Source organism: Rhodovulum strictum (genome assembly GCF_009649175.1).
In the GTDB taxonomy this organism is placed as follows: Bacteria; Pseudomonadota; Alphaproteobacteria; order Rhodobacterales; family Rhodobacteraceae; genus Rhodovulum; species Rhodovulum strictum.
On sequence record NZ_WJPO01000007.1, the window covers coordinates 1 to 55,518 of the forward strand.

At 69.1% G+C, this 55,518-nt stretch carries 54 protein-coding genes (1 of these 54 only partly in view); 5 read left to right on the forward strand and 49 right to left on the reverse strand.

Annotation, left to right across the window (positions count from 1 at the left end):
- The 11 genes from GH815_RS06330 to GH815_RS06380 all read right to left on the reverse strand — a co-directional run.
- Positions 1 to 1,793, reverse strand: a 1,793-nt coding sequence (locus GH815_RS06330; RefSeq protein ID WP_170290303.1) for a methyl-accepting chemotaxis protein, incomplete at its 3' end; no start/stop codon positions are given.
- Positions 1,794 to 1,884: 91 nt separating this feature from the next.
- The gene (locus tag GH815_RS06335; RefSeq protein WP_153747918.1) at positions 1,885 to 2,781 is read right to left on the reverse strand and encodes a lysophospholipid acyltransferase family protein; all 897 of its coding nucleotides are present in this window, start codon (positions 2,779 to 2,781) and stop codon (positions 1,885 to 1,887) included.
- Positions 2,782 to 3,152: 371 nt separating this feature from the next.
- Positions 3,153 to 3,905 carry a glycosyltransferase family 25 protein gene (locus tag GH815_RS06340; RefSeq protein ID WP_153747919.1) on the reverse strand — a complete coding sequence of 251 codons (753 nt, stop codon included), beginning with the start codon at positions 3,903 to 3,905 and terminating at the stop codon, positions 3,153 to 3,155.
- A gap of 4 nt (positions 3,906 to 3,909) precedes the next feature.
- Complete coding sequence (locus GH815_RS06345) at positions 3,910 to 4,947, reverse strand: glycosyltransferase (RefSeq protein ID WP_153747920.1); 1,038 nt, start codon at positions 4,945 to 4,947, stop codon at positions 3,910 to 3,912.
- On the reverse strand, positions 4,944 to 5,699 hold the full coding sequence (locus tag GH815_RS06350) for a glycosyltransferase family 25 protein (RefSeq protein WP_153747921.1): 756 nt from the start codon (positions 5,697 to 5,699) through the stop codon (positions 4,944 to 4,946). Before GH815_RS06350 ends, GH815_RS06345 begins: the two co-directional genes overlap by 4 nt.
- 3 nt (positions 5,700 to 5,702) lie before the next feature.
- Positions 5,703 to 6,431, reverse strand: a complete 729-nt coding sequence (locus GH815_RS06355) for an FkbM family methyltransferase (RefSeq protein WP_153747922.1) — start codon at positions 6,429 to 6,431, stop codon at positions 5,703 to 5,705.
- The gene (locus GH815_RS06360; protein WP_153747923.1) at positions 6,431 to 7,132 is read right to left on the reverse strand and encodes a class I SAM-dependent methyltransferase; all 702 of its coding nucleotides are present in this window, start codon (positions 7,130 to 7,132) and stop codon (positions 6,431 to 6,433) included. The genes GH815_RS06355 and GH815_RS06360 overlap by 1 nt, the downstream gene beginning before the upstream one ends.
- Positions 7,133 to 7,231: 99 nt before the next feature.
- A complete protein-coding gene (locus tag GH815_RS06365; RefSeq protein WP_153747924.1) occupies positions 7,232 to 8,293 on the reverse strand; it encodes a glycosyltransferase family 4 protein in 1,062 nt (353 codons plus the stop codon).
- Positions 8,290 to 9,651: a 3-deoxy-D-manno-octulosonic acid transferase gene (locus GH815_RS06370; RefSeq protein ID WP_170290304.1), complete on the reverse strand. Its 1,362-nt coding sequence runs from the start codon at positions 9,649 to 9,651 to the stop codon at positions 8,290 to 8,292. Before GH815_RS06370 ends, GH815_RS06365 begins: the two co-directional genes overlap by 4 nt.
- A 43-nt stretch (positions 9,652 to 9,694) precedes the next feature.
- On the reverse strand, positions 9,695 to 10,294 hold the full coding sequence (locus tag GH815_RS06375) for a hypothetical protein (RefSeq protein ID WP_153747926.1): 600 nt from the start codon (positions 10,292 to 10,294) through the stop codon (positions 9,695 to 9,697).
- Positions 10,295 to 10,955: 661 nt separating this feature from the next.
- Positions 10,956 to 11,420 (reverse strand): MarR family winged helix-turn-helix transcriptional regulator, encoded by a 465-nt coding sequence (locus GH815_RS06380; protein WP_153747927.1) that lies wholly within the window; start codon positions 11,418 to 11,420, stop codon positions 10,956 to 10,958.
- A gap of 100 nt (positions 11,421 to 11,520) precedes the next feature.
- Between GH815_RS06380 and GH815_RS06385 the strand changes: the two genes are divergently transcribed.
- The gene (locus GH815_RS06385; RefSeq protein ID WP_153747928.1) at positions 11,521 to 12,234 is read left to right on the forward strand and encodes a DUF1428 domain-containing protein; all 714 of its coding nucleotides are present in this window, start codon (positions 11,521 to 11,523) and stop codon (positions 12,232 to 12,234) included.
- A 67-nt stretch (positions 12,235 to 12,301) separates the two neighbouring features.
- On the opposite strand, the gene GH815_RS06390 is transcribed toward GH815_RS06385, so the two are convergent.
- From GH815_RS06390 to GH815_RS06420, 7 genes are all read right to left on the reverse strand, one after another.
- A complete protein-coding gene (locus GH815_RS06390) occupies positions 12,302 to 12,802 on the reverse strand; it encodes a GNAT family N-acetyltransferase (protein ID WP_153747929.1) in 501 nt (166 codons plus the stop codon).
- A gap of 1 nt (position 12,803) precedes the next feature.
- On the reverse strand, positions 12,804 to 13,067 hold the full coding sequence (locus tag GH815_RS06395; RefSeq protein WP_153747930.1) for a YjhX family toxin: 264 nt from the start codon (positions 13,065 to 13,067) through the stop codon (positions 12,804 to 12,806).
- 231 nt (positions 13,068 to 13,298) lie between these two features.
- Positions 13,299 to 14,006 (reverse strand): class I SAM-dependent methyltransferase, encoded by a 708-nt coding sequence (locus GH815_RS06400; RefSeq protein ID WP_153747931.1) that lies wholly within the window; start codon positions 14,004 to 14,006, stop codon positions 13,299 to 13,301.
- Positions 14,007 to 14,036: 30 nt separating this feature from the next.
- Positions 14,037 to 15,017, reverse strand: a complete 981-nt coding sequence (locus GH815_RS06405; protein ID WP_153747932.1) for a quinone oxidoreductase family protein — start codon at positions 15,015 to 15,017, stop codon at positions 14,037 to 14,039.
- Positions 15,014 to 16,528, reverse strand: coding sequence for a malonate--CoA ligase (locus tag GH815_RS06410; protein ID WP_153747933.1), 1,515 nt, complete (start codon positions 16,526 to 16,528; stop codon positions 15,014 to 15,016). Before GH815_RS06410 ends, GH815_RS06405 begins: the two co-directional genes overlap by 4 nt.
- Before the next feature lie 444 nt (positions 16,529 to 16,972).
- A complete protein-coding gene (locus tag GH815_RS06415; RefSeq protein ID WP_153747934.1) occupies positions 16,973 to 18,094 on the reverse strand; it encodes a ParB/RepB/Spo0J family partition protein in 1,122 nt (373 codons plus the stop codon).
- Between the two features lie 10 nt (positions 18,095 to 18,104).
- Positions 18,105 to 19,397, reverse strand: a complete 1,293-nt coding sequence (locus tag GH815_RS06420) for an AAA family ATPase (RefSeq protein WP_153747935.1) — start codon at positions 19,395 to 19,397, stop codon at positions 18,105 to 18,107.
- 485 nt (positions 19,398 to 19,882) lie between these two features.
- On the opposite strand from GH815_RS06420, the gene GH815_RS06425 reads away from it, so the two are divergent.
- Complete coding sequence (locus GH815_RS06425; protein WP_153747936.1) at positions 19,883 to 20,563, forward strand: hypothetical protein; 681 nt, start codon at positions 19,883 to 19,885, stop codon at positions 20,561 to 20,563.
- A gap of 15 nt (positions 20,564 to 20,578) precedes the next feature.
- On the opposite strand, the gene GH815_RS06430 is transcribed toward GH815_RS06425, so the two are convergent.
- The 4 genes from GH815_RS06430 to GH815_RS06445 are packed head-to-tail and all read right to left on the reverse strand — an operon-like array spanning position 20,579 to position 24,369.
- Positions 20,579 to 22,201, reverse strand: coding sequence for a hypothetical protein (locus GH815_RS06430; RefSeq protein WP_153747937.1), 1,623 nt, complete (start codon positions 22,199 to 22,201; stop codon positions 20,579 to 20,581).
- The gene (locus GH815_RS06435) at positions 22,182 to 23,198 is read right to left on the reverse strand and encodes a glycosyltransferase family 2 protein (protein WP_211365048.1); all 1,017 of its coding nucleotides are present in this window, start codon (positions 23,196 to 23,198) and stop codon (positions 22,182 to 22,184) included. Before GH815_RS06435 ends, GH815_RS06430 begins: the two co-directional genes overlap by 20 nt.
- On the reverse strand, positions 23,195 to 23,560 hold the full coding sequence (locus tag GH815_RS06440; protein WP_170290305.1) for a GtrA family protein: 366 nt from the start codon (positions 23,558 to 23,560) through the stop codon (positions 23,195 to 23,197). The genes GH815_RS06435 and GH815_RS06440 overlap by 4 nt, the downstream gene beginning before the upstream one ends.
- Before the next feature lie 29 nt (positions 23,561 to 23,589).
- A complete protein-coding gene (locus tag GH815_RS06445) occupies positions 23,590 to 24,369 on the reverse strand; it encodes a class I SAM-dependent methyltransferase (protein ID WP_153747939.1) in 780 nt (259 codons plus the stop codon).
- 104 nt (positions 24,370 to 24,473) lie between these two features.
- Between GH815_RS06445 and arsB the strand changes: the two genes are divergently transcribed.
- Both arsB and GH815_RS06455 read left to right on the forward strand, forming a co-directional pair.
- On the forward strand, positions 24,474 to 25,550 hold the full coding sequence (arsB, locus tag GH815_RS06450; protein WP_153747940.1) for an ACR3 family arsenite efflux transporter: 1,077 nt from the start codon (positions 24,474 to 24,476) through the stop codon (positions 25,548 to 25,550).
- Complete coding sequence (locus GH815_RS06455) at positions 25,550 to 26,398, forward strand: universal stress protein (RefSeq protein ID WP_153747941.1); 849 nt, start codon at positions 25,550 to 25,552, stop codon at positions 26,396 to 26,398. The genes arsB and GH815_RS06455 overlap by 1 nt, the downstream gene beginning before the upstream one ends.
- 13 nt (positions 26,399 to 26,411) lie before the next feature.
- On the opposite strand, the gene GH815_RS06460 is transcribed toward GH815_RS06455, so the two are convergent.
- Genes GH815_RS06460 through GH815_RS06475 form a run of 4 tightly spaced genes read right to left on the reverse strand, consistent with a single transcriptional unit; the run spans position 26,412 to position 31,048 of the window.
- The gene (locus tag GH815_RS06460) at positions 26,412 to 28,247 is read right to left on the reverse strand and encodes a hypothetical protein (protein ID WP_153747942.1); all 1,836 of its coding nucleotides are present in this window, start codon (positions 28,245 to 28,247) and stop codon (positions 26,412 to 26,414) included.
- The gene (locus tag GH815_RS06465; protein ID WP_153747943.1) at positions 28,241 to 29,086 is read right to left on the reverse strand and encodes a hypothetical protein; all 846 of its coding nucleotides are present in this window, start codon (positions 29,084 to 29,086) and stop codon (positions 28,241 to 28,243) included. The genes GH815_RS06460 and GH815_RS06465 overlap by 7 nt, the downstream gene beginning before the upstream one ends.
- Positions 29,083 to 30,021: a phosphoadenosine phosphosulfate reductase gene (locus tag GH815_RS06470; RefSeq protein WP_153747944.1), complete on the reverse strand. Its 939-nt coding sequence runs from the start codon at positions 30,019 to 30,021 to the stop codon at positions 29,083 to 29,085. Before GH815_RS06470 ends, GH815_RS06465 begins: the two co-directional genes overlap by 4 nt.
- Positions 30,014 to 31,048, reverse strand: coding sequence for a glycosyltransferase family 2 protein (locus GH815_RS06475; protein WP_170290306.1), 1,035 nt, complete (start codon positions 31,046 to 31,048; stop codon positions 30,014 to 30,016). The genes GH815_RS06470 and GH815_RS06475 overlap by 8 nt, the downstream gene beginning before the upstream one ends.
- 250 nt (positions 31,049 to 31,298) lie before the next feature.
- Here GH815_RS06475 and GH815_RS06480 point away from each other — a divergent pair, with 250 nt between their 5' ends.
- Entirely contained in the window at positions 31,299 to 33,266 is a 1,968-nt protein-coding gene (locus GH815_RS06480) for a putative bifunctional diguanylate cyclase/phosphodiesterase (protein ID WP_343030694.1), read from the forward strand.
- Positions 33,267 to 33,278: 12 nt separating this feature from the next.
- On the opposite strand, the gene hypE is transcribed toward GH815_RS06480, so the two are convergent.
- From hypE to GH815_RS06590, 23 genes are all read right to left on the reverse strand, one after another.
- On the reverse strand, positions 33,279 to 34,313 hold the full coding sequence (gene hypE, locus GH815_RS06485; RefSeq protein ID WP_153747946.1) for a hydrogenase expression/formation protein HypE: 1,035 nt from the start codon (positions 34,311 to 34,313) through the stop codon (positions 33,279 to 33,281).
- Entirely contained in the window at positions 34,310 to 35,452 is a 1,143-nt protein-coding gene (hypD, locus tag GH815_RS06490; protein WP_153747947.1) for a hydrogenase formation protein HypD, read from the reverse strand. The genes hypE and hypD overlap by 4 nt, the downstream gene beginning before the upstream one ends.
- Positions 35,449 to 35,739 carry a HypC/HybG/HupF family hydrogenase formation chaperone gene (locus GH815_RS06495; protein WP_153747948.1) on the reverse strand — a complete coding sequence of 97 codons (291 nt, stop codon included), beginning with the start codon at positions 35,737 to 35,739 and terminating at the stop codon, positions 35,449 to 35,451. The genes hypD and GH815_RS06495 overlap by 4 nt, the downstream gene beginning before the upstream one ends.
- A 1-nt stretch (position 35,740) precedes the next feature.
- Positions 35,741 to 37,228, reverse strand: coding sequence for a sigma-54-dependent transcriptional regulator (locus tag GH815_RS06500; protein WP_153747949.1), 1,488 nt, complete (start codon positions 37,226 to 37,228; stop codon positions 35,741 to 35,743).
- On the reverse strand, positions 37,228 to 38,100 hold the full coding sequence (gene hypB, locus GH815_RS06505) for a hydrogenase nickel incorporation protein HypB (protein ID WP_153747950.1): 873 nt from the start codon (positions 38,098 to 38,100) through the stop codon (positions 37,228 to 37,230). Before hypB ends, GH815_RS06500 begins: the two co-directional genes overlap by 1 nt.
- Complete coding sequence (gene hypA, locus GH815_RS06510; protein WP_153747951.1) at positions 38,100 to 38,441, reverse strand: hydrogenase maturation nickel metallochaperone HypA; 342 nt, start codon at positions 38,439 to 38,441, stop codon at positions 38,100 to 38,102. Before hypA ends, hypB begins: the two co-directional genes overlap by 1 nt.
- Positions 38,434 to 39,324 (reverse strand): HupK protein, encoded by an 891-nt coding sequence (locus GH815_RS06515; protein ID WP_153747952.1) that lies wholly within the window; start codon positions 39,322 to 39,324, stop codon positions 38,434 to 38,436. Before GH815_RS06515 ends, hypA begins: the two co-directional genes overlap by 8 nt.
- Positions 39,321 to 40,076: a [NiFe]-hydrogenase assembly chaperone HybE gene (locus tag GH815_RS06520; protein WP_153747953.1), complete on the reverse strand. Its 756-nt coding sequence runs from the start codon at positions 40,074 to 40,076 to the stop codon at positions 39,321 to 39,323. The genes GH815_RS06515 and GH815_RS06520 overlap by 4 nt, the downstream gene beginning before the upstream one ends.
- Complete coding sequence (locus tag GH815_RS06525) at positions 40,073 to 40,906, reverse strand: hydrogenase expression/formation protein (protein ID WP_153747954.1); 834 nt, start codon at positions 40,904 to 40,906, stop codon at positions 40,073 to 40,075. Before GH815_RS06525 ends, GH815_RS06520 begins: the two co-directional genes overlap by 4 nt.
- Positions 40,907 to 40,917: 11 nt before the next feature.
- Positions 40,918 to 41,295: a thioredoxin domain-containing protein gene (locus GH815_RS06530; protein WP_153747955.1), complete on the reverse strand. Its 378-nt coding sequence runs from the start codon at positions 41,293 to 41,295 to the stop codon at positions 40,918 to 40,920.
- 4 nt (positions 41,296 to 41,299) lie between these two features.
- Positions 41,300 to 41,620: a HypC/HybG/HupF family hydrogenase formation chaperone gene (locus tag GH815_RS06535; protein ID WP_153747956.1), complete on the reverse strand. Its 321-nt coding sequence runs from the start codon at positions 41,618 to 41,620 to the stop codon at positions 41,300 to 41,302.
- Entirely contained in the window at positions 41,620 to 42,240 is a 621-nt protein-coding gene (locus tag GH815_RS06540; RefSeq protein WP_153747957.1) for a HyaD/HybD family hydrogenase maturation endopeptidase, read from the reverse strand. Before GH815_RS06540 ends, GH815_RS06535 begins: the two co-directional genes overlap by 1 nt.
- Before the next feature lie 290 nt (positions 42,241 to 42,530).
- Entirely contained in the window at positions 42,531 to 43,322 is a 792-nt protein-coding gene (gene cybH / locus GH815_RS06545) for a Ni/Fe-hydrogenase, b-type cytochrome subunit (protein ID WP_153747958.1), read from the reverse strand.
- A 10-nt stretch (positions 43,323 to 43,332) separates the two neighbouring features.
- Entirely contained in the window at positions 43,333 to 43,914 is a 582-nt protein-coding gene (locus GH815_RS06550; RefSeq protein ID WP_153747959.1) for a HupE/UreJ family protein, read from the reverse strand.
- Between the two features lie 14 nt (positions 43,915 to 43,928).
- Positions 43,929 to 45,719 carry a nickel-dependent hydrogenase large subunit gene (locus tag GH815_RS06555; protein WP_153747960.1) on the reverse strand — a complete coding sequence of 597 codons (1,791 nt, stop codon included), beginning with the start codon at positions 45,717 to 45,719 and terminating at the stop codon, positions 43,929 to 43,931.
- Between the two features lie 3 nt (positions 45,720 to 45,722).
- A complete protein-coding gene (locus GH815_RS06560) occupies positions 45,723 to 46,817 on the reverse strand; it encodes a hydrogenase small subunit (protein ID WP_153747961.1) in 1,095 nt (364 codons plus the stop codon).
- Between the two features lie 211 nt (positions 46,818 to 47,028).
- Positions 47,029 to 49,254, reverse strand: a complete 2,226-nt coding sequence (gene hypF, locus GH815_RS06565) for a carbamoyltransferase HypF (RefSeq protein WP_153747962.1) — start codon at positions 49,252 to 49,254, stop codon at positions 47,029 to 47,031.
- Positions 49,254 to 50,681, reverse strand: a complete 1,428-nt coding sequence (locus tag GH815_RS06570) for a nickel-dependent hydrogenase large subunit (protein WP_153747963.1) — start codon at positions 50,679 to 50,681, stop codon at positions 49,254 to 49,256. Before GH815_RS06570 ends, hypF begins: the two co-directional genes overlap by 1 nt.
- Complete coding sequence (locus tag GH815_RS06575) at positions 50,678 to 51,670, reverse strand: NADH-quinone oxidoreductase subunit B family protein (protein WP_153747964.1); 993 nt, start codon at positions 51,668 to 51,670, stop codon at positions 50,678 to 50,680. Before GH815_RS06575 ends, GH815_RS06570 begins: the two co-directional genes overlap by 4 nt.
- Complete coding sequence (locus GH815_RS06580) at positions 51,667 to 52,983, reverse strand: sensor histidine kinase (RefSeq protein ID WP_153747965.1); 1,317 nt, start codon at positions 52,981 to 52,983, stop codon at positions 51,667 to 51,669. Before GH815_RS06580 ends, GH815_RS06575 begins: the two co-directional genes overlap by 4 nt.
- Before the next feature lie 59 nt (positions 52,984 to 53,042).
- Positions 53,043 to 53,207, reverse strand: a complete 165-nt coding sequence (locus tag GH815_RS18830; RefSeq protein WP_170290307.1) for a hypothetical protein — start codon at positions 53,205 to 53,207, stop codon at positions 53,043 to 53,045.
- A gap of 22 nt (positions 53,208 to 53,229) precedes the next feature.
- Positions 53,230 to 54,585, reverse strand: coding sequence for an amidase (locus GH815_RS06585; RefSeq protein WP_153747966.1), 1,356 nt, complete (start codon positions 54,583 to 54,585; stop codon positions 53,230 to 53,232).
- Positions 54,578 to 55,518: the 3' portion of a TRAP transporter large permease gene (locus GH815_RS06590; protein WP_153747967.1), read on the reverse strand. Its footprint extends 475 nt past the window's final position; 941 of the gene's 1,416 nt are visible here — the last part of the coding sequence; its start codon lies off the right edge, out of view — the gene reads right to left on this strand; the stop codon is at positions 54,578 to 54,580. The genes GH815_RS06585 and GH815_RS06590 overlap by 8 nt, the downstream gene beginning before the upstream one ends.

The window sequence follows — 55,518 nt, forward strand, 5'->3', positions numbered from 1 at the left end:
GCCTCGACGCCCGCGTTCAAGGCCAGCAGGTTGGTCTGGAACGCGATGTCGTCGATCACGCCGATGATCTGGCCGATCTCGTCCGAGGACCGCTTGATTTCTGACATCGCACCAATGGCATCGCTCACCACCCGGCCCGAGACCTCGGCATCGCCGCGCGCGGCTGACACGACCCGCTCGACCTCGGCCGCACCGTCGGCCGCCGCCCGCACGCTCGCGGTCAGTTCGTCCAGCGCGGCGGCGGTTTCCTCCAGCGTCGCGGCCTGGTTCTCGGTGCGCTGCGACAGATCGTCCGAGGCGGTGCCGATTTCCTCGGCGCGGGCGTGGATATGGTCGGCACTTTCGACCACCGCCATCAGCATCTCGCGCAGCGTCGTCAGGGTCTTGTTGTAATTGGCGCGAATCGGCTCGAACCCGTAGGGGAAGCGTTCCTCCAGCGTGCAGGTCAGATCCCCCTCGGCCAGCCCCTTCATGGCTTCGTCCAGCTTGCGGGTGACGATCTCCTGCGCCGCCCGGTCCCGCTCGCGCCGGGTTTCGGCCTCTTCGGCGGCGGCCAGCTTGTCGCGGTATTCGACCAGCGTGCGGCCAAGCGTTCCGATCTCGTCGCGGCGGCCGGCCACGGCAACGGCGGTGCTGTAATCGCCACCGGCCACGCGCTTCATCGACTCGACGAAACTTGCCAGCGGCCTTGTGATGGTGCGCGCCCCGGCCAGGCTTACCGCGGTTGCCAGCACCACCGCGATGGCCGCGATCAGGATCATCCTGTCGCGAAACCGCGCCAGACCGGCCATGTACTCGGCCTTGTCCAGTTCCGCCACAAGGGTCCAGTCCGCCCAGTCCAGCGCCAGCGGCAGGCTGAGCACCAGACTTTCGGCCCCGGACACACCCGCGACACCGTGGAAATAGCCCGTCGAGCCAGAGCGAAGCGCCCGGATATGCGGCACGTCCGGCAGCGCGTCGAACACCTGGAAACGGCCCGCAAAGCGCGAATTCGTGCGCGCCCGCCCGTCCGATCCGACGATGAACATGTCCCCCAGCGTGCCGATCCCGGCCGCGGCCGTGGCAAGCGCGGACAGCCGGTCCAGCGGCAGCTGGATCGCCAGCACCCCGACCCGGTCATCGCCATTGGCAAAGACCGGCGCGGCCATGAACGCCGCCGGGGCGCCCGCGCTTGGCGCATAGGGTTCGAAATCAGAGGCGATCACGCTGCGCGGCGGGGCCTTGAGCGCGGCGGCAAAGACCCTGCCCAGCCCGGTTTCCGCATTCGGGCCGGTTGCGAAATTCTCGCCGAAATCGGACTCCTTGACGACGGTATAGACCAGGTTCCCGGCCGGATCGAACAGGAAGATGTCATAATAGCCAAAGGTTTGCAGCGTCTCGCGCATCACCGGATGGATGCGCCTGTGCGCCGCGCTGTAACTGGTGCCGTCCCGCGCATCGTCCAGATCCTGCGCGGACGGGTTCGGGTTTTCGGTGACATAGGCCGCCCGGGCACGCGCCATCGCGTCCGGCGGCCCCGCCAGCGCCTGGCGGAAGTCCAGGATCGATTCGCTGCTGAACGGGTTCGCCGCGTCGGCGATCAGCTGGGCGCGGATCTGCTCGATCCAGGCTTCGATGCGCGCCGCCTGATCGCGCGCGACGAACTCGATCCGTTGCTCGGCATCGTGTTTCTGCTCATGCGCCGCCTGCTGATAGGCGACCAGACCCATCAGCCCCGTCACCAGAAGGATGACAAGCGCGTTCGAGAACGGCAGACGATAGCGGATCGGGAATTCCAGCAGAGCCTTGAACATCGTTACCTGCACCGGATGCAATCGGGTTGGACAATTGCGCAGGTCGTAGCGCGCCTTGCCTTTACAGGCGGTTAAGGCGCGTCCGGGCGGCTCAGGCCCGTGTGCGGGGTTCCTTCCAGCGGCGATGGGTCCACAGCCACTGGCCCATATGCGCACGCACCCGGGCCTCCAGGCTGTCATTCAGCGCCTGGGTCATCGTCACATCATCCGAATGCGGCACCGGCTCTTCGACCACCACGCGAAAGGACAGCCCGTCAGGCTGGCGGATCGCATAGATCGGCACCAGCAGCGCATCGTATTTCAGCGCCATCTGCGCCGCCGACAGCGCGGTGAACGCCGGGCGGCCGAAAAAGCGCAGCCGCGCGCCATGGCCCATATGCTGGTCGATCAGCAGCGCCAGCAGCCCGCCCTGTTTCAGATGCCGCACCATCGCGGCGAACCCCTGCCGCCCGCGCGGGAAAAGCGGCTCTCCGGTGGCGCGGATCGCGGCCTCGTAGCGGGCGTTGAACAGCCGGTTGTTCATCGGCCGGAACAGCGCCCCCACATCGAAACCGCGCAGGATCAGCCCCGCGCGGAACACGTCGTAATTGCCGAAATGGCCCGACACGGCGACCACCGCCCGGCCCTTGGCCCGCGCCGCCTCCAGCGCGGCCAGCCCAGGCCCCTCGAACGGCGTCTGCCCGGCCAGTTGCAGCAGATCGGCGGGCGAGAACAGCTCGATCAAGGACCGGCCCATATTGTCGGGCACCTCGATTTCCAGCCGCGCGCGCGTGGCGGCGTCCAGCCCGGGACAGACCAGATCCAGATTGTCCCTGATCCGTCGGCGCATCCCCAGGACCGGCGCCGCCACCCGCGCGGTCAGCCAGCCCGCGACCGGCACGCGCCAGCGGAACGGCAAGCGCCGCAACCCCGCCAGCCCCAGCGCGACGGCGGCATCCTCCAGCCTTTCCCGCAGCGAAAAGGGCGCGTCCTGCGCCGCCTTGGCCATGCTGTGCGCTCCTGTCCTGTCGCGGCCGCGCCGTGTCCACCTGCCGGAATGGATCACGACGCTCCGGGGTCTGCCATGGCCCGGCCAGCGCCGCAAGGGTCCGCCCCCCTATCCCCGCCCCTGCTGCCCAAGCTGCCCCCGGATCGCGGCCAGCACCGCCTCGGCCGCGGGCGATCAACGCCTCCGGTTCGCTGTCGACCCCGGTTTCCCTCGCGACCTTGCCGCCTTCGTCGAGAACCAGGCCGCAGCGGCACGATCCCGTCGACACGCAATGCGCACCAAGGGCAGAGACACCCCTCTCCAGCCTCTACGACAGGCCATGACCGTGCCGATCCGCGACGCGCCCGATTACGGCATCTCTAAAGGCGGGCCTAACCCGCGATGGCAGGGTACAGCTCGATCCGCTCGGTGCCGGGACGTGACATCGCGAGTCCCATTCGCACCTGCCAGGCCAACCGGCGCATCCGGTGATAAATGGTGCCGCGACTGGGGCGCGCCACCGACGAAATCGCGCTGGCGACGTCGATAGGCGGCGCCAGCCCGTAGCGCGCAGCCATGTCGATCTGGATCGCCTGCGCGGGTGCCGCCTGCCATCGCCGCAGGCCGGGTGTTTCGACCAGGACAGCATCGGCAAGCGCCGGAACCGCCTGAGACCGCGTGATCAGCTTACACGCGCCTTCGGGCCGCAGCAGATAGGCCGCCGCACCCGTTCGGTCCAACCAAAGGCGCCGAATCCCAGCGAGTTTCGGATGTGGCGCGCCGATGAGCTTCTTGCGGCCACGGGTCTCCAGGCTCAGATGCTCGACCCCGGTCAACCCGGCAGCTTGCGCGGCAAGTCGGGCGGCCCCGGGCATCAGCCAGGCATCGTCTTCCAGAATCAGGACGGGAACCCCAAGGGCGATCACCCGCCGCCATGCCGCACGGTGGGAGAGAAGGGTTGCCTTCTCGACATCGCGCAGGGGGCGCTGCCAACGCTCCCATGACAGATCCTCACTCCGCGCAGAGAGGTCGGCGACCGTCACGGCGGGCACCACTTCCAGGTCCAGCCCCAGCCGCGCGGCTTGCTCGCGTTGAAACGCAAGCCGCCCGGTCTCGCAGGCAAGGTTGATGACGAGCGCCCGCATTCACCTAGCCGCCAAAGTTGCCGGAGAAGACGCGCAGATAGGCGTCGACCACCGCGTCCTTGCTGAAGTACTCGTCCAGCCGGGCACGGGAATTCGAGACGAAGGATGCAGCCAGGGCCTTGTCGTCCCGAATGCGCGCCAGGCCCGCGCTGATCGCGACATCGTCGTCAATCGCGGCAAGGATGCCGTCGATGCCGTCGCGCATGTACCAATCCGGGCCCTCGGATCGGGTCGAGACCGAGGGGACGCCCGCAGCCCAGGCCTCAAGGAGCGTGTTGCCCAGCGGTTCGTGGCGTGAGGGCATGACGAAGGCATCCGCCGCCGCGATGAAGTGGATCGGCTCGGCCACCCAGCCGGTGAAGCGCACTCGGTCGGCCAGCCCGAGTTTCCGGGCCAGGTCCTCAAGGGCTTGGCGCTGTTCGCCTTCTCCGAGAAGCCACAGCCAGGCGCCGGGCAACCGGGCAATTGCGCGGATCAGCACGTCGAAGCCCTTGTGTGGCACGAAACGGCCGCTGGCGGCGACCAGAAAGGCATCTGCGGGTGTGTCCAGGCTCTCACGGGAAACCGGCTGCGGTACAACTTCGCGCGCGAAGTTGGAAATCGTCAGCACCGGCCGCTCCCAGCCAAGGTCCAGACAGCGGCGGGCAATGCCAGGAACGTTGCCAACAAGCACGTCGCAGTGGCCGAAGTGCTTCAGGTTCTTCGGAAAGTCACCCATCCGGGCCAGCTTGACCACGCCAGGCCAGGAATGCATCAGGCGTCCGGCCCGCGGCATCCATGCCATGACGGCATCTGGTTGCCAGCGCCGCACCAGCCATTCCACCTGGGCATGGGCTACCAGCGACATGGGCGAAACGCGGCTGAAATTGTTGCGGATCACTGGCCCCAGTTCAGCTATCTCAGCCTCCCAGGTCCGGTTAGGTCGCATGACGAAGCGCTGTTCCAGGCCGCGTGCAGCCAGTGCCTGGGCGAGATTGACAAAGAACCGCTCGGCTCCTCCCTCCTTGCCGAAATGGAAGTGCAGCACGCGCCGGGCGGTCATGTGTGCCACCCCTCGCGGGCGCGGTGTCGGGCCAGTGCCCGGCGGTAACGCAGGTTGTAACCCAGCCTGTGCAGCAGCTGTCCCAGCCCTTTGCGCCGGCCCTCTCGGCGGGCGCGGCCGACGGTGCCGGTGATGGCTTGCTGGTCGCCCAGAACGACCGGAGGCGGCAGAACCAGGGCGACACGCAAGCCCGTCTCCCAGACGAATTTCTGGTCTTCGTCCACAGGGCGGAAGAACGGCAGCGCTCGCGCCGCCAAACCGGCTGCTGCGGCCTTTGTCAGGCCATAACCGATCAGGCAGGTCGGCACCCGGTACGGAATGCCGATGCGGAACCCATGCACCAGCTCACGCCCCCCGCCCAGCGAAACGGTCGGGTCGAGCGTGAAGAGCTTGACCATGTCCCAGTCACCCACCTCATCCACGGACAGCGCCTCCATCACCCGCGCAAGGTCGGGCGTGGCGTCGAAGTCATCCTCGAAGACGAAGCCCCCCGGTGCGGGCCCCTCGGCGATGCACCGCCAGGCGTTGATGTGCGAAAGGTAGCAACCGATCTCGGCGGGAACAAGCGGCTGGCGCCCGTCGCGTGCGTTTCGTCGGGCGTCGTAGACCCCGGCGATTTCATCGGGGGACAGCTTCCAGCCGTTCACCGCCTCGATCCGCTGGAACGCCACCCCCTGCGTCCCGAACACCCGGCTGACAGCGGCTAGCCGGGCGGTGTTTTCGGCCAGGTTGATGACGTGGACGGGCCACATGGACTAGCTTACCCTGCTGAAGCGAATGTTCTTCTGTATGCGTCCGACAACCGCGAATCCCCGAGCGCAGACGTCGTCGATCATCGCCTGCGTCGGCGCATCACCCACAATGTGGGGGTGCAATTCCACAATCACCTCGCGCAGACCGGACAGGTCAGCAGCGCGCAACAGGTCTATCTCGGCGCCCTCGACGTCCATCACCAGGACAGTGGCACCTTCGTCCATCAGCACGCGGTTGATAGGGTCGCTTGGGACAGTCACCTGCTGAGCCTGGAGCCCGCGGTCGTAGACCGAGGACGACACCACGTTCTCGTTTCGGAAAAACGTGATCGGCGCGCCGTCTACTGTCACAGCACGTAGCCGAAGTCGCGGGGTGATGTTGTTCAGCGCAAAATTCTCGACGATCACCGGTTCCAGAGCAGCATTGGCCTCGAAAGAGGTTACGTTGCCAACCCCAGCCAGCCGGTTGCAAAGCAGGCTCACGACCCCCACGCCGGCGCCGATCTCGACCACCTTGTCGCCCCGCCGCAGCGCAGCGCGCACCAGGCAGCGTTCGGGCGCTTCGTAGCTCCCTTTGATGATGGCGGTGGCGACCGAGCGGTGCACCCTGGCCGGATCACAAACAAGCCTCAGGCCGTCAAGAGTGGTGGTCTTGCGCCCGGTGATGCGGTGCCAGGCAAGGCGCAGACTGCGGAATGGCGACTTCGGAGCATTTGGCGCGGGCGCAGTCATTACTTGGTTCCGATCATGTACCAGCCCGGAGAGGTTCCGCAGATGCTTTCGCCGCGGCGCCCCGAGATGGTGGTGCCGCGCAACAGCAGCTTGGCTGTGAGAACGTCCAGAAGCATGGCGAGGTGCATCCGAAACCGCGGAGATGGCCCGTACAGACCCGGAACCACAGCTGCGGTGGAGCGCCTGCCCCAGACAAGAGGCGAAAGCAGCAGCGCCGAGAACCCGGTGCGTCCAAAGCTTTCCCGCCACCAGTTGGGTGTCGCGCGGAAATAGTCGTCCGGGTGGCCGTGGATACGGAACATGAAGGGCACGATCACATGCACCTCGCCGCCCGGCCGGACGACGCGGTGCAGTTCCTTCAGGACGGCCATGGCGTCGTAGATGTGTTCCAGCGTGTTGAAACAGATCGCGGCGTCGAAGCTGTCGTCGGCCAGCGGCAGCGGCTGACCCGGCTGCACCAGATGGGTGGGTTCAATCCTGGGGTCGATGTTTACGGACTCCAGATTGACCCCTTCAGGCAGCAGCGGCAGGTAGTCGGCGTTCCTGCCACCGCCCATGTCCAGAACCCGGCCCGACAATCTCACCGATGCGAGCCGTTCGTATTCGAGCATCCGAAGCAGAGATTGTCCCGGATGCGCCCAGGTCAGCTTGCGCCAGCGCTCCAGCGTGGGCACGGGAGGCGGGACATAGGTGTAGTCCATGGCGGGCGGCCTTCTGCCTGACGAACCTCTTGCCGTTTGTACCTATTAGCGGCCAGTTCGTGCCCCGCCAAGGGCCAACCGAGACCTTGCCCGAGTCTCTCACGCATCTTCCTCGGCCAACAACCGCTGATAGATCGCAACCAGCGCCCCGGCTTCGGTATGGATGTCGAACTGGCGTTCGACATGGGTCCGCGCGGCGGCGCGGAAGCGGTCCAGCCGGGCCGGGTCGGCCAGCAGTTCCGCCGCGGCCCGTTCCAGCCGCTCTGCCGAACCGGCATCGACCACAAAGCCCGTCTCGCCCTCGGCCACCAGTTCGCGAAAGGCACCGACATCGGCCGCGACCACCGGCACGCCGCAGGCCATCGCCTCCAGCGGCGTCAGGCCGAAACCCTCCCATCGTTGCGGCGCGACATAGACATCCAGCGCGCGGTACCAGTCGGGCATCTCCCAGACCGGCACCTCGTCGCGGAACAGGATGCGGTGCTCCATCCCGGCCGCGCGGACTCGCTGGCGCAGGTCGTCCAGGAACGCGGCGTCCTTGGGCTGCGCCCGGCCCATCACCACGGCGCGCAGGTCCGGAAACGCCGCGCACAGCCGCAGCGCGGCCTCGACGAAAAGATCGGTACCCTTCTGCGCCCGGATGCGCCCGTAGCAGCCGATCAGCAGGCCATCGGGCGCAAGGCCCAGCCGCGCGCGCACGGCGCCCCGGTCGGCCGCGGGCGAAAAGGTCGTGTTGTCGATGCCGTGACGGATCACCCGCGCCGGCCGTTCCAGATAGGCCGCCGTCTTTTCCGAGGTGGCAATGACCACATCCATCCGCCGGATAAGCCAGCGCGTCAGGCCGGTATGGTGGCGCTGCGACGCCGAGGTAAAGACCAGCCGCAGCCGCTTGCCCAGCAGATGGCGCAGGGCAAGGCCGCCGATCATCTCGACATTGCGCCGGGCGTGCCAGACCCGCCAGCCCGACGGCCCGCGGCGTGACATCAGCGGCAGCGACCACAGCGGCACCTGCGGGATGTCGGGCGGCATCGACGGGGCCGCCACCGCAAGCGGGATCATCCGCGCCTGAAGCGGCGCCAGCCGGACGACCGTCGCCGTCACCCCCGACAGCCGACGCTTGAAATTCGGCACGATCACGTCGATCACGTTCACCGAAATCATCTGCGGCTCCCTTCGGTTTGCGGCGCTGCCGGGTTGGCCTGTGCAACCGTCCTGTCGCCCCGGCCGTCGCGCGGCGCAAGCCCAAGCTGCCCCCGGATCGCGGCCAGCACCGCTTCGGCGGCGGGCGGGCGGGCGTCGAGGACGCGGCGCGCGGCGGCGGTGATCCGGGCCCGCGCCTGCGCGTCCCCCAGTTCCACAAGCCGCGCGGCGATCTCGTCCGCGGTCGCGGCGGCGATTGCGCCACCGGCCTCGGCCAGCCGGGCATGGATGCCGGGAAAGTTGAACACATGCGGGCCATGCAGCACCGCGCAATCCAGGTTGATCGGCTCATAGGGGTTGTGCCCGCCCACCGGCACCAGCGACCCGCCGACAAAGGCGACCGGGCAAAGCCGGTACCACAGGCCCATCTCGCCCATGCTGTCGGCAACATAGATCTCGGTGCCCGCCCCCGGCAGCGCCCCGGCCGAGCGCAGCGCCACCGCCCATCCCCGCGCGGCCAGCCCCTCGGCAATCGCCGGGCCGCGCTCGGGATGGCGCGGGGCGACGATCAGCAGCGCCCGCCCGGCGCCGCGGCCAAAGGCGCGCTCATGCGCCTCGGCCAGGATGTCCTCCTCGCCCGCATGGGTCGAGGCGGCCAGCCAGCACGCCCGCCCCCCCAGCGCCGCCCGCATCGTCGACAGCGCGTCGGGGTCCGCCGCCAGCGGCGGCAGGCTTTCCTTGATCGAGCCCGTCACCGCCAGCCGCCCGGCCGGAACGCCGATCGCGCGCATGACGCTGGCGGTTGCGTCCTCCTGCACCAGGATGGCGCGGAACGGCGACAGCAGCGCCCGCGCCGTGCGCGGCCAGCGCCGCCAGCGCGCCGCCGTCCGGTCCGACACCCGCGCATTGACAAGCAGCATCGGAATGGCGCGGCGGTCGGTCTCGGCCAGAAGCCGCGGCCAAAGCTCGCTTTCGACCCAGACCGCCAGATCGGGGCGCCAGTGATCCAGAAAGCGCCGCACCGCCGCCCGCGTGTCGAAGGGCGAGAACTGGTGAACCGCGCGCTCGGGCAGCAGATCGGCCAGCATCCGCGCCGAGCTGACCGTGGTCGAGGTAATCAGCACCGTCAGCGCCCGGTCCTCCTCCAGCAGCCGCCGGACAAGATCCATCAGCGACAGCGTTTCGCCCACGCTGGCGGCATGAAACCACACCACCCGCCCCGGCGGCCGCGGCAGCGTCGCACGACCCTGCCGCTCGCCCACCCGGTCGGGCAGTTCCTTGCCGCTGGCCAGCCGGCGGTTGCGCAGCCACAGATAGACCGGATCGGCAATCGCGCTGGCCGCCAGATATGCCCGCAAGACCGCTGTGCTGGTCCTCATGCCCGGTCCGTTCCCCGTCCTGTGCCGCGACGCGGCCTGCCGCCTAGCTGCGCCACGCGGAATAGAGCGCAAGGAACAGCGCAAGGGCAAACACCGCCTCGGCGCCCTCCTCCAGCAGATGCAGGCCATAACGCCAGTCGGCCCCGGCCAGCCCCGCCTTCAGGACCGCCTCGGTTCCAAGTGCGACGACCACCGCGCCGGAGGCCAGCGCAAGGAACCCGGCCCAGCGGCGCCCGTCGCGCAACCCGTTCCACAGGCACGGCACCCCCCAGCGCAGCGCCGCGAAAAGCGACCACAGCGCGACCGCGCCATAGATCGCGCCCACAAATGCGGCAAGGGACAGCCCCTGGTCGCGATAGAAGCTTTCCGTCAGCACCCGTTCGTCGAAGATCCACAGATCGCCCGGAAATTCCCGCGCGCCAAGCTGGAAGAACGAGAAGGGCAGGTACAGATAGCGCAGCCATTGCCCCGGCGGGATCAACAGCGGCGACGCCGCGGCGGCGATGAACAGCACGCTGCACGACCATACCTCGATCGGGCCCTCTTCCTCGGTCAGCGAGGCGGGCATCCCCACCGCCAGCCAGTACACCATCATTCCCGCCAGAAACGCGAGCAGGAAACCCGTGACCTGCGAAACCGTCATGCGCCGTCTTCCGAACCGACCATTCCATTCCCGGCGACCCACAACCGCCCGGATGCCCTGCCTGCCAGGGCAATCCGTCGTCATCCCATTCTGCGGCGCGGTGGTCAAGCCATCTGCGCCGCCGACAGCGCTTCCCCAAGGCCATGGCGGAGGAGCGTCAGGCGCGGCTGGCTGCTTCGGTGCGCAACCGCAGCCCGATATGCAAACGCATCACCGCCCGCAGGCGGCAGCGCTGGCGGCCTGAGGGGCGCGTTTCCCGCAGGATGCACAATGCACTGCGCAGCGCGTCCCTTGCGCCCTGCATAGCGTCCCGCGCGTTCTGCTGCGCGCTACCTGCATCGCGTCCCGCGTCCTTTGCGCCGCGTCCCGCGCGCAACGCTCAACGCCTTCTGCGCCGTGCCTTCTGCATTGCAACCCAGCGACCAGCCCCAATCCCATGCCTCAACGAAATGACTCCAAGCCCCTGATCCGCCTCCGCCGAGGCTGGGAGGCGGGGGGCTTGGAGGAAGTTGGCAAGAAATAGGAACGTATACTTCACATGCACCGCCATCGCAAACTGACCGGCGACGAACGCCGCCAGATCGTCGAGGCCGCCCGCGCGGGCTTCAGCGAACGCACCGCTCGGCGGATCAAGGGCGAGAGCGTCACCGCGCAGGCGCCGCTAGGCGGGCATGGCCGCGACCCTGGCCAGCCCCGCGCGCAGCATGGCGGGCAGATCGGGCGGCAGCGCGGCGTCAAGCTCGGCATGGGCCTGCCGCCAGGCCTCGGCGGCCTCCCGCATCAGCGCGACCCCTTCGGGCGTGATGCGCAACCGGCGCGACCGGCGATCCCCGGGGTCGGGCTCGACCGTCAACAGCCCCCGGCGGGCAAGCGGCTTGACCGCGGCCGTCAGCGTGGACGGGTCCATGCCCAGAAAGGGCGCCAGCCGTCCCATCGGCGGCGGGTCGGGCTGGTTCAGCGCCACCATCAGCGAGAACTGGCCATTGGTCAGGCCATAGGGCCTGAGCACCGTATCGAACCGCCGCGCCAGCCTGCGCGCCGCCCGCTGCACCGCCAGGCACAGACAGGTGTCGCGGATATGCAGGACGGTGTCGCGGGGCAGCAGGTCGGGGGTTGTTCCGGGCATGGAATTTTGATATCAAAGTTCCATGGCCTCCGCAACCCCGCCAGACCGATCCTCGCCTTCCCGACAGCGCCGACTGCACAGGATGAAAGGGAGACGCCCCATGACCTGCATCACCAGCTTCATCGCCGCCGTTCCGACCGCCAATCGCGACGCCTTCATCCGCCACGCCGCACTGGCGGCAGAGGCGTTCCACGATCACGGGCTGGCCTCGGCCCTCGAAGGATGGGGCGAGGACATGCAGGCGGGCGATGGCCCGTCCTTCCACGGATCGGTCCTGGCCACGGCCGATGAAACCGTGGTCTTCTCCTTCTATCGCTGGCCCGACACGGCGACACAGGACGCGGCGATGCGAACCGCCATGGCGGATCCCCGGATCGACCCGGCAACGAACCCGATGCCCTTCGACGGCAAGCGGGTGATCTGGGGGCATTTCGAACCCGTGCTGGAACTGGGCGCGCCGCAGCCGGGCGGGTTCTTCGACGGCTTCGTGATCCCGGTGCCCAGAACCGCCAGGGCCGAGTTCGAAGCCTTCGGCCGGTTCTGCGACCCGATCTTCATGGAACATGGCGCCGTCTGGATCGCCGAATGCTGGGAAACCCATGTGCCCGACGGCAAGCTGACCGACTTTCGCCGCGCCGTCGCGGCACGGCCCGACGAGGCCATCGTGTTTTCCTGGGTGCAATGGCCCGACCGCGCCGCGCGCGATGCGGGCAATGCCCGCATCTACGCCGATCCCCGCTTCGACGCCCGGACCTGCCCCTTCGACATGACGCGCATGATCGTTGGCGGGTTCGTTCCCGTGGTCCAGACCTGAGCGGGCCCCGCCGCGCCGCCGACCGTCCCATCCCGGCCGTCCCGCAGCGGGCGGGGCCGCCCCCCTTTCACCCCGTCTGGCTCAGGCCAAAGGCCGGGTGGTGGATCAGCTCGCCGCAGGGCGTGCTGGCGTCGAAGGGCAGTGCCTGAACCACCTCCGGCGGGCAGCCGGCGACGCCCAGACCGGCGAAGCACCGGAAACCGAAGCGGCCGTAATAGCCCGGATCGCCCACCAGCGCCGCGCCGCGGCAATTCAGCCGCAACCGCGCAAGCGCCTCGGCCATCAGCGCCGAGCCGATCCCCTGCCCGTGCCGCGACGGCCGCACGACCAGCGGCCCGATCAGCCCCCAGCCCTCCTGCGCCCCGATCCGCGCCATCGAGGCCGCCAGATAGCCGAGGATCTCGCCCCGCTCCTCGGCCACCAGCGACAGCACAAGGGCGCGCTCGGCCCGCAACGCCTCGACGATGCGCGCCTCGGTTCCGGTGGCCTCTGCCAGCAGCCCCAGCGCCTCGGTGACAAGCGCGCCGATTGCCGGGATGTCGCCTTCGGTTTCGTTTCGGATCAGCATGTTACATCCCCTGATTGTCAAGTTGCGCGCGCACCGACAGGCGGCCGCGTTTCGAGATGCGATAAGGGCTGCCCGAGCGGGATTCGATCAGCCGTTTCCGCCGCAGCCGGTTGAAAAGGACCAGGTCGAACCCGGCAAGGATCATCCCCTCGCGGGTCACGCAGGTCACGGCGATCACCCTGGGGCCACCGTCGCGTTCGTGCAGGATGCGCCCACCAAGGGCCAGAACGTGCAGCGCACGTTGTTCGGGTCGTGAGATATTCATGGAAGTCTCGTGTGGCAAACGGAATTACCCGGGCGCACAGGCACCCGGCCGGTTCACTTCACAGGGCTCTCCGCGGATCGGAGAGCCTTGTCACACAAGCTCTGACATCCAGTCTCCATCAAACGGGCAACGACCAGCGCCGTCACCCGCCGCAATCGCTAGCAAACCCGCCCCCGGCGAACAACCCCGCGGCGCCGAAACGCCGCCACCTGTGTGCCGGACGACACGCCCTCAGCGCGCCCGGGCCGTGAACACGTCGCGCCCGGCCTGCGTCTCGACCGAAACGGCCTCGAACCCCGCTTCATCCAGGGCGGCACACCACAGCGCGCGGGGAAACAGGCCGAACCGGGCATGGTCATGCGCAACCAGCACCCGCCCGTCCGCCGCGCGCAGAAGATAGACGATATCCGTCTCGCACGAGGCACCGTCCGACCCCATGCGCACCCATTCCATGTAACGCATCCCCCGGCCCCCGGCATCGCTTCCGCCCTGGCTGGTCTGCGGCGCGAAACATTCGATTGTCGCATCCGGGCAGAACACCCCGACACCCCCCGGCACAAGATGCGCGCGCGCCGTGGCCAGCGCGGCCTTCAGATCGTCCAGCCCTTCCATGTGGCTGATCGCGTCAAAGATCAGCACGGCATCGAACCGCTCGTCCAGCCGCAGGCTGCGCATGTCGCCCGGCACATGGCGGCAGTCGGGGTTCAGTCGGCGGCTGAGATCCAGCATGCGCGGCGCGCAATCGACAAGCGTCATCTCGAAGCCGTGCTTCAGATGCCAGGCCAGATGACCGCCGCCCGCACCAAGTTCCAGCACCCGCAGCCGCCGCCCCGACCGGCCCGGATCAAGCAGGCGGGCAATGCCGGCCGCTTCCTCGGCATAGTCGGCGGGCGGCGACATCAGCGGCCACCAGTCGGACAATTCGTCGTAAAGCCTCATCCGCGGCCCCGCATCCTTGCCCCCGCCGCGTCAGGGCAGCAGGATCGTGCTGCCGGTCGTGGCGCGGGCTTCCATCCGGCGATGCGCCTCGGCCACGTCGGCCAGCGCGAATTCCTGCCCGATGCGGATCGCGACCTTGCCGGTCTCGACCATCCCGAACAGTTGCGCCGCCATCGCCTGACAATCCTCGTGCCGGGCGATATGGGTGAACAGCGTCGGCCGCGTCAGTTGCAGGCTGCCCTTGGCGCCCAGGATGGACAGATCGAAGGGCGGCACCTTGCCCGAGGCATTGCCGAAGCTGATCATCATGCCCACCGGCCGCAGGCAGTCGAGCGAGCGGTCAAACGTCGCCGCACCGATCGAATCCATCACCACATCGACGCCGCGCCCCTCGGTCAGGTCGCGCACGCGGGAAACGAAATCCTCGCGCTCGTAATTGATCGTCTCGGCCGCGCCATGCGCGCGCGCAAGGGCGCATTTCTCGTCCGTGCCCGCGGTGCCGATCAGCCTGATGCCCATCGCCCGCGCCCATTGGCAGGCGATCAGCCCCACGCCGCCCGCGGCCGCGTGAAACAGCACCGTATCGCCGGATTTCAGCGGCACCGTGCGGTGAAACAGGTATTGCACCGTCAGCCCCTGCAACATCATCGCCGCGGCGGTGCGAAAGTCGATGCTGTCGGGCAGGCGGCAGACCTGCGCCGCGTGCATCACCCGCACGTCGCAATAGGCGCCCGGGGGCGCGGCGGCATAGGCCACGCGGTCGCCGACGGCCAGATGGGTCACGCCCTCGCCCACCGCCTCGACCACGCCCGCGCCTTCCATGCCCGGCACCTGCGGCAGCGGCATCGGATAGACGCCAGAGCGCTGGTAGATGTCGATATAGTTCAGCCCGCAGGCATGATGGCGGATGCGCAACTCGCCCGGGCCGGGCGCGCCCACCTCGCGGGTGACAAGTTTCAGCACCTCGGGGCCGCCGGGGGTCTCAAAGATGATGGCGCGGGTCTGGGTCATCTTGCTGTCCTTCTGAACAGGTCGGCATGGGTCTTGCGCAACTCGGCCTTCTGCACCTTGCCCATGGCGTTGCGCGGCAGTTCGGGCAGGACGACATATTCCCGGGGCTGCTTGTAGCGCGCAAGCCTTTCGGACAGCGCCGCCCGGATCGCGCCCGGGTCCGGCCCCGCCCCGGCCGCGGCCAGCACGGCCACCACCGCCTCGCCCAGATCGGGATGGGGCAGGCCGATCACCGCGCTTTCCAGAACGCCCGGCATCTCGTCCAGCACCAGTTCGACCTCCTTGGGATAGACGTTGTAGCCGCCCGAGATGATCAGATCCTTGGCCCGGCCCACGATGGTCACATAGCCCTGATCGTCGATCACGCCCAGATCGCCGGTGATGAAGTAACCGTCCGGGCGGAACTCGGCCGCGGTCTTTTCGGGCATCTGCCAATAGCCCTGGAACACGTTCGGCCCGCGCACCTCGATCATGCCGGTCTCGCCCGGCGCCAGTTCCGCCCCGGTCTCCGGGTCCACGATCCGCAGATCGACATCCGGCAGCGCCAGCCCCACCGTCCCGGCCCGCCGCGCACCGTCGCAGGGGTTCGAGGTCAGCATGTTGGTTTCGGTCATCCCGTAGCGTTCCAGGATCGCATGGCCCGTGCGCTCGGCCCAGGCATGATGGGTTTCCGCCAGCAGCGGGGCCGAGCCCGACACGAACAGCCGCATATGCCCGACCGTTCCGCGCCCCAGCCGCGGATCGTCCAGCAACCGGGTGTAGAAGGTCGGAACGCCCATCATCGCCGTTGCCCGCGGCAGCAGCGCGAAAACCTGCTCGATGTCGAATTTCGGCAGAAAGATCATCTGCCCGCCCGACAGCAGCACCACGTTGCTGGCCACGAACAGCCCATGGGTGTGAAAGATCGGCAGGGCATGCAGCAGCACATCGGCTTCGGTGAACCGCCACAGGTCGACCAGCGTGCGCGCGTTCGACAACAGGTTGCGATGGCTCATCATCGCGCCCTTGGACCGCCCCGTGGTGCCCGAGGTATATAGCAGCGCCGCCAGATCCTCCGGCCCGCGCGGCTCGGGCGTCAGGCTGTCGGGCCCGGCATCCGCCAGCGCATCGAAACTGCCGCCCGGCCCCAGGCTTTCCAGCCGCAGGCCCAGCCGTTCGGCCAGCGGGGTCAGCGCCGCCACCCGGTCGGGATCGACCAGCAGCAGCCGGGCGCCGCAATCGGTGACGAAATATTCCAGCTCATCCGCCGTATAGGCCGGGTTCAGCGGCAGGAAGACCGCCCCCGTCGCCACCGCGGCCCCATAACAGGCCAGCATCTGCGGTGTCTTGGACGCCTGCACCGCGATCCGCTCGCCCGCCGCAAGGCCCATGGCCCGCAGCGCATTGCCGAACCGCGCGATCATCCGGTGAAACCCGTCCGCACTGACCGCGCTGCCATCGGGCAGGATCAGAAAGGGCCGCTCCTGCCCCGCAAGCGGGGCGAACAGCGCATCGTAAAGCGGGTTGGCCATCGGTCGGACCTCCTGTTCGGGCGGCGCAGACCTGCCGCCCCCGTCTGTTGAGCAGGATCGGCCCGCATCGGCAAGAGCACGAACAGGTTCCCCCGGATGCGCCCCTTGCCCTGTCGGCCCGGAATCGCAGGATCCGTGGGTCGCCATGGCCGCGCCCGGTATCAACGGGCCTGTGCATCAAATCCGCAGGAACTGTCCGTTTCGCGGATCACATGCGGGGGTGCCATCTGCGGCCCTTTCGGACCCCCCTTTCCCCCGTCCGAAAAGACCCTGTTCCGCCCCGAAGCGCAGGAAACCGGCCCTCCGCGCGCCCGGCAAACGCCTTGCCCGCGCAATCAAATGGTCGTTTACCGATGACACATCAAACTGAAAACGCCCCTGCCCTGCCCCGCTACCCACCGGGACAGCGCCGCAAAAACCTTCCCCGCGGGGAAGATTCCGGCCCTACCCGTCCAGTTGGTCCAGCATCTGGCGCACCGCCTGTTCCAGCCGCCGCCGGTCGATGGTGGTAAAGTCGCGGTCCAGCCGGATCTCCAGCTTGCCGACCCCGGCCACGCATTTGGCCCGCCCCTCGCGCCGGTCGAACTGAAAGCTCGCCCTGGCCTTTGCGGGTTTCTCGGGCCGGGTCGCGGGCCGGGCCGCGCCGGGCTCGTCCCAGCCCTGATCCGGCTCGGGCTCGCCCGCAAAGCGGCGCAGCACGCCCAGTTCATCCGCCAGCGAGCGGTTGTCCCAATCCCTGAGTTCGGCCCGGATCGCGCCGGACAGCCCCTCGACCTCTTCCAGCTTGCGGGCCAGCGTCAGCCCCAGCGCACGCGGGATGCCCTGCGGATAGGTCAGGTCTTCGCCAAGCGCCTCGACCACCGTCATGAAGCCGCGGATATAGCTGCGCTTCTGGTAGCCCGCCGACTTGAACAGCACCGCGACGGCCTTTTCCGGGTCGCTGACCGCGGTACCCGGATCGGCGGCATAGTCGATCGCCAGCATGGCCATCTCGGCGAACGAGATATCCTTGCGCACCAGGTTCTCGTCGACCATCTTGCGATAGAGCGCCTCCAGATCCTCGCCGGGCTGGGTGACGGCAGCCGGGATGGTGGCATAGCGGGCGGTATCCCCTGTCTCCTCCAGAAGCTCGCGATAGGCCGCAAGCCGGCGATAACCCTGGATCAGTTCGTAGCGGCCATCCTCGCGCGATTCCAGCCGGATCGGGTTCGACAGGCCCAGTTCCGCAATCGACGCCTTGAGGTCGGCAAGCTCGGCATCCGGCCCCGCCTTGCGGTCGCGCACCAGCTTGGACATCTCGACCAGCTCCAGCGGCACCAGCTCGATGACCAGCCCAAGCCGCTTCAGCCGGACATGTTCATGCGCCAGCGCGTCGTTCTCGGCGCGGATCTGCGACTCGATTTCCTGCCGCTCCAGGGTCGAGGTGACGGTCTCGGAAATGGCGGTGGCCATCGGCCCGCGCCGGGCCGGGGCATCGCCGACCTTCCCCGCGGGGAAGGTTTCGGCGCCATCGGCGATGCTGCCCTCGGGCAGGTCGATGTCGAACATGCGGCGTTTCCTGCTCATCGCGGCCCCCTCAGATCCGGTCCCAGGCAGCCAGCATGCTGCCCCTGAATTCCTCATAGGCGCGGTCGAAACTGGCCCGCGCCCGGCGCCATGTCTCGCGCGTCATCTCGCGATAGTCGATCTCGTATACCGACGAGAGAAAGCGGCCCGACTGCTCGACCGCGCGCGTCATCTCGATCGGATGCTCGGCGACATGCGGGCCAAAGACCTTGCGAAAGGCGTCGAACATCGCGCGGTGCAGGTCGTTGCCCGGCTCGTAGCGGGTCATCAGAAAGCGGATCTCGGCAAAGCTCTTGGGCAGCGAAACCTTCCCCGCGGGGAAGGTCGGACCGAAACCCGACAGATCCTCCAGCGCCTCGGCCAACTGCCCGATGAAGCTGGTGGTCGAGTCGTATTCCCAATAGCCGGGGCCCGACGGGATATAGAGCATGTCGGCGGCAAAGACCGCGTTCATCGACTGATAGCCGATGGCGGGCGGGCAGTCGAACAGCACCAAGTCGTAATCGTCGTCGCCCAGCCCGTCCAGATAGCGCGACACGGCGGCAAAGAACGACCATTCCGGGTTCAGGTGGCGATACTGCGCGCTGGCGAACTCGACAAAGGCGGCATTGGCACAGGAGGGCACGATGTCGATCGTGGACCAGGCCGTGGGCTTGATGAAGTCGCCATGCCGCAACTCGCCCAGACCCAGATCGCGGATCGAGGCCGGGATCTGGCGGCGGGGCAGGGCGGTGCCGCTGGCCGCCCCCGTGACGGCGGTGTTCATCCGGTCCGTCTCGCGGATCAGGTCGCGGGCCATGATGCCCCAGACGGTGTAATCCTCGGCCACGTCGGTCAGGCCCATGGAATGGCTCAGCGTCGCCTGCGGATCGAAATCGACCAGCAGCACCCGATAGCCATCCAGCGCCGCGGCATGGGCGAAATGCAGCGCCACCGTCGACTTGCCCGCCCCGCCCTTGAAGTTCGCGATGGCCGCCCGGAACGCCCGCTTGCCCGCCGGGCGGGGGGGCATCAGGGTCTTGCGGTTGATCTTCATCTTGCGGCGCAGCGCGTTGATCTCGTCGAGACTGAACCAGCGCTGCCGCCCGTCCGGCTCGACTTCCCCGCCGGGAAGGTCGGGCTCGGCCGCCAGCCGACCGCGGAAGGTGGACTGGTTGATGCGGAAGATCAGTTCCGCCACCTCCCAGGAGGAGAACCGGCGCAGGGTCTTCTGGTTCTCGGGGCTGAAGGTCTGCTGCCGGATCCAGCCCTGCATCTTGAGCGACTGGGCCTGCAATCGCGTCAGATCCTCATGTGTGTACATACTCGCCTCTTTGGAACGTAAATTCTTGCCTGTTTCCCAAATACGCCGAACTTGCCACGAATGCAAAACCGAAGTTATCATCGGATCAGATCTTCCCCGCGGGGAAGATCCGGCCCTGCGGCAAGGGGGATCGGCCCGAATCGCCCGGGGGGAGGGCAGGGGGGGGCGCCTCGGTCCAAGGCGGGCATATTGGGGGACAGATGGCTTGCCCCCACCGCATGTTGGGGGGACATTTCCTGCGGAATGGGGGTCACCCTATGCGACCCCCTTTACCATTGATACCCTTTTCCTCCGGAAAGGAATTGGATCGGGGAACCGCCCCCAAGCCAGTGCCCTTGACAGAATCGCAAAGGCGGACGCTAATGACCGGCATGGAGCGAAGAGCGTTGAGTATCGGCGCCGCGCCCGCCAAGAGCCGGATCACGGCCAGCAAACCCGAGGCAGGCCCCGACCGGAACGCGGACGGGGATGGATAGGAGAGAGACATGCAGCTTGCCCGGCCCGTCGGGCGCGAGGCCGCATCGCGCAAGTACGACATCCTGTCGGCCCTGATGGCGTTCGGACTGTCGCAGGACAAGCATGTGCAGCGGCAGGTGCTGCGGGTCATGGCGCTGATCACCACGCGCTACAACTGGCAGCGCGACGAGCTGACGATGGGGCAGGGAGAAATCGCGCGGCTGTGGTCGGTGGACGAGCGCACGGTAAAGCGCGAGATGGCGCGGCTGCGGGCGCGGGGCTGGCTGGTGCTGAAACGGCAGGGCGCGCGCGGGCGGGTCAGCACCTATGGGATGGACCTGAACCGCATGCTGGATGACACGCGCCCGGCCTGGCCGCTGATCGGCGAGGATTTCATGGCGCGGCTGGACCCGGCGGCCGCGGCGGGGCAGGGGGGGTCGAACGTGGTGCCGCTGCGCGCCGTGCCCGTGCCGATGGCGGATGGCTCTGTCTGGGCGGCGGCGCAGGCCTGGCTGCATGCCGAGGATCCGGCAACCTATGGCGCCTGGTTCCATGCGCTGAGCGATGCGGGGCTGGAGGCCAATGCCCTGACCCTGGCCGCGCCCACGCGGTTTCACGCAAGCTATGTCGCCACGAACCTCAAGGAAAAGCTGCTGTCGGCGCTGCGCCGGGTCGATCCCAGCGTCAGGGATGTGCGCATCGTCGGCTGACGGCCCGCGGCTGCGTCACGGTGCCGGATCGCCCGGGACAGGGCGGAGGGCCAGAAGGGTGGTTCCGGCTGCGCTGGCCAGAGGGTCAAGGCCCGGGCGGTCGGGGGCGGTTCCGCCGATCAGCAGGACATGGGTGAAATGGTCCTGCCAGCCGGGAACGAAGGCCCAGATCTCGCGCATTGGCGCGCTGAAGCGGTCGGGCGGCAGGTCGAGCAGGTGGAGCGGCACCGCAACGGGCTGGGCGGCGGACAGGGCCTGCCATTCGGGGGCAAGGGCCAGGCGATGCGAGCCGCCGACAAAGAGCGTCGGCACGAAGGCCCCGGCAAGGGGCACCAGATAGGCCGCGCTGTGGAAATGCCGCGTGGTCAGGGGGGCGCGGCTTGCGATCACGGGCAGCACCCGGGCCCCGGCGGGCAGGTTTGCCGCCACGGCGGCGATGGAGGCGATCTCGGCCGAATAGGCGCGGGCCGCGCGGTCCAGCACATGCGCGCGCAGCGCGATGACGGCGAGCAGCGCCAGCATCAGCCCGCCCGCCAGCCGGTTCGACGGTGGGCGGGCGCCAGGGATCGGGCGCAGGTCGGTGGCCGCGATCAGCAGCCCGAGCAGCAGGACGGGATAGCGCAGATGGGTGAAATGGACCCCCGACAACTGGACCGGCATCAGCAAGGTGACCAGCCCCAGCAGCAGAAGCGGCAGCCGCATCCCGGCGGCCAGCCGGATCGACAGCCCGTTGCGCCGCGCCAGCGCCCAGAGCAGGGGAAGGGCGGCCAGAAACAGCACCGCCTGCCCGGCAAGGGGGTGCAGCAACGCGCCCCCGCCCGGGGTGGAGCCGAAGGGCGACAGCAGGAGTTGCAGACGTTCGGACAGGGGGCCGAACTGCGTGGCGCTGCCGTAACCCGGCGCCGGGGCGGTGACGCCGATCAGCACATGCGCAAGGCAGATCGTGCAGATTGCCACAAGGCCGGGCCAGTCCACCGCGCGAAGATCGGGGCGCAGGCCGGGACGCCATGCGCGCCCGGCCTCGTAGCCGATGACCAGAGCCGCATAGGCGAGCAGCACCAGCACATGGCCCAGATAAAGCAGCGCCACCACCGCCAGCGTCAGGGCCAGACGCAGCGCGGGCGCGGCGCCGCGGGTGGCGATCCACAGGGCAAGGCCGAGGATGCCGAAGGGCAGGGTGACGGCGTAATTCTCGAACCCCCAGAGGATGTTGGCGTTATGGACCAGCAGTCCGGCCAGCAGCGGCCAGGCCGACCAGCGGCCATGCAGCACCCGGTGCAGCACCATGACCGCCCCCATGAAGCCGACCATCGCGAAGCCCATCGCCCAATGCGAGAAGGCGACCGCATCCGCCGCCGAGACGGGCGCGACCAGCATCCGCAGCCGCCAGGCCAGATCGACGGCGGCATTCGTGGCCGGACCGTCCAGCAGCCCGTCCCGAAGGATGAAATAGTCGGCCAGCGCCCCATCGGTCCCGGCCGCAAGATGGCGCCGGGCGATGTGGTTGGGCAGATCCTCGAAGGGCAGGAACGGGTTCAACACAAGCGGCAGCACGATCAGCGCCGCGGTCGCCAGCGTCAGCGCCGCAAGCCAGGGGACAGGGCGGAAGGCCGCGGCGTCAGGGGCCGGGCTTTGCATGGCGCTGCACCTCGTCGATCAGGAAAGGCGGGCGGCGCTTGGTTTCCATGTAGGTCCGGCCCAGATATTCGCCGAGGATCCCGATGCCCATGATCTGGATGCCGCCGATCAGGTAGATCGACACCACCAGCGAGGCCCAGCCCGACACCGTGGCCCCGGTCAGCGCCATGAAGACCGCATAGAGGATGTAGCCGAAGGCCAGCACCGAGATCACGAGCCCCAGATAGAAGATCCAGCGCAGCGGCCGCACCGAGAACGAGGTGATCCCGTCCAGCGCAAGCAGCAGCATCCGGCGCAAAGTGTAGCCGCTTTCGCCCCGGCAGCGCGGCAGGCGGGCATAGGAGACGACCGAACTGCGGAAGCCGAAGCTGCGGATCAGCCCGCGCAGGTACAGATTGGCCTCGCCATGCTGGCGCAATGCCTCGATCGACTTGCGCCCCATCAGGCGGAAATCGGCGTGGTTGTGCAGCACATCGACCCCCAGCGCCGCCAGCAGCCGGTAATAGCCCTGGGCGGTGATCCGCTTGAAGGCGGTATCGGCGCTGCGATCCTCGCGCACGCCGAACACGATCTCGTCGCCGCGCAGATGCGCCGCCAGCATCCGGGGGATCACCGCGATGTCGTCCTGAAGATCGGCATCGAGGCTGATGACCGCATCGCCCGTCGCCGCCATCAGCCCGGCCAGCAGGGCGGGCTGGTGGCCGAAATTGCGCGACAGGCGGATCGCGACCGTGTCGGGGCGGCGCGTGGCGGCATCGGCGATCAGGGCCCAGGTGGCATCGGTCGAGCCGTCATCGACAAGCACGATCTCGCAGCCGCGCAGGCCGGGGTTTTCCTGCCGCGCGGTGGCCCAGACCCGGTCCAGCGCCGCAAGCAGGGGGGCGATGTTGGCCGCCTCGTTGAAGCAGGGCACCACGAACGAGACCATGGCCGGGCGGGCCGCCGACGGGCTGACGGGCCAGACCGCGCCCAGGCGCTGTGCCGCGTTGCCGATCATCGCCGGAATACCCAATGTTGCAGGATGACCCAGTTCATCGCCGCCAGGGCCAGCGACACCGCAAGCCCGGTCGTCAGCGCATCAAGCCCGATCAGGTCGCGCAGGACGAGGACCAGAGCCGTGCTCAGCCCGAGGCCGAGCCCGTTCACGGCCAGAAAGCGCCCGGCCGTGCGGCCGAGCGCGCCGCCGGAGCGAAAGGTGAAATGCCGGTGCCCCAGGAACTGCACCACGATCGCGGCCAGATAGGCGATGGTGCTGGCCGGGGCGCTGGCCAGGCCCGCCCCCGCAAGCAGCGCGAATCCAAGCGCATAGATCGCCGCCACGACCACCCCGACCGTGCCGAAGCGCAGCAGCGTGGCCAAGACGGGCGGCAGGCTGCGGGGCCCGGCCATCATGCGGCGGCCCGCAGCCGTGCGGCAGGGGCCGGGCGGCGCGACAGGAGGCGGCGCCTGGTGCGCGCGAGCATCAGGACCGCCCCCGCCGGAAGCCGCCGGATGATGGCGCAGCGCAGCCGCCACCAGCCCGAGGCAAGATCGGCCAGCGGCGCATCCGCGGGCACGATGGCTGCCGAATACGCCGCGGGCAGGTCGGCCAGCCGGTCGGCGCGGACATAGAGGATGGCGTTGTAGCGATACCACGGTTCGATCCGGCGGTCGCGGTGCAGCGCCGGGCGCAGGCAGTCGACCGCGACATAGCCATGGCTGCGAAACAGCCCGCGCCAGTAGTCGGGCGGCCGTTCGTTGACATGATGTTCGCCGCCCTGACCGGGGATTGCCGCGGAAAAGAGGACATGATCGGCATGGCCGACCAGCGTGCGGATGAACTCGGGCCCACTTTCGGGCGGCAGGTGTTCTGCCACCTCCAGCGAGATCGCAAGGCCGAAGCGGCGATCGGCCGGCAGCGGGCGGGTCAGGTCATGCGCCCGGAAATCCGCCGGGCGGATCGACAGGCGCGTGCGGTCCACATAATCGCCGTCGATCCCGCGCAGCTCTGCCCCGGGAAAGCGGGCGGCAAAGGCCGCGGCCCAGCTGCCCGATCCGCAGCCGATATCGACCACGGATCGCGGCAGGGTCTCGATCAGAGGTGCCAGATGGTCGAGGACGATGGCGGCCGACCGGCTTGACCCCGCCTTGATTGATGCAAGGAAGCGGACATCGTATAGACCTGCCATGGCTGCCCCGGGAACATTGTTTCGCTCAGGGGCATAATCCAGCTTTATGGCAGCAGTTGGGCGCGGTTCGAAAAACGCCCGGGAACAGCAAGGGACCAGAGCGCATGCCCGTATTCGAACGATTCCTCTCCATCTGGGTCGCACTTGCGATCCTTGCCGGGCTGGGGCTGGGGCAGGTCGCGCCGGGGCTGGTGGGGGTTCTGGCCGGGCTTGAATGGGGTTCGGTCAACCTGGTCGTCGCGATCCTGATCTGGTTCATGGTCTTTCCGATGATGGTGGGCGTCGATTTCTCGTCGCTGGCGCGCATCCATGAACGGCCCAAGGGGCTGATCATCACGCTGGCGGTGAACTGGCTGATAAAGCCCTTCACCATGGCGGCGCTGGGGGTGCTGTTCTTCGAATGGGTCTTTGCCCCCTTCATCGAGCCGGGTACGGCGGGGCAGTATATCGCGGGCATGATCCTGCTGGGCGCGGCACCCTGCACGGCGATGGTGTTCGTCTGGTCGCATCTGACCCGGGGCGATCCGAATTACACGCTGGTTCAGGTCTCGCTGAACGATGTCATCATGGTGTTCGCCTTTGCGCCCATCGTCGCGCTGCTGCTGGGGGTGACCGACATTTCCGTGCCGTGGGAGGTGCTGGTGTTGTCGGTGGTGCTGTATGTGGTCATTCCGCTGGGGGCGGGTGTCCTGACCCGGCTGCGGCTGACGAGGGGTTCGGCCAGCGCCGCCGAGGGCGAGGCGCGGGTGGCGGCCTTTACCGCCCGGATCAAGCCGCTGTCGATCCTGGGGCTGCTGGCGACCGTGGTGATCCTGTTCGGCTTTCAGGGCGAGGTGATCCTGGACCGGCCGCTGGTGATCGCGATGATCGCGCTGCCGCTGCTGATCCAGTCCTACGGGATCTTTGCGCTGGCCTATTGGGCGGCGCGGGCGTGGCGGGTGCCGCACAAGGTGGCCGCGCCCTGCGCGCTGATCGGCACGTCGAATTTCTTTGAACTGGCGGTGGCGGTGGCGATCGGGCTGTTTGGCTTGAATTCGATCGCCGCCCTTGTCACCGTGGTCGGTGTGCTGGTCGAGGTGCCGGTCATGCTGTCGCTGGTGTGGTTCGCCAACCGCACCACCCACTGGTTCCCGGCCGAGGAAACCGCGCTGCGCCGCAGCCGCAGGAAGGAGCAGACCTGATGTATGCCACCGCCCTGATCGCGCTGGATTTCACGGCCGCCGAAGGGCCGCTGCCGGACTGGCTGGGCGATCTGCGCGCGATGGGGGTGCGCCGGGCGATCCTGGTGCATGTGGTGCGGCCGGGCTATGGCCAGGGCGCGGGCTACGGGCATGAGGAGGCGCTGCGCGACTGGCTGTCGCGTCGGGCCGAGGGGCTGCGCGCCGCCGGGCTGGAGGTTGCGGTGGATATCCGCACGGCGGGCGATGTCGCGGGCGATCTGGTCGCGGCGGCGGCGCAGCATGGTGCGGAACTGATCGTCATCGGCTCGCGCGGGCAGAGCCTGCTGCGCGGGCTGTTCCTGGGCTCGACCGCGCGGGCGCTCTTGCGCCAGAGCCCGCTGCCGGTGCTGCTGGAATGGCTGGAGCCGGAGGGCGAGGGCGCGCGGGGCGCGGGGCAGGGGCCGCAGCGGATCGTCCTGGGCACCGATTTCTCGTACGAATCGCAGGCGGCCGAGGCGGCTGCCGTCGCGCTGGCGGCAACGGGTGCCTCGGTCGAGGTGGTGCATGTGCAGATCCCGGACGGCCGCGCGATCTATGCCCGCTGGCCGGAAATGGCGCGGGTGGCGCTTGCCCATATTGCCGACGATATCCGCGCCGCGGGGGGCAGGGCCGCGATCCACCAGCCTGACGGCAAACCGGCCGAGGAGATCGCCCGCCTTGCCGCCGCGCAGGACAGCGACCTTATCATCGTCGGCAAGCACGGGCAGAACCGGCTGCAAAGCATGGTGATCGGATCGACCGCGGCCCATCTGTGCGAAATCGCGCGCCGCCCGGTGCTGATGGTGCCGTCGCCGCAGCGGGAGGGCTGAGGCCGTCCTTGCGTCACTGTGCGGCGCGCTGGCGGTTGCGCCGGAAGGCGGCGCGCAGGCGGGTGGCGCGGTCGGGCTGGCCGCGGGCGGTCAGATGCGCGGTCATTTCCTGACGGTAGAGATAGACCGTCCTGCGGGCGCGGATCATGGCGTGGAAGCCTGCGCGGGTCAGGCTGCCCTCGATCGCGCCGGTCATCACCGCCTTGAGACAGCCCATCCGGTTCAGCACCAGCGCGGATTTGTGGCCCAGCCCCGGCGCGCGCAGATGGGTGACGTTCGGCCCGGACAGCCGGTCGGCATGCTGGCGGTCGGCGCGGTGGAAGGGGTCGTAGACGATCCAGGCCCGGTCCGCCGCCGCGACGCTGTGCGCCGCATCGCCAAAGCCAAGCGTCCAGTCCGCCGCCCGGCCCGGGGCAAAGCGCTGCTCCCACGGGACAAGGTCGGGGGCCAGCGTGCTTTGCGGGCTGAAGGCGATCACCGTTGCCCCGGGCGCCAGAGCCGAAAAGGCCAGCGCGCCGAAACCGCCCATCGAGGCACCCGCAAAGCCCACGCGGGCGAAACCGGCCAGAAAGCCCCGGGCCGCGGCGTCGTGGAACCAGTCGATCAGCGCGGGATCGCGGAACCAGTCGGGGCGCCGGGACATCACCCCCAGATGCGACCAGCCGCGTTCGGCGGCAAGTTTCGCGGCCCAGGGCGCGCGGTCGGGGCGGGTGTCGCCGACATTGTGCAGGTTGTCGAAGCTGACCAGCAACTGGCCCGGCCCGCGATCGACGAACACCACCCCGTGATGGCCAAGCCAGTGGCAGAAGCCCTTGCGCGGCCCGGCGGGCCCGATCTCGGTCAGCCAGAGGGGCAGGGCAGGGGGCTCGGGCGGTTGCGGGGCGGCGGGGGGCGGGGTGCGCTCTGCCACGATCTGCATCGCGCGGGCCAGCGCCAGCGCGCCTGCGCGGGACCGCCGGGCGACGGCCTCGGGCGCCAGCGCCGCCCCGGCCTGCGGATCGTCGAGGTCGGACAGGTCGAACAGCGCCGCAAGGTCCGGGCGGAACCGCGCGCAGAGCGCGGCATTGTCCGCGGCGACATGGTCCATCACCGCCCGCAGCTGCGCCGGGGTGAAGGTGTCGCGCGAGACCGCCAGATCGTCGGGCGGCAAGCGGGCAATCTCGCGGATCAGTTCGCGCACATTGCCCAGCCGTTCACCGGCGATCCGGCCCAGCATCTCGGACAGTTCGACCGAAAGCGTCGGGTTGGCATCGCCGCCTGCGCGCGCAAACCCGGTCAGGTCGTCGATGCCCAGACACTCTGCCGCGAAATCGGCCACGATGTCGCCCTCGGGCAAGAGCCGCCGGTCAAAGGGCCGGAGGTGCAGCGCCGCCTCGCCCATCAGATCGGCGTAGTCCCCCAGCACCTGCGAATAGCGCAGCCGGGGCAGGAAACCGTCGAGAAAGGCCGCGCGGTCGTCCAGCGCCAGACCGTTCTTTGCGCGTTGCTTGTAGATCGCCTCGGCATAGCGATCCTGACGGCGCAGGTAGCAGATCACCCGGACGCGCCCGCGCAGCGCCGCCGCCAGATCGCGCGGCATGCGTTGCGTGACGATGCTGCGGAACAGGATTTCGCTGGACAGGACATGCAGCCGGTCGGGGGCGGCGTCGCATTCGCGCAGCACATCGGCCAGCAGCCGCGCGCCGTCCCCCTCGGCGATGGCCAGGGCAAGCGGGTTGTGGGCCAGATGCGCGCGCGCGGCCCGGACATAGTTGATGCCGCGCGCGCGCAGCGCGTCCTCGTTGTCATGCAGGAATTGCTGAAGCGCGGTCGTCCCCGTCTTGGGCGAGCCGATATGCAGGATCAGCATTTGCCCCCCAGCCTGAGCAGCTTGAACCCCAGCGCTTGGCCCCAGTGCAGATGCACGCCCACGCAGCGAAAGCCGCCCCGGTCATAGGCGCGCATCCCGGCGCGGAAGGTGTCGAACGCCGCGCGATAGCCGGGGTCGGCCGCGAAGGATTGCATCATCGGGTTGAGCAGCACGAAGACCCCGGTGGTCGCGATGCGGCACATCTCGTCCACCACGGCAAGCCAGTGGCCGGGATGGCAGTAATGCTCGATCGCCTGAAGGCAGAGGACATAATCCTGGCTGCCGCTGTCCAGCGGATAGGGCAGGTGCCCGGCATCGAACAGCGCCATCGGCAGCCCGATGCTGTCGGTGATCGGGCGATAGGGCCAGTCGGCAATCTGCCCGTCCGCCGGGATCGGGATGCCGTAATCGTCGATGCGGCGCGAAAAGCCCGGATCGTTCAGCGCGCGCAGGGCCGAACGGCCGCCATCCTCGCTGCCATTGACCATGTTGGCGAAGTCATTGCCCAGAACCGCGTGGCCGTAATGGCGCAGCACTTCCAGCATGGCGCCATGCCCGGTCGAGAGTTCGAACACGCGCCGGGGCGGCCCGCCCATCAGTTCGGGCAGGTAAAGCTGGATGCGCCGGACGGCCCGGACAAGGTTCCTGCGCCGCTGAAGGTATTTTCGTTGCGGCGGGCGGCGGTTGCCGGACCATGCCCCCTCGGCAAGGGGGTAGTCGCGCGGCATCGGCAGGTCGGGCAGGGCGAAATGGCTGCCGATATCGGCGATCCGCAGCGCCCTGACACAGGCGCGGCGCAGCGTTTCGGGGTCGTCCGTGTCGGACGCCGTCTGTCTCATGCCGCGGGTCCGGGCAGGCGGCGGCCCTCGGCCTCCAGCGTGGCGCGGGCGGCGTTCATGGCGGCGCGGAACCGCGGGCCGCGCCAGCGCGACAGGTAATGGCGGCAGAAGACATAGGTCAGCCAGGGATCGTTGCGCCGTTCCAGCAATGCCAGCATCTCCTTGTAATAGCGGGGAAGGTCCCGGCGCTTGCGCAGCAGCGCATGAAATTCGCCCGGGTCCAGGCGCCCGTCGATCGCGGCCTCGATCACGGGTTTCAGGATGCCCATCCCCTGCATGGCCGAGGCGATGCGGTGCCCCATCATCGGGCAGCGCAGCAGCGTCACGCCCGGCCGGTCGAACAGCGCCGCATGTGCCCGGTCGAGCGGCGCCATCGGATCGTAGAGCAGATGCACCCGCCCGGCCGCGCGCAGCCCATCCGGGGCAAAGCCGTAGCGGCCGCGAAAATCACGCCCCCATGCCCGGGAATAGCGGGTTTCCCAGGGCGTCGTTTCGCGGTCGAGCGTGGCCTGCGGGCTGATGGCGATCACGGTTGCGCCGGGGCAGGCGGCCGAGAAGGCGGCGGCGGCATAGCCGCCCATCGAGGCGCCGTAGAACACCACGCGCCGGAAATCGTCGAAGAACCCGTCATCGCGCAGCCGGTCGAAGAAATCCAGCACGGCCGCGTCGCGATACCATGTCCAGCCATGTGCCATGAGCCCGAGGATCGACCAGCCCTGCGCGCGCACGAAGCCGAACCCCCAGGGCAGGCGGTCGGCCGCGTGGTCCAGCACATGATCGAGATTCTCGAAGGTGACGACCAGCGTATCGCCGCCGCGCAGATGCAGCGCGCTGTGCTCGGCCCCAAGCTCGCGATAGAAGCCGCCGGCATCGCCGATGCGCATCATCTCGCGCCGCCATGCGTCGCGGTCGGGGGAGGGCGATGCCTCAGCCATCCTGCATCCCCCGGTAAAGCGCCGCGCTGTCGGGCTGCGCCAGCGCCGCGGCGATGCAGGCGCGGTGCCAGCCCACCGCCCTTGCATGCAGCGCGGCCAGCCGGGCATCGGCCATCAGCGCGGCGTGGCGGTCGCGCATCGCGGCCAGCCGCGGGGCGATGGTCAGGTCGGGCTGTTCGTTGCGGTTCATCCGCATCCAGTAGTCCAGGCTGCGCGCGATCCCGCCATGCGCGGCGCCCTTGAGCGATTTCACCAGAAAGGATTGCCGCGCGCGCACCGCGTAGTGATTGAGCTGGGCCAGCCCATAGCCCAGGCTGTCCTGCGCGCTGCGCCAGTTGCCCCGGGTCAGTTCGCGATAGCGCGCGGGCATCGGCTGGCCCGAGCCGTTCACCCAGCGCAGCCCCGTCCAGTCGCCGCCCGCGGGCGCCAGCGGCCGGTGGGTGCCCAGCCGGGCAAAGGCGGCGCTGCGCAGCAGGGTCTTGAACCCCCAGGCCTGGGCGGGGCGCGGGCAATGCAGCGGGGCCGCGCGCGTGAACCGCTCGGTCAGGAAGCCGGGGTCGTAGCGGTCGATGCCGGAATCGCCGAACAGCCGCCAGGTGATCGAAATGGCGTCGGGATGCCCGGCACCGGCGATCAGGTCATGGACCGACCCATCCCCGGCATGGATGTTGAGATATTCGTCCGCATCCAGGACCATCGCCCAGCCATGCGCGCGATAGACCGGCTCGCGCAGCGCGCGCCTATAGGCGCGGATCTGGTAGCTTGCGCGCTGGCCCGGATGGCGGGTGTTGTCGCGGTGGGTGGCGATGCCCAGTTCGGCAAGCCGGGCCACCATCGCGTCGGTGCCGTCGGAACAATCATTGGTGAAGATCAGGAAATGGTCGAAGCCGATGGACTGGTGATAGGCGATCCATTCGGGCAGGATCGCGCCTTCGTCCTTCATGCAGGTGATGGCCAGCACGCCGGGTCGCGCCGCGCCGCCGGGCGTGGCGTCGGTCGGGGGATGTGCGTGCCATGTCTCGGCCATGACGGCCCTTTCGTTGCGCCCGCGCGGGTTTGGCGGCAGAGTGCAACGCATTCTCGAAATTTTTCCTTACCGGCGGCTGCCCGGACCGGCGCAAGTTGCATGGATTACATAATCTTGCTTATCCGCCTGACCTGAGCCGACAGGTCCGAGGAATTTCCCTAAAAACGAAAGCTCTCCGTCGGGCTGTCTGGGGGCGGTGTTAACCTTTCGGTGCCACGAGAGGGGCAGGTGATACCGCAAAAGGTCTGCCGTGCGCCCTCTGGTCCGTCTCTTTCCGCCGCCGATCCGCGCGGCCCTGACCAAGCATCCCAGCCCCGAGGATGTGGCGAGTGTCGTCAATGGCACGTCTGTCGCGACCTTCGTCACCGCGCTGAATGCGGTCATCTACGCCATCAGCGCCTTTGATGGCGAGGCGATGTCCTTCCTTCTGGTCTGGCTTGGCGCCGTCCTTGCGCTGTCGCTGACGCTTGCGCGGATGTCGGCCCGGGCGGTGCGGCGGACGGTGACGCGGGTTTCGTCCCGCGCGGCGCGCAGGCTGATCGTGACCTCGGTGCTGTTTGCCCTGCCCTGGGCGGCGCTGCCGATCCATGTCGTGGGGCTGCGCGGTGCGGGCGAGCCGATGGTCGTGCTGATGATCTGCATCGGCATGCTGGCCGGCGGTGCCTTCATGCTGCACCGCACCTTTGTCGCCGCGCTGGCCTTCATGGCGCCGATCCTGGCGGCGGCCATCGTCTCGTACCATCTGGGCGGCTGGACCCATGCCTGGCCATTGACGGCCTATTCCTGCGCCTATGGCCTGTTCCTGGCCTATTTCGCCTATTCCACGGGCGAAACCGCGCGCCGGCACGATACCTCGGTCGCGGCGCTGTCGCGCGCGGTCGATGACCTGCGCAAGGCGCATGAGGACAATTACCTGCTGGCCAATATCGACGACACCACCGGCCTGCCCAACCGCAAGGCGTTCAAGGCCCTGCTGCGCGAGGCGGCCGAGCGCTACCGGCAGGAGGATGCCGGGTTCTCGGTGCTGCTGCTGGATCTGGACCGGTTCAAGAATGTCAACGACCTGTTCGGCCATGGCGTCGGCGACGAGCTTCTGGCCGAGATCGCGCGGCGGCTGCGCGACAACCTGTCGGCCCGCGATGTCGTGGCCCGGCTGGGCGGGGACGAGTTCGCGGTGATCCTGGTCGAGGTCAGCGACGAGCCGACGATCCGGGTCGTGGCCGAGCGGCTGATGCAGGCGTTGCAGCAACCGGCGCGGCTGGCGGGGCGGCAGCTGCATCCCGGCGCCTCGATCGGCGCGGTGATCTGCCCCGACGACGCGACCGATCCGGTCGAGTTGCTGCAAAAGGCCGATCTGGGGCTGAACCGCGCCAAGGAGGACGGCCGCGGCCAATGCGTCAAGTTCAATGCCCAGTTGCGCGAACGGCTGATCGCGAATGACACGATCGAGGCGGGCCTGCGCCAGGCGCTGAGGGACGAGCTGATCCATGTGCAGTACCAGCCCAAGCTGGCGCTGTCCGATGGCCGCCTGCTGGGGGCCGAGGCGCTGGTACGCTGGCGGGCGGCGGATGGGTTCATGGTGCCGCCGGACTGCTTTCTGACCATCGCCGCCGAGCGCGGGCTGTTGCCGCACCTGTCGCGCCGCATCGCCGAGGCGGTGGCGGACGATATCCTGTCCTTGCGCCGGGCCGGGTTGGATCCGGGCAAGATCGCGCTGAACATCCATCCCGACGACATCAAGTCGCCCGAACTCTTGATGGAAACCATCGAGATGTTCGAGGCGCGCGGCATCGACGGCCGCCACCTGATGCTTGAGATCACCGAAGGCTGCTTTATCGGCCGCGGCACCGACATGGTCAGCATGGTGCTCGATACGCTGGCCGAACGCGGCTATGAACTGTCGCTGGACGATTTCGGCACCGGGCATGCGTCGCTGTCGCATCTCAAGAAGATCCCGGTCGCCGAGATCAAGATCGACCGCAGTTTCATCGCGGGGATCGCGGTGCGGCGCGACGACCGCGCCATCGTTGCCGCCATCGCCGAGATCGCCGGCGGCATGGGCATCCGGTCGGTCGCCGAGGGGGTCGAGGAGGCCGCGCAGCGCGACATCCTTCTGGGCATGGGCATCGAGGTGGGACAGGGCTATCTGTGGGCGCGGCCGATGTCGGCGCAAAGCTTTGCCGATTATCTTGGCCAGCGCGGGCGTGCCGCCGGATAGGCGGCGGGCGGCTCAGCAGATGCGCGGCAATTGCTCGCCCACCAGCATGTCGACGATGCGGCTGCCGCCGAAGACGGTGCGCATCCGCACCTGGCCCGGATGCGCCGCGACCGCCCGCCCGATGGCCACCGCGCCACGCCCTTCGGGCCGGGCGCGCATCGCCGCCAGCGCGGCGGGGGCCTGCGCCTCGGGGACAAAGGCGACCAGCGTGCCCTCGTTCGCCAGATAAAGCGGGTCGAGGCCGAGGATTTCGCACATGCCGCGCACCTCGTCGCGCAGGGGCAGCGCGTCTTCGTCGATCTCGATCCCCAGGGCGGCGGCGGCTGCCATCTCGTTCAGCGCCGAGGCCAGCCCGCCGCGGGTCGCATCGCGCGCGGCGCGGGTGCCCGGCGCGGCGGCGATCACCGCTTCCATCAGGTGGCCAAGGCTCTGGCAGTCCGAGACAAGATCGGTCGACAGCGCCAGATCGCCCCGCGCGGCCAGGATGGTGGCGCCGTGATCGCCCAGAACGCCGTTGACGATGGCGACATCGCCGGGGCGGATCAGGTCGGCGGCAAGGTTGCGGCCGGGCGGGATCACGCCCACGCCGGTCGTGGTGACGAACAGCCCGTCGGCGGCGCCGCGGCCGACGACCTTGGTATCGCCGGTGACGATCTGCACCCCTGCCCGCGCGGCCTCTTGCGCCATGGTGGCGACGATCCGGCGCAACAGGTCGATCTCGGTGCCCTCCTCGATGATGAAGGCGGCCGACAGCCATAGCGGCCGCGCGCCGCCCACCGCCAGATCGTTGACCGTGCCGCAGATCGCCAGCTTGCCGATATCGCCGCCGGGAAATTCCAGCGGCGTCACCACGAAACTGTCGGTGGTCAGCGCCAGCCGCGCGCCGGGATCCGACAGCGCGGGATGGGACAGGCGGGCCTGATCCTCGGCGGTCTGGGGCTGGAAGGCGGTGGCGAACACGCTGTCGATCAGGTCGCGCATCGCCCGCCCGCCGCCGCCATGGGACAGCGTCACGCGGGTATCGCGCAGGCGGCGGGGCGCGTTCATTCCGCCGCCTCGCGGCCGCGCGCGCCGCCATATTGCCAATAGGCCGCGCAGGCCCCTTCGGAGCTGACCATCAGCGCGCCCAGCGGCATGTCGGGGGTGCAGCCCTGGCCGAATTGCGGGCAGGCGGTGGGGCGGATGCGGCCGGTCATCACCGCCCCGCAGGCGCAGCCCTCGGGTTCGGGCACATGGCGCGGCCCGGCGGCATAGCCCACGCCGAATTTCTCCTCGGCATCGAAGGCGGCATATTTCGCGCGGATGCGCAGCCCCGAGGCGTCGATCTCGCCAAGGCCGCGCCATTCGAAACTGGGGCGGCGTTCATAGACATCGGCGATGGCGGCCAGGCTGACGGGGTTGCCATGTTCGGGCACGACGCGGGCATACTGGTTTTCCACCTCTGCCCGGCGCTGGTGGATCTGGTCCAGCACCATCAGCACCGATTGCAACAGGTCCAGCGGCTCGAACCCCGCGACCACGATGGGCTTGCCGTAATCCTGCGCGATGAAATCATAGGGATGGGTGCCGATCACCATCGACACATGGCCCGGCCCGATGAAGCCGTCCAGCACCATATGCGGGTCGTCCAGCAGCGCGCGGATCGGTTCGGGCACCGTGATGTGATTGCAGAAGACGCTGAAATTGGGCAGGTTTTCGCGCGCCGCCTGCTGGATCGACAGCGCGGTAGAGGGGGTCGTGGTCTCGAAGCCGAGGCCGAAGAACACCACTTCGCGGCCGGGATTGCGCCGCGCCAGTTCCAGCGCGTCGAGCGGGGAATAGACCATGCGGATATCGGCGCCCTCGGCCTTGGCCTGCATCAGCGACTTGCGCGTGCCGGGCACCCGCATCGCATCGCCGAAGGTGGTAAAGATCACCTCTGGCCGTTCCGCGATTTCCACGCATTCGTCCACGCGGCTCATCGGCAGCACGCAGACCGGGCAGCCGGGGCCGTGGATGAACTCGACCCCCTCATGCACCAGCTTGTCCAGCCCGAAGCGAAAGATCGCATGGGTGTGGCCGCCGCAGATTTCCATGATGTGAACGGGTTTCTCGCGTGTGGCGCCGATGGCATCGGCCACCTGTGCGATGCGGGCCAGAAGGGCGCGGGCGGCTTTCGGGTCGCGGAATTCGGTGGCGTATTTCATGCCCCCCCCTCCAGCGCCTTCTGCCCCTCGGCCATGGCCTCCAGCGCCTCCTGGGCCTCGCCCAGATCGCGCAGGGCGTCCAGCGTGCGCGCGGCCTCGTCCGCGTCGATCAGGGCCATGGCAAAGCCGACATGGATCAGCGCCCATTCGCCCACCAGCGCGGCGATGGGGCGGTCCAGCACGCAGGCGATGTTGACCTCGCGGCGCACGCCAGACACCTCGGCCAGGGCGGTCATGCGGGTCTCGTCGGTGATGGCCACGATCCGGCCGGGGATGCCAAGGCACATCTCAGTCCTCCTCCTCGTCCTGCGTCACGCGGCCCGACGGGTCGGCGATGCCGTAGCGGTCGAGTTTGGCGCGCAGCCCCACCCGGGACAGGCCCAGTTCGGCGGCCGCGCGGCTCTTGTTCCAGCGATGGCGGGTCAGCGTTTCGCGCAGGATGCGCATTTCCATCAGTTCCACCCGGTCCTTGAGCGTGCCATCCGCGGTCAGCGCCGCCTCGGCCGAGCGGTCGGCGCCCTCCTCGCCCGGGGGGGCCTGAAGGATGTGGCGCGAGATCAGGTCGGCGCCCAGAACGGTATCCTGGGCAAAGACCAGCATGCGCGTGATCTCGTTCCTCAACTCGCGCAGGTTGCCGGGCCAGTCGTGGTTTTCCAGAAACCCCAGCGCCGCCTCGTCCAGCCCATGCACCGGCTTGCCATGCTGGGCGGCCAGATCGTCCAGCATCGCCTGGGCCAGGATCGCGACATCGCCGCGCCGGGCGCGCAGCGGCGGCACCGCGATCTCGCCCGCGGCAAGCGCGAAATAGAGATCGGCGCGAAACGCCCCCTCGGCCACGCGCGCGCGCAGGTCGCAGCCCGCGCCGCAGATCAGCCGCAGGTTCGAGCGCAGCGTTTCCTGCCCGCCGACCGGGGTAAAGGCGCCCTCGGTCAGCACCCGCAGGATCGCCAGTTGCAATCCCGGCGAGGCGGTTTCGATCCCGCCAAGGTAAAGCGTGCCGCGATCGGCCTTCTGGATCAGGCCGATCCGCGCCACCCCGCCCAGGGCGATGCCGCGCTTGGCGCCCATCAGTTCGATCAGCGCCAGATCCTCGGGCAGGCCGGCAAGGTTGAGGTCGTAGAACGGCTTGTCCGACCGCAGCGAGCCGTAATGCATGGCCCGCGCGATCTGTGCCTTGGCGGAACCCGGCTCGCCGACCAGCAGCACCGGCACGTCGAAGGTGGCGAACTGGCGGGCGGCGGCGATGGTGGCGTTCATCGGCGAATGGGGCGCGCGCAGCACGGTTTCGAACCCCATGCCCTCGCGCAGCGCGCGGCGGCGCTTTTCCAGCCGCGACTCGGCGGTCGAACTGAGCAGCCGCATTTCCAGCGCCAGCCGCTCGTTCTCGCGCGCGAGATGGAACAGGCGGGCGGCGTTGCGCACGGCGACCAGCAATTGTTCGGGATGCCAGGGCTTGGTCAGGAACTGGTGGATGCCGGCGGCGTTGATCGCCTCGATCATCGCGCCGGGATCGGTGTAGCCGGTAATCAGCAGGCGCACGGTTTCGGGCCAGCGTTCGCGGATCTCGGCCAGGAAGGCGACGCCGGTCTGGCCCGGCATGCGCTGGTCGCAGATCACCACCTGCACCCATTCCTGTTCCAGCAGACGCGCCGCCTCGGCCGCGCCGGGCGCGGTCAGCACGTGGAATTCGTCCTCCAGCGCCATGCGCATCGCCGCCAGCGAATGCGGCTCGTCATCGACCAGCAGGATCGCGGGAGCGGCAGCGTCGCGCGGCATCAGGCCGCCCCGCCGGATTTCGCGGCAAGACCGGCGCGCAGCCAGTCGATCCAGGCCGCCATCCCCTCGCCGGTCCGGGCCGAGACGCGCAGGATCGCGATGTCGGGATTCACCCGGCGCAGGTTCGCCTCGTAGGCGTCGAGATCGGCGTCGCAATGCGGGGCAAGGTCGGTCTTGTTCAGGATCGCCAGCCGGGCGGCGGTGAACATGTCGGGATATTTCAGGGGCTTGTCCTCGCCCTCGGTGACCGAGAGGATCGCGACCTTGGCATCCTCGCCCAGATCGAAGGCGGCGGGGCAGACCAGGTTGCCGACATTCTCGATGAACAGAAGCGCGCCGCGGGGAAGGCCAAGGTGGTCCATCGCGTGGGCGACCATATGCGCGTCCAGATGGCAGCCCTTGCCGGTATTGACCTGGATCGCGGGGGCGCCGGTGGCGCGGATGCGGTCGGCATCGTTGCTGGTCTGCTGGTCGCCCTCGATCACGGCCAGCGGCTGGCCGTCCAGCATGGCGATGGTCCGGCACAGAAGCGTCGTCTTGCCAGAGCCGGGCGAGGAGACGAGGTTGACCGCAAAGGCCCCCAGCGCCCTGAGCACGCGGCGGTTGCCGCTGGCATGGGCGTCGTTCTTCGACAGGATGTCGGTCTCGATCTCGATCAGGCGGGCCTGGCTGACACCCGCAACGGCAACCCCCGCCGCGCCCTGGCCGAAATGCAGGTCGCCCTGCGGGCCGTGATGGTGGTGCCCGTGGTCATGCCCGTGGTCGTGGTCATGGTGGTGATGGTGATGCCCGTGGCCGTGGGGGTGATCGTGGTCATGGCTGTGCGCCTTGCCCTCGGTCGTTGCCGTGCCGCATCCGCAAACCGTACACATCAGATCACCTCCATATCCCTGATCCGCATCTCGTCGCCCGCAACGGGCATCAGCCGCCCGCCGCCGCATTGCGGGCACGGGTCCAGCCGTTCGGCGATCTCGACCTCGTCGCCGCAATCATAGCAGAGCGCGCGGCCGGGCAGGTCGATCATCTCGAGCCGTGCGCCCTCGGCCGGGCTGCCGCGCATCACCACGTCAAAGGCGAATTCCAGCGCCTGTTTCTCGACGCCCGCGAAGCGGCCGATTTCCAGCCGCAGCGTGCGGACCGCGGAAAAGCCATGCGCGCGGGCCTGATCCTCGACGATCCCGCGGATGCCTTCGCAGAGCGACATCTCATGCATTCTGGGCCTCGCGGATGGTCACGGCGATGCAGGGGTCGAGGATGTCGACGACAAGCGGCGCCAGATGCGCCCGGGCGGGGGGCAGCGTGGCCAGCGCCTGCGCCAGCGCGCCGCCCGGCGCCAGCAGGTGATCGGTGGGCGTCATGCGGGCAAAGGCGGTGACGCGCCCGGCGCCGACGCGCGCGGACAGGGCATAACACCCGCGCGCGGCGGGGACGAAGACCCAGTTGCCCTGCCTGCGGGGCGCCAGATCGGCCCGGCCCGCGGCCAGCGCGTCCAGATCGGCCAGCCGCGCCAGCGCCCGCCAGAGCGGCCCGCGCCCGAACCGCGATTCCGTGGCGGACAGCAGGGGGGCATCGGCATTGCGCGCGGCGGGGGTGTTTTCCTGGGCCAGCGCGGCGACCAGCGTTTCGGGGCGCGGCGCGGGCAGGTCGGCCACCGCCTCGCCGGGGGCGAAGGCGTCGGCGATGGCGGCCAGAACCGGCGCGACACCCGCGCCCGCGGCCAGCCAGCGCGGGAAATCGTCGGGGTCGGGCAGGCGCGCGGCGGGACCGAAGATCGCGGCCCCCAGCGCCCCGGGGCCGGGCAGCGGGGCGGGCGGCAGGCCCAGCCGCCGCGGCCAGAGCACGCAGAACCGGGCCAGATGTTCGTGGAGTATCTCGCACCCAAGGGCGGCGTGATCCTGGGGGCCGAGGGGCAGGCCAAGCGCCAGCCGCGCGCCCATGCCCTGCGCCGCGCGGCAGAGGTTGAAGAGCCGCGGCAACAGCTCGGCGGCCTCAAGGGGGGTGCGGCCCAGCAGCAACGCCTCGACCGGCGCGGGCACGGGGGGGCGGATGCGCACCCCCCCCGGCGTCAGCGCGATGTCGAGCGCGGCAAGGCTCATTCCCCCGGCGCCCCCGCGGCCAGCCCGCCCGAGATCACCGCCCGGCGCGAGGGTTGCGGGGCGGGTGCGGGGGGCGCAAGTTCGGCCACGCGCGCGGCGCGGATCTCGGCGGCGCGGTCGGTCTCGTCCCGGTTCTCGGGGCGGAACAGTTCGGTCATCACCGCGCGGGCGACCTCGACCACCTGCAACTGGCTGGGAAAATCGCCCATCGGCGAGAACAGCGAGCACGCCTTGTAGCCGCCCACCATCGGCCGGACATTGTGCAGGAATTCGTAGATGCCCGAGGGGAAGACGATTTCCTCTTTGGTGCCGGGGGTCAGGGTGGACCAGTCCTCGCCCTCGGCGGGCAGCATCACAAGGTTCATGCACCAGGGCGCGACCAGCACCCCCAGCGCGCGGCCCTCATGCGCGACAAAGCCCACCGCCTCGACATGCAGGGCCTTGTTGCAGAGCGGCACGTCGCGCATCTTGGCATGCCAGATCTCGCGGAAATCGGCTTCGAGTGCGGCGGCGCGGGTGGCGATCCGCGCGGCAAGGGCGTCGGCATCGGGATCGGCGCGCAGCAGGAAACTGGCGCGTGGGGCGTCGCAATTGGGGCAGGTCCAGTCGTCGGGCAGCGCGGAAAAGGGGGTGCCGGGCAGCACCTGGCGAAAGGCGTCGCCCTCGGCCGGGTCATAGACCGCCCAGCAGATCCGGCATTCCAGGATCGCGGCGGGGCCGTGGGCGGCAGGATCGCCGGGCTGCGCGCTCATCCGATCGCCTCCAGCACCTCGTCCAGACGTTCGGCGCTGTCGGCCAGATCCTCGGGCGCGGCCAGCGCGACCAGCGGCATGTCCGTCACCTCGAACGTGTCGAGGATGAGCGTATCCATCGAGTTGTAGAACCGCACCCGCCAGACGAAGGGCGTGGCCGTCGCCTCGATCCGGCAATTGCCATAGCCGCGCGACAGGATGGTGACGGCGCCCTGCCCCAGCCCGTCGTCAAGCCAGTCCAGATCGCCCTGCGTATGGGGCAGCAGCGTCAGGTTGAGCACATGCGGGTCGGTGCCGGGGCGGAAGGCGGCGGATTTGTCCAGCAGTTCGGCCAGCAGCGCGGGCGCGTTGAACACGTCCGGCCCGCGGGGCGCATCGAGCCCCAGCCCCGGGCGCACCGGGTCGAAGGCCGCCAGCGCGCGGGCGGGCACGGCGCCGATCTCGACCCGGTCGACGCCTGCGCCCAGCACCTGCCAGACCCCGGCAAAGACGCTTTCCTGCACCGCGACCGAGGGGATGCCGCGGATCTTCATCGACACCTCGCCCTGGCCCAGCGTTTCGGCGATCAGCTTGCGCGCGGCCGGCGCCATGCCTGACAGCACGATGCTGGCGCCCGCGCCGGTTTCGGCGCTGTGGGCGCAGGCGCGGGCGATGCGGGCCAGAACCTCGCGCGCGGGGGCGGCGGCGTCGGCATCGGTGATGTCGGGGATGCGGGGCTCGAACACGCGCATGCCCGAGGGCATGGGCAGGTAGCTGGGGGCATCCTCGCCCTCGCCGGGCTGGGCGCCGGGGCCGAAGCCGGTGGGGGGCAAGAGAAAACTCGTGACCATGTGGCCTCCTCTCAGGCGTCTGTCAGCGACAGGATATGCGCGGTGCGCGCAAGGTAATCGTCCCAGTCGCGGATCTTCTGGATGTCGCCGAGAAACTGCCCGGCGCGAAAGAACAGGAAACCCGGTGTCTTGAGCGCGCGGTGGGCCTCGCGCAGCTCGGCCTCGATCGCATCATCGACGATGGCGCAGTCGAAGGCGCCCTGAAAGGCGGCGGCAAGCTCGGGCAGGATCACCGCGGCGTCGGCGGTTTCAAGGTTGCGCACCGGATCGCCGGGGATGAACAGGCAATGCGCGCCGGGCGCCCCGGCAAAGGCGGCAACCGCTTCCATGCTGTCCAGCCGCGGCCAGTGCAGGTCGGTTTCAAGGCGGGCGATCAGCGGGTGGGTCATGGCATCATCCCTGGCTTTGGCCGGCATCGAGTGCGGCCTGAAGATGCGGGGGCAGGCTGGGCGTGCGCGCGTCGAGATCGGCAAAGGCATCGCCCAGCTCGCCGCCCGCCATCACGGCGCGCAGACCGGCAAGGGCGGCGGCGATCTTCTGCGCCTCGTCTGCGTCGATCACGGCGCGCGCGCTGCCCAGAAAGGTCAGCACCCAGTCGCCGGGCCGCGCCTGAGGCGTCAGCGACAGGTCGATCAGCGCCTCGTCCGCGCCATCGCTGGCGCGCGCGGCGATGCCGTCGACGGACAGGATGCGCATGGGCAGGCCGACGCACATCACCCGGCCCCCGGAAAGAAGCGGGCATCGCCGATGCGGCAGGCATCCGTTTCCGAGGGGCGCCCGCCCTCATAGGCGTCGCGGCGGAGCGCGGGGTCGGCAAGATCATGGGTGTCGGTCCGGCCCGGCCGCACCTCGACGCCCCAGGCGGCCAGTTCGGCCAGCCCCGCCGCGATGGCCGGGCCGATCTGTGCGGCGGCGATGGCGGTCAGCCCGCCGCCGTAATCCTCCAGCTCGGCGGGCTGGCAGCCGATCAGGGTCATGCGCGCGGGCAGGCAGCCCTTGAACGCGGCGGTGGCCAGAACGTCCTGGAACCCGGTCTGGTGCAGGCTCATCTTCTTGGCGCCCATGAAGGCGGGCACCTCGTCGTCGCGCACGATCTTGAGCGTGCCGGGCGCAAGGCCGTAATCGACGGCATCAAAGACCAGAAGCGAGCCCATCCCTTCGAGGAAGGGCAGCAGGTAAAGCCCCTGCGTGCCGCCATCGAGCAGGCGCACGCCGGGGCCGAAGGCATGACTTTCGGCCAGCGCCTCGACACAGCGCGGGCCGAAGCCCTCGTCGGCCCAGAGCAGGTTGCCGATGCCGAGGATCAGGACGGAGTCGGATGGCGCGGCTGGCATTGGTCCCTCCCTGAACCGGTGCTGGCTGCGAATTTTTCGCATGATGATCTGAGGCAAGATTATGCCGGGCCGGGCGGGCTGGCAGCGCGGAATTGCGGCGCGCTGCGACATTGTGACAAGCCCCTGTCGGGCAAGGGAAAAGACGGTATTCCCGGGTATACACCGGGGCGCAAATCGGAAAGTTGCTTGCCGGTTTTGGTTCTGATGCGGAAGGGGGGCTGCCAAAAGGAAAGGCGCGGCCCAGGGGGATCGGGCCGCGCCTCGGGGTACCGGATCACTCGTGACTCGACTTATTCAACCCGGTTGTCCTTGAAGGTCCGCCAGCCCGACACGATCGTGGTCAGCATGGATTGGCGGGACATGATGTCTTCGCGCAGCGCCGCGTAGATATGGATGATGGCGAAGATGGTGATCGCCCACATGCCCAGATGGTGCAGCGTGTGCAGCCGCTGGGTGTTGGAGACCATCTCGATCACCCAGCCGAACAGCGCGTAATAGATCGAGTCCTGCCCCGCCCCTTCGGCATAAAGCGCGAAGCCCGTGATGATCATGAAGGTCATGCCCAGCGTGATGAAGGTGAACATCGCGAAATGGGCCAGCGGGTTGTGGCCGATGTATTTCTTGGGCTCGGCTTCGAGAAAGGCGTACCAGCGGGCTTCGAAGATCAGTTCCTTCCACCAGCGGACGCGCCAGAACGGGATGTAGAACAATTGCCGCGCATGGCGGTTGCCGACGAAGGCCCAGTAGATGCGCGCCGCAAAGGCCACCGTCAGGATCATCCCGGCGGCGAAATGGGCAAAGCGGATATAGCCGAACAGGAACTGGTCGGTGGCCTCGGCGATTTCCATGGTGGGGGGGGGCGAGCCGATCAGGTAGCCGGTGATGATCAGGACCGTGATCGTGGCGGCGTTGACCCAGTGCCAGATGCGCACCGGTGCCTCGTAGACATAGATGGCGGCCTGCAACCGCAGGCTTTCGATGTCCTCGGGGCGCGCGCCGCCGGTCAGGCGCGCGGCCTCCAGCGGGGTGGGCGCGTCGGGGTTGGGGATGTGGATCGGGGTGTCGGTGCGGAAGTCGGTCATGGCCCCGCCCTCAGCCCGAGACGAGCCAGGCGCCCGACGCGGCGATGCCCGCCCCCGCCGCCTTGCGCAGCACGCCCGCGCTGCGCAGCCGCGACACGGCGCGGGCCAGCCCGATGCCGACAAGATGCAGCGCACCGGTCGCGATCAGGAAGCCCGCCAGATAGGCCGCCGCCTGCCCCGTCGCCTCGGTCGCGTGGGCATGGCCGTGGCAGAGGCCGAACCCCGCGATGGCCGCCAGCGAGGCCAGCGTCAGCCCGCGCGACTGCCCGGCATGGGCAAAGACGGTCAGCACGCCGAAGACCAGCACCGAGGCCGCGATCAGCCCCTCGACGCCGGGGATCGGCACGCCCGACCAGGACAGCCCCGCCCCGGCGACCATCGCCGACATGAAGGCCGCCGCGCCGCCCCAGACACGGGCCGGCAGCACGAAGCCCGACCACAGCCCCACCGCCAGCATCGCCAGCAGATGATCGAGCCCGAGGATCGGGTGGGCCAGCCCGTGGACCAGCCCCGAGGTTGTGCCCTGCCCGGTATGGGCCAGCGCGGGGGCGGCAATCGCGGCCAGCGCCGCGGCTAGGATCAGTCGTTTCATCGGGTCTCCCTCCCTCAGCGGACCTTGACCCGGGTCAGTTCCTGACCGTCGGGCGACATGACATGGGTGGAACAGGCCAGGCAGGGGTCGAAACTGTGCAGCGTGCGCAGGATCTCGACCGGTTCTTCGGGGCGTTCCATCCGGGTGTTCATCAGCGCCGCCTCGAAGGCGCCGATATTGCCCGCCGTGTCGCGCGGGCTGCCGTTCCAGGTGGTGGGCACGACGCATTGGTAATTCTCGATGCGCCCCGCCTTGATCTGCACCCAATGGCCAAGCGCGCCGCGCGGTGCCTCGGTCATGCCGACGCCCTTGCATTCCTTTGGCCAGGTCTTCGGCTCCCATTTCTCGACATTCGCGGTGGCGCTGTCGCCGTTGCGGATGGTGGTCACCAGCTTGTCGAAGAAATGCTTTTGCAGCCGCGCGCAATATTCCGCCTCGAGCGCGCGGGCGGCGGTGCGGCCCAGCGTCGAGAACAGCGCCGATACCGGCAGGTCCATGGTGCGCAAAAGCCCCTCGACCTGGTTCTTTATGTCCTCGTGGCCCTTGGCATAGCCCACGACATAGCGGGCAAGCGGGCCCACCTCCATCGCGTGACCCTTCCAGCGCGGGGCCTTGATCCAGGAATATTTCGCCGCCTCGTCGATCTGTTCGATATGGGTGCGGCTGCCCCTGGAATTGGGGCCCAGCTCGAATTTCGGCTCGGTCACGCCATCCCAGGGATGCAGGCCCTTGCCCGGCTCGCCATAGGAATACCACGAGTGATCGACGAATTCCTGCACCTGTTCGGGGTCGCGCACATCGACGTCATGCACCTCGTTGAGGTTGCCGTTGATGATCGCGCCGCGCGGCAGGTGAAGCTGGTCGGCCGAGAAATCGTTGGGATGCTCGGGGATGTCGCCATAGGCCAGCACCGACTGGCCGGACAGGCCGCCGCCGTAAAGCCAGTTCTTGTAGAACCCGCCGATCGCGACCACGTCGGGCAGATAGACGTTGTTCACGAAATCCCGGCACAGGTCGATGATCGAGCTGACAAGGTTCAGCCGTTCCATGTTGATCGCGCCGACCGCGCCCACGCCGTCGATATTGATCGGACAGGGCACGCCGCCCACCAGCCAGTTCGGATGCGGGTTCTTGCCGCCGAAGATGGCGTGGATCTTGACGATCTCCTTTTGCAGATCCAGCGCTTCGAGGTAGTGGGTCGTGGCCATCAGGTCGGCCTCGGGCGGCAACAGATAGGCCGGGTTGTCCCAGTAGCCGTTCTTGAAGATGCCAAGCTGGCCCGATTCCACGAATTTTTTCAGCCGGTTCTGCACATCGCGGAAATAGCCGGGCGAGGACAGCGGATGCGAGGGCGAGACCGCCTGTTGCAGTTCCGATGTCGCCTTGGGATCGGCGCGCAGCGCGTTCACCGGGTTGACCCAGTCCAGTGCGTGCAGGTGGTAGAAATGCACGATATGGTCATGCACCTGAAGGTTCAGCTGCATGATGTTGCGGATCGAGTTGGCGTTCTGCGGGATGGTGATCCCCAGCGCATCCTCGACCGCGCGCACCGATGTCAGCGCGTGGGTGCCGGTGCAGACGCCGCAGATGCGTTCGGTAAAGGCCCAGGCGTCGCGCGGATCGCGGCCCTTGAGGATCACTTCCAGCCCGCGCCACATCGTTCCGGTGGAAACCGCGTTGCGGATGATGCCCTCGTCATCGACATTGACCTCGCAGCGCATGTGGCCTTCGATCCGGGTGACGGGATCGACGACGATGCGGCGGCCGGAATTGTCCAGATCGAAGCCGTTCGGTGTCACGGTCATCTATCAGACCTCCTCTTTGCTGCGGTTATCGTCGGTTTTCTTCTGCGCGCGTTTCAGCGCCGAGGCGGCGATATGGGCGGCGATGCCCGCGCCCACGACGCCGGTGGCGGCAAGGCCGATCTGGTCGGCGGTGGCCTCGACCCCGAATTGCCGGATCGTGGTCAGCCGGTCATAGAAGCTGCCCTGATCCCAGAACCCGTCCTCGGAACAGCCGATGCAGCCATGGCCCGACTGGATCGGGAAGCTGACGCCCTCGTTCCAGCGCACGGTGGAACAGGCGTTGTAGGTGGTCGGCCCCTTGCAGCCCACCTTGTACAGGCAATAGCCCTTGCGCGCGTAGTCGTCGTCCCATTGCTCGACGAATTGCCCGGCATCGAAATGCGGGCGGCGATAGCATTTGTCGTGGATGCGCTGGGAATAGAACATCGCCGGGCGGCCCTGCCGGTCCAGCGGGGGCAGCCGGTCGAAGGTCAGCATGTAGGTGATGACGCCGGTCATCACCTCGGCAATCGGCGGGCAGCCGGGCACCTTGATGATCGGCTTGTCGGTGATGACCTTGTGAACCGGGGTTGCGCGGGTGGGGTTCGGCGCGGCGGCCTGCACGCAGCCATAGGACGCACACGATCCCCACGAGATGATCGCCTTGGCGTCCTTGGCGACATGGCGCAGCTTCTCGACAAAGGGCTTGCCGCCCTGAAAGCAGAACATCCCGTCCTCGTTCAGCGGCGGGTTGCCCTCGACCGCAAGGATGTAATTGCCCCGATGCGCGTCGATCGCCTCTTCCATCGCGTCCAGCGCGTGCTTTCCGGCCGCGGCCATCAGCACATGCGAATAATCGAGCGAGATCATCGACAGCACCACATCCTTGGCCAGCGGATGCGCGCCGCGGATGAAGCTTTCGCTGCAACAGGTGCATTCCAGCCCGTTGATCCAGATCACCGGGGTCCGGGGCTTGGTTTCCATCGCATGCGCGATCTTCGGCACGAAGGCGGGGCCAAGCCCCAGCGCCGAGGCGGTCAGCGAGCAGTATTTCATGAAGCTGCGCCGGGTGATCCCCTGCCGGCGCATCACGTCATAGAAGGTTTCGATCTGGGCCAAGTCGTCCTCCCTGTGCGGTGGTCCGGGCGGCTTGGGCGCGGACCGTCAGTATCCCAGCGTATGCAAGCAGGGGCGCAGGCATCGGTGCAAAGGAAATTTCGGCCGGCGGGGGATTTCGCGATTTCTTGGCAGATCAATGGGTTATGCGGTTTCGGGGCGGGGCTGGCCATGTGCGGCCGGTCAGTGGATTGCCAGCCGCAGGCCCGGCCGGTCAGCCGCTTACCGGCCCGGCGATCTGCCTCGCCGCAGCGATCACCGCCTGCCCCAGCGCCAGCCCGCCATCATTGGCCGGGGTTTCGCGGTGGGTCAGCACGGGGACGTCACCCAGCGCGGCCAGCGTTTCGGCCAGCAGGCGGGCGTTCTGGAAACAGCCGCCCGACAGCGCGACGGCCTGCGCCCGGCCCTGTTCGACCAGCGCGCGGGCGGGGGCGGCAAAGGCATGGGCAAGCCCGGCATGGAACCGGGCCGAGATCATGCCGGGCGGCGTGCCCGCGGCCAGATCGGCGGCCAGCGCGTGAAACATCGGCGCGGGGTCGAGCCCGGCAAGGGGATAGGGCGCAGCGGTGATGCCCTCGGCCAGCGCCTCCAGCCGCATCGCGGCCTCGCCCTCATGGCTTTGGCGCGGCTGGCAGAGCCCCAGCGCGGCGGCGACCGCATCGAACAGCCGCCCGGCCGAGGAACAGGCGGGCGCGTTCAGCCCGGCGCGGGCGGCGGCGCGCAGGGTGTCGCGGGGCAGATCGGGGAACAGCCGGTCGGCCAGCGCGCCAAGGCCCGCCTGATCCAGCCGCACCAGCAGGTTGCGCCAGGGCTCGCGCGCTGCCAGATCGCCGCCGACCAGCGGCGCGGGCGTCAGATGCGCGATGCGCAGCGCCCCGCGGTAATCGCCCAGCAGCACCTCGCCGCCCCAGATCGTGCCGTCGGCCCCTGCCCCGGTGCCGTCCAGCACGATCCCCGCCACCGGCCCGGCACCAAGCGGCCACAGGTTTTCGGCAAGGCAGGCGGCCAGATGCGCGTGGTGGTGCTGCACCTCCGCGACCGGCAGGCCAAGGGTGTGGGCGTGCTGCGTCGCGCGATAGAGGGGGTGCGCGTCGCAGGCCACCAGCGCGGGGCGGTGGTCGAAAAGCGCGGTGTAATCGGCGATGGCCTTGAGGAATTCCTCCCATGTCAGGGCCTCGTCCAACTCGCCCAGATGATGCGACAACAGCGCCTGCCCGCCCTTGAGCAGGCAGATCGCGGATTTCATCTGCCCGCCCAGGGCCAGCACGGGCGGCGCATCCTCGAAGCCCGGCGGCAGGGGCAGCGTGCCCGGCACCCGGCCGCGCGCGCGGCGGATCACCATGCGCGGCGCGGCGCGTTCCACGCTGTCATCCAGCCGCCGGGCAATGGCGCGGTCATGCATGAGGAAGGCATCGGCAAAGGCGCCCAGCGTGGCGCGCGCCTCGTCATTGGCGATGGCCTGCGGCTCGCCCGACAGGTTGCCCGAGGTCATCACCAGCGGCCCCGGCACGGCCTCCAGCAACAGGTGGTGCAGGGGCGTTGCGGGCAGCATCACGCCAAGGCAGGCCATGCCGGGGGCGATGCTGTCGGGCAGCGTGCCGGTGCCGCGGACCAGCACGACGGGGGCGGCGGGGTCGTGCAGCAGCGCCAGATCGGCGGGCGTGGGCGCGCAGAAGGCGGCCAGATCATCGGCGCGGGCCATCAGGGCAAAGGGCTTGGCCGGGCGGCGCTTGCGGGCGCGCAGCAGGTCCACCGCGGCCGCATTCGCCGCGTCGCAGGCCAGATGAAAGCCCCCCAGCGCCTTGATCGCGACGATATGGCCCCGGGCCAATGCCTGCGCGGCGCCCGCGATGGGGTCGCCCGGCTGCACCGCGCCCGCGATTTCCAGCCACAGGCGCGGGCCGCACTCGGGGCAGGCGATGGGCTGGGCGTGAAAGCGGCGGTCGGCGGGGTCGTCATAATCCGCGCGGCAGGCGGGGCAGAGCGGGAAATCCGCCATCGTGGTCTGCGCCCGGTCATAGGGCAGCCGGTGCAGGATGCTGAAGCGCGGGCCGCAATGGGTGCAGTTGGTGAAGGGATAGCCGTGGCGGCGGCCGGGCGCGCGGATTTCGGCCAGGCAGTCGGGGCAGGTGGCGGTGTCCGGCGTCACGCGGGTTTCGGCCCCCTGCCCGCGGCTGGCGGCGATCACGAACCCCGCGGGCGGGGTGGCAAAGCGGCAGGGCCGCGACTCGATTGCATCGACGCGGGCCAGGGCCGGGGCGCGGGCGGACAGGGCGGCCTGAAACCCGTCCAGATCGCCGCCGGTGGCGCGGATCAGCACGCCATGGGGGTCGTTGAACACCTCGCCCCGGATGCCGTGATCGCGGGCCAGTTGCCAGACGAAGGGGCGAAAGCCCACGCCCTGCACCTGTCCGCGCACGCGAATTTCGCGGCCCTGCATCAATGCACCGTGCAGACCATGCATGGATCGAAGCTGCGCACGATATGCTGCACCGCGACGGGCGTGGTTTCGCCGGGGCCGACCGGGGCGCCCACGAGGGCGGCTTCCAGCGGGCCGGGCTGGCCTGTGCCGTCGCGGGGGCTGAAATTCCAGGTGGTCGGGGCGACGATCTGATAGCCCGCGATCCGGCCCTTTTCCACCCGCAGCCAATGGCCAAGCGCCCCGCGCGCCGCCTCGACCAGCCCGGCGCCCGTGCCTTCGCGCAGGTCGGGGGCGGGGACCATGAAGCGGGCGGCGGGGTCGATGCCATGGGCCAGCCGTTCCATCAGCATCTGCGTGCGCGCCAGTTCCAGAAGCCGGGCGGCAACCCGGGCCAGCACGCCGCCCCCCGCCAGGTCGCGCGCCAGCGGATGGCCGTCGATCACCTGCCGGGCCAGCGCGCCTGTTTCATGGGTCAGCCCGCCCAGCCGCGGCGCCTTGCACCAGCTATAGGCGGCGTCGCGCATGTCCTCGTCTGGGATGGTCTGGCCGGTTTCGGGATGCGCGGGGGCCCCCAGCATCCAGCTATGGGCGTTGTCCTCGACCAGCCCGCTCAGGTCCAGCGGATGCGCCGCGCCGCCCTGCCAGATGCCGGGCGCAAAGCCATGCCCGCCCCCGGCCGGATAGGCGCCGAAGGACAGGTAGCGCCCGCTGCCCCGCCCCAGCGCGTCAAGGTCCAGATCGGCGGCGATGCGCAGGAACAGGCCCGCATCGCCGGTGTCCCAGCCCATCAGCGCGGCGCGGGTGCTCAGCGCGGCAAATTCCTCGGGCGGGGCGCCGAAGACGACCGTTTCGAGGTAGCGGCGAAAGGCGGTCAGGCTGGCCGCGATGCGCACCTTGTCGCGCGGGCCGGGGGCGCGGGTGACGCCGCCGGGCTGGATGGCAAGGGTATGCGGCCACTTGCCCGCCAGAAGCCCCAATATGTGCATCAGCGCCGCCCGCGCCTCGACCGCCTGGCGCGCCGCGCTGCCCTCGATCGCGGTGAACCGCGCGGCGGCCTGCGCGTGCCATGGCCGCGCGGCGTAGCAGGGCCGGGCGAAATCGGGCATGAAGAACAGGGTGAAATGGGTCAGGTGGTCGGACACGTTCTCGATGGCATGGATCAGGGCGGCCACCGTTTCTCCCTGCGGCGCGGGGGTGTGGCCCCCGGCGGCGGCCAGCGCGCGGGCGGCGGCGGCGGATTGGCTGATCGAGCAGATGCCGCAGATCCGCGGGGTCAGCGTCAGCGCGTCCGAGGGCGGGCGGCCCAGCAGCATCCGTTCGAACCCGCGATAGAGCGGGGCGTTGACGCGGGCCGCGCGCACGCTGCCGCCGGCGATGTCCAGATGCACCTCCAGATCGCCCTCGACGCGGTTGAAGGGGCCGACGATCAGGCGCGTATCGCTCATCCGCGGGGTTTCCGGGGGCTGGGCAGAACCTCGATCCGGTCGGCCACGGCGTTTCTCGACAGCCGTTCGGGCGTTGCGGCCTTGGACAGCGAGGCCAGCGCCATGAACCACGCCTTGGGCATGTCCGAGGGCAGGCCGACGGGGATGCCCGCGACCTTTGGCGTTTCGGTAAAGGCGTGGCGCGGTTCCTCGAATTCCGGCGCGGTGCAGGAGATGCAGGGATAGCCCGCGCGGGTGCAGCTGCCCGACCCGTTCCACGGCCGGATGTTGCAATCGCCCACCGCCTGCGTGCCGACGCAGCCCAGATGTTCCATCATGCAGCCCAGTTCGCAGAGCCGGGTGGCGCTGGCCTTGTATTCGTAGAACTCGTTCTTGGGGCAGCCGTGATGCACCAGATGTTCGGCATAGAAGCGCGGGCGCGCCAGATCGTCCAGATCGCCCGGCCCCAGCGCGCCCGCGGCCAGCAGCAACAGCGTTTCGCTGACCCAGTCCGGATGCGTCGGGCAGCCCGCGACATTGATGACGGGCAGACCGGCGCGGGCGCGGAACTCGGGCGGCAGGATGCCGCCGCCATGCCCGCCCTCGTATTGCAGGCCCGCGGCATCCGAGGGGTTGCCGCCCGCGCTGGTGACACCGCCAAAGGCCGCGCAGGAACCGACCGCGACGACATGGCCCGCCAGCGGCGCCAGCGCGCGCAGCCAGTCCAGCATCGACCGCCCGGTGCCCGAGAGCATCTGGAACCGCCCCGTGCCGCGCGGCCCGCGCGCGATGGCGCCCTCGATGCACAGGATGTCGAGCGGCGTTTCGCCCGAAGCGATCCGATCCAGAAGCGCCGCCGCCTCGGCCCCGGTTTCGGCCGACAGCGCGGGGTGCCACAGCATCCGCAGGCCCGCATCGGCCAGAAGGCTGAGGATGTCGGGATGCTCGGCGCACAGCAGCGACATGGTGCAGCCGCCGCAGCCCGACGCCTGAAGCCACAGGATGTTCATGCGCCCCCCTCGGCCAGCGGCAGGTCGAAACAGAAGCACGCCCCTGCCCCGTCCGGGCAGAGCCGCAGCGCGCCGCCATGTTCCTCGGCGATCTTGTGGCTGATCGCAAGGCCGAGGCCGGTGCCTTTCCCCACCTCCTTGGTGGTGAAGAACGGATCGAAGATCGCCTGTCGCAGATCGTCCGGCACGCCCGGCCCGTTATCGCTGACCGACAGCACCGCGCGGTCGCCCGCGATCCGGGTGGCGACCTCGATCCGGGCGTCGGGCTCGCCTGCGACGGCATCCAGCGCGTTCTGGACGAGGTTCATCACCACCTGCTGGATATGGCCGGGACGGCCGCGCACGATGGCGCGGGGCACGCCGGTCAGGGCGATGCGGACGCCGTGTTCGGTGCCCCGCATCACCCAGGTCGCCGCCACATGCGCGGTTTCGACCAGATCGAACCCGATCATCTCGCCCGTGCCCTCGGCCGAGAGGCGGCGCAGATCCTCGACGATGTCGCGCACCCGTTCGGCGCCTTCGCGCGCGCCCGCGACCGCCTCGCGCAGGTTGCCGATCTCGCGGTCGAGGCGCAATTCCTCGCGCAGGGCGATCAGTTCCTCGCGCGAGGCGCCGGCCTGCACCCGGTCGAAATAGGTTTCGAACTTGGCGGCGTAGCGGTCCAGCGCATGCGCATTGGCATAGACGAAGCTGATCGGGTTGTTCAGCTCATGCGCCACACCGGCCAGCAACCGGCCGAGCGAGGCGAGTTTCTCGTTCCTGACCAGCAGCGCCTGCGCGGCCTTCAGCTCGTCATGGCTTTGTTCCAGTTCGGCATAGGCGCGGCGCAATTCGCCCAGCGGGCGGCCGGTCAGGACATGGCCGGTGATCCGGCCGCGATCGTCCAGCCGGGCGCTGATCGACAGTTCCAGCGGCGCGTCATCGCCGGGGGTGGCCAGGTTCGCCTCGATCGTTTCGGGGGCGCGGTTCAGCGCGACGCGCGCCATCGCTCCGGCCAGCCGGGGGCGATCCTCGGGGCGGAACAGCGTTTCGACCGGCTGCCCGGCAAAGGCGGCCCCCTCGGGGAACGAGGCCGAGACCTCCTCGACCCGGCCGCTGCGCGAGACCACGATCAGGACATCCGAGACCGAGGCCAGGATCGAGGCCAGAAACGAGCGCATCGTCTCAAGCTCGGTATTCTTGCGTTCAAGCTGTTCCTGGTAATCGACAAGATCGGCATAGGTCCGGTCGACGGCGGCCAGAACGTCGGCCCAGACGGAATCGGTCAGCGCGCCGGACGCGGACAGCATGTCCTGTGTCACCTGCTTGGCCATTCCCGATCCTCCGCCGCAAGGATAGCGGCCGGGCGCGCGGCATCAAATCAATTCGGCGCTCAGCCGCGCGGCTTGCCGCTGGAGGCGATGAAATCCCACGCCACCAGCACCACGGTCAGCCCGATCACCAGGCCAAGGTCAAGCCGCGGCACCCCCATCGCGAGGATCCCCACGAACCCCAGGAAGACGGCAAAGGCGAAAAGCGCAATCAGGCGGTCGATCATGGCCGGTCCTTTCCGTCATCTGTCATTGCGCGGCCCAGTCGCAGAGCCATTGCGCGGTTCGCAGCAGTCGCGCGTCATTGCCGGTCTGGCCGACAAGCTGCACGCCCATCGGCAACCCGTTTCCGGCGGTCATCAGCGGCACCGTGACCGCGGGCGTGCCGCACAGCGTCCAGAGCCCGTTGAAGATCGCGCTGCCGGTCGAGCCCAGCCCCTCGGGCGCGGGGCCGGGGGCGGCGGGGCAGAGGATCGCATCGCAGCGTTCGAATATCTCGTCCAGCGCGGCGTTCAGCACCGGTTTCCAGTCGAGCGCGGCCAGGTAGTCGCGCGCGGGGATGGCGTTGCCCTCGTCCAGCGCGGCGCGGGTTTCGTTGGACAAAAGCGCGGGGTCGCGGCCATAGCGGTGATAGTAGCGCGCCATCTCGGCGAAATTGATGCGCCGCCGCTCGGGCTCGGCCTGGGCAAAGGCGGGCGGCAGGGCCACCTCGAAGACCTGATCGCCAAGCGCCTGAACCAGTTCGGCAAGGCCGGCCTGCATCTCGGGATGGGCATCGTCCCAGCCGGGCGGGCGGACAAAGGCGAAGACCGGCCTGACCGGCGGGGCGGCGCGCGCGATCTCGAACAGGCGGGGATGCGGGCCGGGCGCGGTGGCCGGGTCGGCGGCGTCATGGCCGAACAGCGCCTCGGCCAGCAGCGCGGCGCCCAGCGGGTCGGCGGCAAAGACGCCCAGCGTGTCCAGGCTGGGCGATTGCATCAGCACGCCGCGCCGCGGGATCGCGCCGAAGCTGGGCTTGAACCCCGTCACCCCGCAGAAGGAGGCGGGCCGGATCACCGAGCCGCCGGTCTGCGTGCCCACCGCCAGCGGCACCATGCCCGCCGCAACCGCCGCGGCCGACCCCGAGGAGGATCCGCCGGGGGTGTGGGCCGGGTTGTGCGGATTGCGCGTCTTGCCCGGATGCAGGAAGGCCAGTTCGGTCGTCACCGTCTTGCCCATCACGATGGCGCCCGCCGCGCGCAGCCGGTCCACCACAAAGGCATCGCGCTGCGGCACGCGGCCCTCGTCCAGCGCGGCGCCGTTCAGGGTGGGGATTTTCGCGGTGTCGATGACATCCTTCAGCCCCACCGGCAGCCCGTGCAGCGGCCCGATGGCGCGGCCGCTTTCGCGGTGGCGGTCCAGCGCCTCGGCCTGGGCGATGGCGTGATCGCCGTCGAGCCAGGCCCAGGCCTGCACCTCGGGTTCGGTCGCGGCGATGCGGGCCAGGCAGACCTCGACCAGATCGGTGGCGCGGAACTCGCCCGCGGTCAGCTTGTCGCGGATCGCCACCGCGCCCAGCGACAGGGCGGCGGCGGCGGACCGGGCGCGCGGGTTTGCCTTATCCATAGAACAGCCTCGGCAGGTAGTAGACGATATCGGGATAGGCATACATCAGCGCCATCGCCATGAAGACGCAGAACAGGAACGGCATCACCCCGCGGAAGATCGCCGTCAGCTGCACCGAGGGCGGCGCGATGCCCTTGAGGTAATAGGCCGACATCGCCATCGGTGGTGTCAGGAAGCTGGTCTGAAGGTTCAGCGCCACCAGCACGCCGAAGAACAGCGGGTCGATGTCGAAGAATTTCAGCAGCGGCAGGAAGATCGGCACGAAGATGATGATGATCTCGGACCATTCCAGCGGCCAGCCCAGCAGGAAGATGATGAGCTGGGCAAGGATCAGGAATTGCAGCGGCGTCAGGTTCAGGCTTTGCACGAATTCCGAGATCACATGCTCGCCCCCGAGATAGGAGAACACCGCCGAGAAGGTGTAGGAGCCGACGAACAGCCAGCACACCATCGCCGTCGTGCGCACCGTCAGGTAGACGCTTTCGCGCAGCCGCTTGTGGTTCATCGACCGATAGAGCACCGCCAGCAGCATCCCCCCCAGCGCGCCGATGGCCGCCGCCTCGGTCGGGGTGGCAAGGCCGAACAGGATCGAGCCCAGCACCGAGGCGATCAGGAAGGCCAGCGGCAGGAACGAGGTGGCCAGCATCCATGCCAGCTTGACGAAGGGCACGCGCGGCACCTCGTCCTCGGTGGGGCGCGGCGCGACCGAGGGTTGCAGGATCGCGCGGCCCATGACGTAGATCAGGTAAAGCCCGACCAGCGTCAGCCCCGGCAGGAGCGCGGCGGCGTAAAGCCGGACGATGGAGACGCCCGAGGCCGCGGCATAGACGATCAGCATGATCGAGGGCGGGATCAGGATGCCCAGCGTGCCGCCCGCGCAGATGATGCCGCTGGCGAATGACGGGCTGTAGCGCGCCTTGAGCATGGCGGGCA

Bases quoted from the DNA above. Each gene is read 5' to 3' on its own strand.
- GH815_RS06350 (WP_153747921.1), bottom strand. From the start codon at position 5,699: ATGTGGCCCGTCCACGTCATCAACCTGGCCGAAAACACCGCCCGGCTA.
- hypA (WP_153747951.1), bottom strand. From the start codon at position 38,441: ATGCATGAGATGTCGCTCTGCGAAGGCATCCGCGGGATCGTCGAGGAT.
- GH815_RS18830 (WP_170290307.1), bottom strand. From the start codon at position 53,207: ATGATCGACCGCCTGATTGCGCTTTTCGCCTTTGCCGTCTTCCTGGGG.
- GH815_RS06425 (WP_153747936.1), top strand. From the start codon at position 19,883: ATGCAGCTTGCCCGGCCCGTCGGGCGCGAGGCCGCATCGCGCAAGTAC.
- GH815_RS06530 (WP_153747955.1), bottom strand. From the start codon at position 41,295: ATGACCCACCCGCTGATCGCCCGCCTTGAAACCGACCTGCACTGGCCG.
- GH815_RS06370 (WP_170290304.1), bottom strand. From the start codon at position 9,651: ATGAGGACCAGCACAGCGGTCTTGCGGGCATATCTGGCGGCCAGCGCG.
- hypE (WP_153747946.1), bottom strand. From the start codon at position 34,313: ATGAACGCGCCCCGCCGCCTGCGCGATACCCGCGTGACGCTGTCCCAT.
- GH815_RS06550 (WP_153747959.1), bottom strand. From the start codon at position 43,914: ATGAAACGACTGATCCTAGCCGCGGCGCTGGCCGCGATTGCCGCCCCC.
- GH815_RS06525 (WP_153747954.1), bottom strand. From the start codon at position 40,906: ATGGTCACGAGTTTTCTCTTGCCCCCCACCGGCTTCGGCCCCGGCGCC.
- GH815_RS06495 (WP_153747948.1), bottom strand. From the start codon at position 35,739: ATGTGCCTTGGCATCCCCGGCCGGATCGTGGCCATCACCGACGAGACC.
- GH815_RS06465 (WP_153747943.1), bottom strand. From the start codon at position 29,086: ATGAGACAGACGGCGTCCGACACGGACGACCCCGAAACGCTGCGCCGC.
- arsB (WP_153747940.1), top strand. From the start codon at position 24,474: ATGCCCGTATTCGAACGATTCCTCTCCATCTGGGTCGCACTTGCGATC.
- GH815_RS06460 (WP_153747942.1), bottom strand. From the start codon at position 28,247: ATGCTGATCCTGCATATCGGCTCGCCCAAGACGGGGACGACCGCGCTT.
- GH815_RS06470 (WP_153747944.1), bottom strand. From the start codon at position 30,021: ATGGCTGAGGCATCGCCCTCCCCCGACCGCGACGCATGGCGGCGCGAG.
- GH815_RS06535 (WP_153747956.1), bottom strand. From the start codon at position 41,620: ATGTGCGTCGGCCTGCCCATGCGCATCCTGTCCGTCGACGGCATCGCC.
- GH815_RS06520 (WP_153747953.1), bottom strand. From the start codon at position 40,076: ATGAGCGCGCAGCCCGGCGATCCTGCCGCCCACGGCCCCGCCGCGATC.
- cybH (WP_153747958.1), bottom strand. From the start codon at position 43,322: ATGACCGACTTCCGCACCGACACCCCGATCCACATCCCCAACCCCGAC.
- GH815_RS06365 (WP_153747924.1), bottom strand. From the start codon at position 8,293: ATGATTTCGGTGAACGTGATCGACGTGATCGTGCCGAATTTCAAGCGT.
- GH815_RS06375 (WP_153747926.1), bottom strand. From the start codon at position 10,294: ATGACGGTTTCGCAGGTCACGGGTTTCCTGCTCGCGTTTCTGGCGGGA.
- hypF (WP_153747962.1), bottom strand. From the start codon at position 49,254: ATGCAGGGCCGCGAAATTCGCGTGCGCGGACAGGTGCAGGGCGTGGGC.
- GH815_RS06415 (WP_153747934.1), bottom strand. From the start codon at position 18,094: ATGAGCAGGAAACGCCGCATGTTCGACATCGACCTGCCCGAGGGCAGC.
- GH815_RS06380 (WP_153747927.1), bottom strand. From the start codon at position 11,420: ATGCCCGGAACAACCCCCGACCTGCTGCCCCGCGACACCGTCCTGCAT.
- hypB (WP_153747950.1), bottom strand. From the start codon at position 38,100: ATGTGTACGGTTTGCGGATGCGGCACGGCAACGACCGAGGGCAAGGCG.
- GH815_RS06335 (WP_153747918.1), bottom strand. From the start codon at position 2,781: ATGGCCAAGGCGGCGCAGGACGCGCCCTTTTCGCTGCGGGAAAGGCTG.
- GH815_RS06395 (WP_153747930.1), bottom strand. From the start codon at position 13,067: ATGAATATCTCACGACCCGAACAACGTGCGCTGCACGTTCTGGCCCTT.
- GH815_RS06390 (WP_153747929.1), bottom strand. From the start codon at position 12,802: ATGCTGATCCGAAACGAAACCGAAGGCGACATCCCGGCAATCGGCGCG.
- GH815_RS06435 (WP_211365048.1), bottom strand. From the start codon at position 23,198: ATGATCGGCAACGCGGCACAGCGCCTGGGCGCGGTCTGGCCCGTCAGC.
- GH815_RS06575 (WP_153747964.1), bottom strand. From the start codon at position 51,670: ATGAACATCCTGTGGCTTCAGGCGTCGGGCTGCGGCGGCTGCACCATG.
- GH815_RS06445 (WP_153747939.1), bottom strand. From the start codon at position 24,369: ATGGCAGGTCTATACGATGTCCGCTTCCTTGCATCAATCAAGGCGGGG.
- GH815_RS06455 (WP_153747941.1), top strand. From the start codon at position 25,550: ATGTATGCCACCGCCCTGATCGCGCTGGATTTCACGGCCGCCGAAGGG.
- GH815_RS06410 (WP_153747933.1), bottom strand. From the start codon at position 16,528: ATGGCCAACCCGCTTTACGATGCGCTGTTCGCCCCGCTTGCGGGGCAG.
- GH815_RS06585 (WP_153747966.1), bottom strand. From the start codon at position 54,585: ATGGATAAGGCAAACCCGCGCGCCCGGTCCGCCGCCGCCGCCCTGTCG.
- GH815_RS06340 (WP_153747919.1), bottom strand. From the start codon at position 3,905: ATGCGGGCGCTCGTCATCAACCTTGCCTGCGAGACCGGGCGGCTTGCG.
- GH815_RS06500 (WP_153747949.1), bottom strand. From the start codon at position 37,228: ATGCCGCGCGACGCTGCCGCTCCCGCGATCCTGCTGGTCGATGACGAG.
- GH815_RS06555 (WP_153747960.1), bottom strand. From the start codon at position 45,719: ATGACCGTGACACCGAACGGCTTCGATCTGGACAATTCCGGCCGCCGC.
- GH815_RS06420 (WP_153747935.1), bottom strand. From the start codon at position 19,397: ATGTACACACATGAGGATCTGACGCGATTGCAGGCCCAGTCGCTCAAG.
- GH815_RS06405 (WP_153747932.1), bottom strand. From the start codon at position 15,017: ATGACCCAGACCCGCGCCATCATCTTTGAGACCCCCGGCGGCCCCGAG.
- GH815_RS06540 (WP_153747957.1), bottom strand. From the start codon at position 42,240: ATGCCAGCCGCGCCATCCGACTCCGTCCTGATCCTCGGCATCGGCAAC.
- GH815_RS06400 (WP_153747931.1), bottom strand. From the start codon at position 14,006: ATGAGGCTTTACGACGAATTGTCCGACTGGTGGCCGCTGATGTCGCCG.
- GH815_RS06360 (WP_153747923.1), bottom strand. From the start codon at position 7,132: ATGGACTACACCTATGTCCCGCCTCCCGTGCCCACGCTGGAGCGCTGG.
- GH815_RS06580 (WP_153747965.1), bottom strand. From the start codon at position 52,983: ATGGCCAAGCAGGTGACACAGGACATGCTGTCCGCGTCCGGCGCGCTG.
- hypD (WP_153747947.1), bottom strand. From the start codon at position 35,452: ATGAAATACGCCACCGAATTCCGCGACCCGAAAGCCGCCCGCGCCCTT.
- GH815_RS06475 (WP_170290306.1), bottom strand. From the start codon at position 31,048: ATGGCCGAGACATGGCACGCACATCCCCCGACCGACGCCACGCCCGGC.
- GH815_RS06385 (WP_153747928.1), top strand. From the start codon at position 11,521: ATGACCTGCATCACCAGCTTCATCGCCGCCGTTCCGACCGCCAATCGC.
- GH815_RS06430 (WP_153747937.1), bottom strand. From the start codon at position 22,201: ATGCAAAGCCCGGCCCCTGACGCCGCGGCCTTCCGCCCTGTCCCCTGG.
- GH815_RS06570 (WP_153747963.1), bottom strand. From the start codon at position 50,681: ATGAGCGATACGCGCCTGATCGTCGGCCCCTTCAACCGCGTCGAGGGC.
- GH815_RS06355 (WP_153747922.1), bottom strand. From the start codon at position 6,431: ATGACTGCGCCCGCGCCAAATGCTCCGAAGTCGCCATTCCGCAGTCTG.
- GH815_RS06515 (WP_153747952.1), bottom strand. From the start codon at position 39,324: ATGAGCCTTGCCGCGCTCGACATCGCGCTGACGCCGGGGGGGGTGCGC.
- GH815_RS06345 (WP_153747920.1), bottom strand. From the start codon at position 4,947: ATGACCGCCCGGCGCGTGCTGCACTTCCATTTCGGCAAGGAGGGAGGA.